Raw genomic sequence first — 57,671 nt, forward strand, 5'->3', positions numbered from 1 at the left:
CGCGGGAACCCACCCCTCGGGGACGTCCGGTGCGGAGGAGCCGTCCTGCCGTCCTCCTGCGGACTTCGTCCTACTGCGGAGTCATCCGCTCGACCATGTCCGGGTGCTCCTCCAGCCAGGCCGCGACCGCCTGCTCCTCGTGTCCCTGGCCGCGGTCCTTGATCTCGGCCTCCAGGGAGCCGAGCTCGTCCTCGCTCATGCGGAAGTTCTTGATCCACTCGGTGAGCTGCGGGTACTGCCCGGGGAACGCCTTGCTGGAGATGGTGCGGATCGTGTTGCCCTCGCCGAAGGCCTTCTTGGGGTCCTTCAGCTTGGTCAGCCCGTACTCGCTGTACGCCCAGTGCGGTGACCACAGGACGACGGCGACGGGCTCGTGCTTGGCGTAGGCCCGCTTGAGCTCGGCCAGCATCGCCGGCGTGGAGCCGTCGACGACCTCGTACTCCTCGTCCAGGCCGTAGCCCGGCATGACCTCGTCCTTGAGCAGCTGCATCTCGCCGGTGCCGGGCTCGATGCCGATGATCTTCCCGTCGAAGAGGTCGGCCTTGCCCTTGAGGTCCGCGAGGGACGTGACGCCCTTCACGTACGAGGGGACGGCGATCTCCAGGGAGGTCGGCTGGTACCAGGTGCCCAGGTCGGTGAGCTCGTCCTTGTTCTTGTCCCAGTAGTTCTTCTGGGCGTGCGGCAGCCAGGCGTCGAAGTTGAGGTCGATGTCACCGGAGGCCAGGCCGGTGTAGACCGGGCCGACGTCCATCTGCTTGAGGTTCAGCTTGTAGCCGCGCCGCTCCAGGACGTTCTTCCACAGGTAGGTGACGGCGACGTCCTCGTCCCAGGGGAACCAGGCGACGTCCACGGCGCGCTCGGCCTCGGGCGGGGTGGCGCCGGACCCGGAGGAGACCGGGGCCAGCTCGTCGACGACGCCGGGGTTGGCCTTCAGCCAGGTGCGGACGGCGTCCTGCTGCCCGCCCTTGCCGGCCTTGTTGATCTCGGCCTCCAGGCTGGTGAGCTGCTCCTCGGTCATCGAGAAGTCCTTCAGCCACTTGCCGACGACCGGGTTGTCGTCCGCGAAGCCCTTGCGGGACAGCGTGTGCACGCCGTCGCCCTCGCCCCAGGCGCCCTTCGGGTCCTCGAGCTTCTTCAGGTCGTAGTCGTTGTACGCCCAGTGCGGCGACCAGAGCGTGGTGACGATCGGCTCCTGCTTGGCGTAGGCGCGCTTGAGCTCGGCCAGCATCGCCGGCGTGGAGCTGTCGACGACCTTGTACTCCTTGTCCAGGCCGTACTCCTTGAGGACCTTGCTCTTCAGCAGGGCCATCTCGCCGGCGCTGGCCTCGATGCCGGTGATCCTGCCGCCGAAGAGGTCGGCCTTGCCCTTGAGGTCCGCGAGGGAGTCGACGTCCTTCATGTACGCCGGGACGGACAGCTCCAGGGACGTCCGGTCGTACCAGGCGCCGAGGTCGTCGAGCTGCTCGCCGTACTTCTTCCAGTACTGCTCGTGCGTCGTCGGCAGCCAGGCGTCGGTCTGGAAGTCGATGCTGCCCTGGGCGAGCGAGGTGTACAGCGGTCCGGCCTCGAACTGCTTGACGTCGACCTGGAAGCCGCGCTGTTCGAGTATTTCCTTCCACAGGAAGGTGGAGGCGACGCCCTCGTCCCAGGGGATGTAGCCGATGCTGACCTTCTTGCCCTGGCCGACGTTCTCGCCGGCGGCCACGGCGGGGGCGTCGTCGCCGCTGTTGTCGAAGACGCCCATGCCGCCGGCCACCAGCGCGAGGATCACGACGCCGACGGCCGCGACCTTGGGGTGGGGCCGGTAGGACCGGATCTTCAGGCCCTGCGCGCTGCGGGCCTTGGCGGCGGCACGCCGGCCCAGCGGGGAGACCTGGGTGCCCAGGGCGCTGGTCATGCGGTCCAGGTAGATCGCGAGGATCACGATGGCGACACCGGCCTCGGAGCCGAGGCCGACGTTGAGCTGGCCGATGGCCTCGTTGACGTCGCCGCCGAGGCCGCCGGTGCCGACCATGCCGGCGATCGCGGCCATGGACAGGCCGAGCATGATGACCTGGTTGACGCCCGCCATCACCGTGGGCAGGGCCAGCGGGAGCTGGACGCGCAGCAGGGTGTTGCGGGGTGTGGTGCCGAAGGCCTCGGCGGCCTCGACCAGTTCCTTGTCGACCTGCCGGATGCCCAGCTCGGTCATGCGCACGCCCGGGGCGAGCGCGAAGATCAGGGTGGCGACGATGCCCGCGGAGGCGCCGGTGCCGAAGAACAGGATCGCCGGGATGAGGTAGATCATCGCGGGCAGCGTCTGCATGAAGTCCAGCACGGGCCGGACGACGCCGCTGACGCGGTCGGAGCGGGCCGCCCAGATGCCCACGGGCACCGAGACGACCAGGGCGATGATCGTGGCGACGAGGACCAGCGCCAGGGTGGTCATCGCGTTCTCCCACAGCTCCATGGAGACGATGAACGCGAATCCGAGGAACGTGAGGACACCGGCGACCGTGCCGCGCAGCCAGAAGGCGATGACCGCGAAGATGCCGACGAGCAGCAGCGGTTCGGGGGCCTGCAGGACGGCGTCGATGCCGTCGTAGGTGCCGGTGAAGACCGTCTTGAAGAAGTCGAAGAGCCACGCGACGTGCGCGAGCAGCCAGTCGACCGCGCTGTTGACCCAGTCGCCGAGCGGGATCCTAGGCACGGGACATCACCTTCTCCGGGCCCTTCTCCTGCGGCACGGCGCGGGCGCCGGCCGCGGCCTGCTCCTCGCCCAGGAAGGCGACGAGCCGCCGGGCCGGGACGACCCCGACGAGCCGGTCGTCGGCGTCGAGGACCGCCACGGGGTGCGACACCCGGGCGCTGATCGCGCACAGCTCGGTGAACGGCGTGTCGGGCCTGGCCGTCTCGCAGTCGCAGTCGGCCTCGTCGCCGCTCAGGTCGGTGTCCATGACGGAACCGGCGGTGAGCACGCGGGAGCGGTCGACGTCCTGGGTGAAGGAGGCGACGTAGTCGTTGGCGGGCCGCATGAGGATGTCCTGCGCGGTGCCCGTCTGCACGATGCGGCCGTCGCGCATGACGGCGATGCGGTCGCCCAGGCGCATGGCCTCGTTCAGGTCGTGGGTGATGAAGACGATGGTCTTCTTCAGGGTCTTCTGCAGTTCGATCAGCTGGTCCTGCATGTCGCGGCGGATCAGCGGGTCGAGGGCGCTGAACGACTCGTCCATCAGCAGCAGGTCGGCGTCGGTGGCGAGCGCGCGGGCCAGGCCGACGCGCTGCTGCATGCCGCCGGACAGCTCGTCCGGCCACGACTTCTCCCAGCCGGCCAGGCCGCACAGGGCGAGCGCCTCGTCGGCGCGGCGTTCGCGCTCGGCGCGGGGCACGCCCTGCACTTCAAGACCGTAGGCGGCGTTGTCACGGACGCTGCGGTGAGGGAAGAGCGCGAAGTGCTGGAAGACCATGCTGATCTTCTTGGAGCGGACCTCGCGCAGCTGCCGCTCGCTGATCTCGGTGAGGTCCTGGCCGCCGAAGCGGACGTGTCCGGCGGTCGGCTCCAGCAGGCCGTTGAGCATGCGCAGCAGCGTGGACTTGCCGGACCCGGACAGCCCCATGATCACGAAGATCTCTCCGGGCTCCACGGTGAAGGAGGCGTCGATGACGGCGGCCGTGGTGCCGTCGGCGCGCAGCTCCTCCCGGTCGGCCGACTTGCGCAGTCGTTCGACCGCCTGGTCCGGTTTTCTGCCGAACACCTTGTACAGGTGCTCGGCCTCTAGCCTCGCTGACACGCTTGACCTCTTGGCTCGGGGGCAGGGACAGGGATGCGAAGCCTGGCTAACAGTTGAATGCATCAACCAGCTACGACCCGGCTGCGCGCCTGCCCTGATCGCCCCGACCCAAACTCAAGAGTGATCCGGCTCACATGATCTTCACCTCTCGCCCGTACGACCTGCGGCATGATGCGAGGCGTGACCGGACGACTGATGCTCCTCGACACCGCCTCCCTCTACTTCCGCGCCTACTTCGGCGTGCCGGACTCCGTGAAGGCCCCCGACGGCACGCCGGTGAACGCCGTGCGCGGACTCCTCGACTTCATCGACCGCCTGGTGAAGGACCACCGCCCCGACCACCTGGTCGCCTGCATGGACGCCGACTGGCGTCCGCACTGGCGGGTGGAGCTGATCCCCTCCTACAAGGCGCACCGCGTCGCCGAGGAGCACCCGGCGGGCCCGGACACCGAGGAGGTGCCCGACACGCTGTCCCCGCAGGTGCCGGTCATCGAGGCCGTCCTCGACGCGCTCGGCATCGCCCGCGTCGGCGTGCCCGCGTACGAGGCGGACGACGTGATCGGCACGTACACCGCCCGCGCGAAGGGACCGGTGGACATCGTCACCGGCGACCGGGACCTCTACCAGCTCGTCGACGACGCCCGCGGGGTGCGCGTGCTCTACCCGCTCAAGGGCGTCGGCACGCTCCAGCTCACCGACGAGGCGGTCCTGCGCGAGAAGTACGGCGTGGACGGCCGCGGGTACGCCGATCTGGCGCTGCTGCGCGGCGACCCGAGCGACGGTCTGCCGGGGGTGGCCGGCATCGGCGAGAAGACGGCCGCCAAGCTGCTCGCCGAGTTCGGGAACCTCGCCGGGATCCTCGCGGCGGTCGACGACCCGGCGGCGAAGCTCACGCCCTCGCAGCGCAAGCGGCTGACCGAGGCCCGGCCGTACCTCGCGGCCGCCCCCCGGGTCGTCCGGGTCGCCGACGACGTCCCGCTGCCGGACGTCTCCACCGCGCTGCCGCACGCCCCGCGCGACAGGGCCGCGCTGGACGAGCTCGCGGTCCGTTGGGGACTGGGCGGATCCCTGGAACGGCTGCTGACGACGCTCACCGCACTCACCTCATGAGCCGTACCGTCCCGGCAGGCGGTGTCCGCGCCCGAATCGGCGTCCGGAGGAGGGGAAGCCGTACGGTGCGCCGGAGGACTCGTGGAGCCGGAGGCCATGAGGTCCCGACGGGTACGGGGGTGTTAACTTAGGTAAACCTAACTAAGGGATTGGGAGGCCGTCATGGCAGAGCGCCCGGGCCGCAGGCCGCGCAAGCCGCACACCGCACAGGTCGTCCGCACCGAACGGCTGACCCCGCACATGCAGCGCGTGGTCCTCGGCGGTGAGGGACTCTCCGCGTTCTCCGCGGACACCTGCACCGATCACTACGTGAAGCTGCTGTTCCCCGCCGAGGGCGTGACCTACCCGGAGCCCTTCGACATGGAGCGGATCCGCGAGGAGTTCCCGCGCGAGCAGTGGCCGGTGACCCGGACCTACACGGTGCGCCAGTGGGACGCCGAGCACCGCGAGCTGACCCTGGACTTCGTGATCCACGGTGACGAGGGGCTGGCCGGGCCCTGGGCGATGCGCGCCCGGCCGGGCGAGACCGTCCGCTTCATGGGCCCCGGCGGCGCCTACGCCCCCGATCCGGCCGCCGACTGGCACCTGCTCGCCGGCGACGAGAGCGCCCTGCCCGCGATCGCCCGGTCCCTGGAGTCGCTGCCCGACGGCGCCCGCGCGTTCGCCTTCGTCGAGGTCGAGGGCCCCCAGGAGGAGCAGAAGATCGACTCCGACGTGGAGGTCGTCTGGCTGCACCGCGGTGACCGTCCGGTGGGCCGGGCCCTGGTCGAGGCCGTGCGCGGTCTGGACTTCCCCGAGGGGCGGGTGCACGCGTTCGTGCACGGCGAGGCGGGCTGCGTGAAGGAGCTGCGCAGGCTGCTGCGGGTGGAGCGGGAGATCCCGCGCGAGGACCTGTCCATCTCCGGCTACTGGCGCCTCGGCCACGACGAGGACGGCTGGCAGGCGTCCAAGCGGGAGTGGAACGCCCGCGTCGAGGCGGAGCAGGAGGGTGCGTCGGCCGCGTAGGCGGGGGCGCCGTCGAGCACCTCGCGGCCGACCGCGTCACCGGGTCCCCGAGGGCCGTGCGGACGGCGGGCGCGTCCTCGGTGCGCCGGGGGCGCGGTACCGGTGGGGAGCACGGGCCGCGGGTGCGGCAGAGCGTGCCGGGCGGGTCACGACCTGCGTCCCGCCCAGGGCGCGGTGCGCGGACCACCCGTTTTCCACCGCCCTCCCCGCCTCGTACGCTGGCACCCGATGAGACGCCGTACGCCGCCCCCGCCCTCGCCCCTCCCCCAGCGCCACGGGGTGGACCCCGTGCGGGTACGACTGCCGGCCGCCGGGCCCTGGGGCACGGTCCGCGAGCACCTGGTGGAACGGCTGTCCGGCGCGGGCGCCGACACGGTCGACGGCATGTTCGACGCGGGCCGGATCGTCGGGGCCGACGGACGGGCGGTGGCGGCGGACGCGCCGTACGAGCCCGGGATGTACGTCTGGTTCCACCGCGAAGCGGCGCCGGAGACGCCGGTGCCCTTCCCGCTGGAGGTCGTGTACCGCGACGAGCACATCGTCGTCGCCGACAAGCCGCACTTCCTGGCCACCACCCCGCGCGGCGCCCACGTCACCGAGACCGCGCTCGCCCGGCTCCGGCGCGAGCTGGGCGTCCCGGCGCTCGGCGCCGCGCACCGCCTGGACCGGCTCACCGCCGGACTGGTGTTGTTCACGGTCCGCCCCGAGGAACGCGGCGCCTACCAGTCGCTGTTCCGCGACCGGCGGGTGCGCAAGGAGTACGAGGCCCTCGCGCCGTACGATCCCGCGCTCCCCCTGCCCCGGACCGTACGCAGCCGGATCGTGAAGGAGCGCGGGGTCCTGGCCGCCCGCCAGGTCGAGGGCGAGCCGAACGCCGTGAGCCGCGTCGAGCTGACCGAGCACCGCGGCCCGGGTCCGGCGGGCGCACCGGCGCTGGGACGGTACCGGCTGGTGCCCACCACCGGGCAGACCCACCAGCTGCGCGTGCACATGAACGCGCTCGGCGTGCCGATCCTCGGCGATCCCCTCTACCCCGAGGTGGCCCCGCCCGTGCCGGCCGGTGACTTCCGGCGCCCGCTGCAACTGCTGGCGCGGGAGCTGGCGTTCACCGACCCGGTCACGGGGCGCGCGCACCGGTTCCGGAGCGGACGGGCCCTCGGGGCGTGGGCGGCGTACGAGGAGTGGGCCGGCCGTCAGTAGCCGCGCCACCAGAGCAGGAAGCGTTGCCAGACCCCCTGGGGGCGGGCCGACGCCGTCGGCTCGGGCGGCGCGACCGCCGCCGTGGGGGCGGTGGGTGCGGCGGGTTCCGGTGCCGGCGGCGGGGCTCCGACGTGCCAGGCGGCGCGCTGCTGCGGCACCTCGGTGTGGCTCGGCCGCTGGTTCACGTCCTGCTGCGGCCGCGGTTCGAACCGCACCGGCAGTTCCACCAGGTGGCGCGACGCGATCGACGACCGCCAGCCGAGTTCGTCCTCGTCGCAGTCGAGCCGTACGTCCGGCAGCCGCATCAGCAGTGCGTCGATGCCGGCGTCCGCGATGGCACGCCCGATGTCCTGGCCGGGGCACTCGTGCGGGCCGCCGCCGAAGGCGAGGTGGGAGCGGTTGCCCTGCATGCTCGCGTCCAGGTCGGGGCGGATGCGCGGGTCGACGTTGCCCGGCGCGATGCCGAACAGCAGTCCGTCGCCCGCGCGGATGCGCTGGCCGCCCAGTTCCGTGTCCTGCTTGGCGAAGTAGGCGAGGACCGTGCTGAACGGCGGTTCGTCCCACAGGGACTGCTCGACCGCCTCGGGCACCGTCATCTGGCCGCCGCTGAGCTGGGCGCGGAAGCCCGGGTCGGTGAGCACCACGCGCAGCACGTTGCCGATGAGGTTGACGGTCGCCTCGTAGGCGGCGAGCAGGACCAGCCGCAGGTGTTCCCTGACCTCGTCGTCGGTGAGTCCGGCCGGGTGGGTGACGAGGTGGCTGGCGATGTCGTTCTCGGGCCGGGCCCGGCGGGCGACGCTGAGCCGTCCCAGGGCGTCCATGACGTAGGCGTGGCTGGCGATGGCGGTGTCGGTGCCCTTGAGCGTGTCGCGGGCGGCCTCCACCATCCGGTCGTTGTACTCGTCCGGCATGCCGAGGAGTTCGCACATGACGCCCATCGGCAGGTGTTCGGCGAACTGGCCGACGAGATCGGCGCGGCCCTCCTCGCAGAAGCGGTTGACGAGGCGCTGGGTGTGCCGTGTGATGTGCCGGCGCAGCCCCCGGTAGTCGATCGTGGACATGGCCCCGGTGACCGCGCCGCGCAGCCGTTTGTGCTCGTCGCCCTCGGCGTGCGAACAGATCGGCTGCCAGGCGATGTGCGGCATGAGCGGGTGGTCCGGCTTGACCATGCCCTCGTTGAGCGGGGTCCAGATGCGGCTGTCGCGGGAGAACTGGGCGGGGGTGCTCACCATGTGCAGGTTCTCGGCGTGCCCGAGGACCACCCACATCGGCACGTCGTCGTGGAGCAGCACCGGCGCCACCGGCCCGTACCGGTCGCGCAGCCGTTCGTAGAGCTCGTCCAGGTCGTCCGCCTCGTCGAGGCGGTGCAGTCCGCCCGGGCCGAGGCCGTGCGCGGGGCAGCCCGGGGGTGGCCCGGACAGGGGGTCGCCGGCTGTGGTCGGGGCGTGGCGTTCAGGCGTCACAGTGTCGCTCCGCGGAGAAGGTCAGGAAGTCGGAGAGGGGGCGCGGGGTCAGGTGAGCGCGCCCTTGACGGCGAGGGAGTGCAGGAAGCGCATCAGCGTCAGCAGGACGTCCCGGCTGGAGGCCCGGCGCCGCACGTCGCAGTCGAGGATGGGGATCTCCTCGGCCAGGTCGAGCGCGGCGCGCAGCTCCGCGACCGGGTAACGGGGCGCGTCCGGGAAGGAGTTGACGGCGACGACGAAGGGCACGCCGCGCTCCTCCAGCCGTCCCATGACGTCGAAGCTGACCTCGAGCCGGCGGGTGTCCACCAGGACCACCGCGCCGAGCGCGCCCTCGAACAGGCCGTTCCACAGGAACCAGAAGCGCTCCTGGCCGGGTGTGCCGAACAGGTACAGCACCAGCTGGTCGGTGATGCTGATGCGGCCGAAGTCCATGGCGACGGTGGTGGCGGTCTTGGAGGGGGACCCGTAGTTGTCGTCCACGCCGATGCCCGCCTGGGTCATCGTCTCCTCCGTGGTCAGCGGTCTGATCTCGCTGACCGAGCCGACCATGGTGGTCTTGCCGACCCCGAAACCGCCCACGATGACGATCTTCACGGCGGCCTCGGCCGTGTGCGGCAGCCGGTCCTCCGTCCGTGGGCCCGGGATGGTGTCAGAGCTTTTGAAGTCCATGCATCACCGCTTCGAGAAGGGATCGGTCGGCGACCTTCTGCCGGACGATCGGGGCGCGGGCCTGCACCAGTTCCGCCGTCAGCAGGTCGGTGAGCAGCACGGTCACCACACTGAACGGCAGGCTCAGGTAGGCCGACAGCTCGGCTACGGACAGGGGTGCGGCGCACAGCCGCAGCAGGGCCGCCTGTTCCGGTGTGGCGGACACCGGCGGGTCTGCGCGGGCCACGATCAGCGTGACCAGGTCGATGTCGGCGCGCGCGCCGCTTCCGTCCCCGCCGATGACGAAGAGCCGCTCGGGATTGCGGAGTTCGCCTTCCTCGGACGACGGGCCCGCCGCGGACGGCTCCTGTCCGGGGGTTCGCCTCTGGCGTTGCGGAGGCGTCATACGGTCTGCCCGTTGCGCCGTGCGGGACTGGTCAGATGGGGTCCGATGCGGGCGACGAGGTCGGCCATGCTGAGGCTCATCCGGCCGGGCTCGCAGCGGACGTCGGAGAGCACGGCGAGGTAGGCGTTGGGGCCGGCGGCCATCAGGTAGAAGTAGCCGCCGTTCATCTCGATGATGACCATCTTCATCTCACCGTCGCTGGTGGGGATCTCCTGGGCGACGGCTCCCGCGAGGCTCTGCAGGCCCGCGCAGGCCGCGGCGACCCGGTCGGCGGCGTCGGGGTCGCCGGAGTAGCGGGCGATGCGCAGGCCGTCGGCGGAGAGCACCACGATCATCTCGATGCCCGGGACGCCGTCGTAGAGGTCCCTGAGCATCCAGTCGTACTTGCCTTGCTGCTCGATCACTTGAGGTTCCCCTCGTCGTCGGCCGGGGCGCTGGCCGGCTGGTTGCTGGTCTGCTGGTGGGCCTGGGTCAGGCCCGGATGCTGCTTGAGGCCCTCCCAGAAGGCCGCGACCCACTGTCCCGGCGGGGTCACCTCGGCCGGCTCGGGCTCGGGGAGGGCCGGGATGCCGTTCCGGGTCCGCTCGGCGGCCTCGCGGGCCTCGCGCTCGGCCTCTTCGCGCTCCCAGGCCGCCTGCTCGGCGAGCCGCTGGCTGAGCGGCATCTTGACCCGGCTGCGGCGCTGCGGGAGGCCGCCCGCCGTCCACTCGGTGACCTCGGGGACGTCGTCCTCGAACGAGACCGTGGCCGGGATGCGCGGGCTGGTGGGGCGGCGGGTCTTGGGCCTGCGCTGGGGGCCGGGAAGGGCGTCGGGGCCCGGGGTGGGGATCGAGGTCGCGCCGATGCCGTGGGCGAGTCCGACGCCGGGCTCGGTGGTCGTCATCGTGTTGGGCACGATGAGGATGGCGCGGACCCCGCCGTACGCGGAGGCCCGCAGGGAGACGTCCATGCCGTACTGGGTGCACAGCCGGCCGACGACGGACAGGCCGAGGCGCGGGTGCTGGCTGAGGTCCTGCACGTCCGTGCCGCGCTTGGCGTCCTCGAGCAGGCCCTCGATGCGGGCGCGGGACTCCTCGCTGAGGCTGACGCCGGCGTCCTCGATCTCGATGCACACGCCGCTCTGCACCTCGGTCGCGGTGACGTGCACCTTGGACCCGGGCGGCGAGTAGCGGGTGGCGTTGTCGAGGAGTTCCGCGGCGGCGTGGATGACCGGCTCGACCGCGGTGCCCTTGATGTTGACCTTGGCGATGGAGGCCAGGTTGATCCGGCGGTACTCCAGGATCCGGGACATGGCGCCGCGCAGCACGCTGTAGAGCGCGACCGGGTCGGGCCACTGGCGTCCGGGACGGCCGCCGCCGATGACGGAGATGGAGTCGGCGAGCCGGCCGATCAGCGCGGTGCCGTGGTCGATGCGCAGGAGGTCGTCGAAGACCTCGGGGTTGCGGCCGTGGTCCTCCTCCATCTCGCGCAGTTCCTTGTTCTGCTGGTGGACGATCGCCTGGACGCGGCGGGCGATGTCGACGAAGGAGCGCTCGGCGGACTCGCGCATGGAGTCCTGGTGGTCGACGATCCCGCACACCATGCGGATGAGGTGGCGCTGGGGCTCGCCGAGATCGGCGTAGGAGGCGTCGAGTTCGTGCAGGTGCTTCATCACTTCGTCGGGGGTGTTCCCCCGGCGCATGTAGTGCAGCGCGGCGGGCAGGATCTCTTCGCCGATGCGGGCCATCTCCTCCTGATGGCCCGCCACCCGCCGTTCCAGGTACGCGCTGTGACGGGCGTGTTCGGCGCGCACGTCCCGCAGGGTGCGGCCCCGGCGCACCGCTTCGGCCGCCGTCGCGATCACCAGCAGTGTGGCGACGGCGCCGCACCAGCCGACGGCGAGCCGGGCCGGTTCCGCCACCAGGGCGAAGGCGGCCCCGGACGCCGCGGCCATCAGTACGGCGGGGAACAACAACGTGCGCGCGTACGGAAGTTCACGGCGCCCTGGAGGGGAATCAACACTCACCATGTAGGCCCTCTGAAAACGAATCGGCGGGTATGGGGGAGCTTGCAGGGGGGTATGTCCGGGAGTTGCCGGGACATTCTGCGCGTTGGGAACAAGCGCGCGAATTCACCTCAACTCGGTGCGCTGCGGGCGAGCTTAGTCCGAGCGGATCATCGCCGTGTCATATTCGGCAAGCACCTGAAACGGACACGGGGACCGGAGTACCCTCGGACCCATTTGCACACTGGGGAGTCATTCGAACACCTGGAGTAAGGGCGTTCGGGCGTGCGAAGGACACCCACCGTGACGAGGGGTCGGCGTGCCGGCGCCCCGGCACCGCAAAGGCCCGGCACGCGCAAAGGCCCGACAGGGCGTGGGCCGCCCCGTGTGCCGGGACGGTCCGCGCCCTGCCGGGCCGGTGGGGTACGGGTCAGCCCACGGACGAGTAGGCGACCACTCCGCGCAGCAGTCCGTCGACCGCCTTGCGCGCGTTCTTCGGGACCGTCGAGCCCTCGCGGGGCGCGGCCGCCGCGATCTGGCCGAGGACGTCGATGACCTGCTTGCACCAGCGCACGAAGTCGCCGGCCGGCATCTCCGCCTCGCGCAGCACCTCGTCGAGGCCCTTGCCGGACGCCCACTCGTACGCGGCCCAGGCGAAGCCGAGGTCGGGTTCGCGCTGGCCGACGCCCTCGGTCTGACTGATCCGGAACTCCTCCTCCAGGGCGTCCAGCCGGCCCCAGATGCGCACCGTCTCGCCGAGCGCGGCCTTGGCCTTGCCGGAGGGCACCTTCGGCGCCATCGCGTCGTCGGCGACCCGCGACTCGTAGACCAGCGCCGAGACGCAGGCGGCGAGTTCGGCCGGGGAGAGTCCCTCCCAGACGCCCTCGCGCAGGCACTCGCTGGCGAGCAGGTCCAGCTCGCCGTAGAGCCGGGCGAGCCGCTTGCCGTGCTCGGTGACCTCGTCGCCGCGCAGGTAGTCCATCTCGGTCAGCAGGGCGACGATGCGGTCGAAGGTGCGGGCGATGGTGTTCGTCCGTCCCTCGATCCGGCGTTCCAGCTGGGAGGTGTCGCGCAGCAGCCGGTGGTAGCGCTCGGCCCAGCGGGCGTGGTCCTCGCGGTCGTCGCAGCCGTGGCAGGGGTGGGCGCGGATGGCCTTGCGCAGCCGCGCGATCTCCCGGTCGTCGGCCGCCTGGGACCGCTTCTTGCGGGCCCGCTCCGGCGGGATGTGCCCGGCCTTGGTGCGCAGCGCGGAGGCGAGGTCGCGGCGGGACTGCGGGGAGCGCGGGTTGAAGGACTTCGGGATCCGCATCCGCTCCAGCGCCTCGACCGGCACCGGGAAGTCCATCGACGCCAGCCGCTTGACCTGCCGTTCGGCGGTGAGCACCAGCGGGCGCGGCCCGTCGTGGTGCTCGAAGCCGCGGTGGCCGTTGGTGCGCCCGGCGGGCAGGCCCGGGTCCAGCACCAGGGCGAGACCGGCGTACTTGCCCGTCGGCACGTGGATGACGTCACCCGGCTTCAGCTTCTCCAGCGCCACGGCGGCCTCGGCGCGCCGCTGGGCCGCGCCCTGCCGGGCCAGCTCGGTCTCGCGGTCCTTCAGCTCGCGGCGCAGCCGTGCGTACTCGTCGAAGTCGCCGAGGTGGCAGGTCATGGAGGCCTTGTAGCCCTCCAGCCCCTCCTCGTTGCGCTGGACCTGCCGGGAGATGCCGACGACCGACTTGTCGGCCTGGAACTGCGCGAAGGAGGTCTCCAGCAGCTCCCGCGAGCGGTGCCGGCCGAACTGCTCGACCAGGTTGACCGCCATGTTGTACGACGGCCGGAAGCTGGAGCGCAGCGGATACGTGCGGGTGCCGGCGAGGCCGGCGAGGTGCTCGGGGCTCATGCCGCGCTGCCACAGCACGACGGCGTGGCCCTCGACGTCGATGCCGCGCCGGCCGGCCCGGCCGGTGAGCTGCGTGTACTCGCCGGGGGTGATGTCGGCGTGCTGCTCGCCGTTCCACTTGACCAGCTTCTCCAGCACCACCGAACGGGCGGGCATGTTGATGCCGAGGGCGAGGGTCTCGGTGGCGAAGACGGCCTTGACCAGGCCGCGCACGAACAGCTCCTCGACGACCTCCTTGAAGGTCGGCAGCATGCCCGCGTGGTGGGCGGCGATGCCCCGCTCCAGGCCCTCCAGCCACTCGTAGTAGCCCAGGACGTGCAGGTCCTCGGTGGGGATGGAGGCGGTGCGCTCCTCGACGAGGGCGCGCACCTTGACGCGCGCCTCGTCGTCGTTGAGCCGCAGCCCGGCGTACAGGCACTGCTGGACGGCGGACTCGCAGGCGGCCCGGCTGAAGATGAAGGTGATCGCGGGCAGCAGGCCCTCGGCGTCGAGCCGCTCGATGACCTCGGGCCGGCCCGGCGTCCAGATGCGGGAGCGCTGCCGGCGCTCGCGCTCCCGGTCGGCCTCGCGCATGTGCCGGCCGCGGCGGCGGTCCTGGTACGAGGGGCGGGTCGCCTCCATGCGCGCCATGCGCATGAGGTCGGGGTTGACAGCCTTCTTGTGGCCCTCGCCCTCCTCGAACAGGTCGTACATGCGGCGACCGGCCAGCACGTGCTGGAACAGTGGCACCGGACGGTGTTCGGAGACGATCACCTGGGTGTCGCCGCGCACCGTGTCCAGCCAGTCGCCGAACTCCTCGGCGTTCGACACGGTCGCCGACAGCGACACCAGGGTCACCGACTCGGGGAGGTGGATGATCACTTCCTCCCACACGGCGCCGCGGAAGCGGTCGGAGAGGTAGTGCACCTCGTCCATCACCACGTACCCGAGGCCGAGGAGGGTCTGCGAGCCGGCGTACAGCATGTTCCGCAGGACCTCGGTGGTCATCACGACCACCGGGGCGTCGGAGTTCACGCTGTTGTCGCCGGTGAGCAGGCCCACCCTGTCGGCGCCGTAGCGGCGGCACAGGTCGGCGTACTTCTGGTTCGACAGGGCCTTGATGGGTGTCGTGTAGAAGCACTTCTTGCCCTGCCGGAGGGCGAGGTGGACGGCGAACTCGCCGACGATCGTCTTGCCGGAGCCGGTGGGCGCCGCGACCAGCACGCCCTTGCCGGCCTCGAGCGCCTGGCAGGCCTCGATCTGGAAGGGGTCGAGGCCGAAGTCGTACATCTCGCGGAAGGACGCGAGCGCGGTGGCCTGCTCGGCAGCGCGCTGACGGGCTGCCGCGTACCGCTCGGCCGGTGAGAGGTCCTCTGTCATCGTACTTTCGAGCGTACCGGGCGCCACCGACAACAGGACGATCTTTATCCGACCCCGACCCCGACCCGGGTACCCCTGACGCCCGCGACGTGTCGTGCGTCCCGGCCCCTCATCCGTGCCGCTGCCCTGCGTCGTGCGTCGTCCGCCGTCTCGGGTTCGGGCTCAGGTGATGTCGTCGTAGCCGTTGTACCGGGCCTGCGGGGCGCCGTCGGCGCTCCCGCCCGCCTGCTGGGGCAGGGCCCGCGACACCGACACGGGTTCGACCTCGTCGACCGGCTCCGGCGTGAGGTCGAGCGGCGACGCCTCGTCGTCGTCGAGTCCGGCGTCGGGGTCGGTGCGGCGCCGGCGCTTGTCGTTGAGCACGGAGAACCCGACCGCCAGGAAGTACAGGACGACAATCGGCCCCGCGAGCGCGATCATGCCGACGGGGTCGGTGGTGGGCGTCGCCACGGCACCGAAGATGAAAACGCCCATCACGACGCCGCGCCACCAGCCGGCCATCCTGCGTCCGGTGACGACACCGGCGGCGTTGAGCATGACGAGCACCAGGGGCAGCTCGAAGGCACCGCCGAAGATCAGGATCATCCGGACGATGAAGTCCAGGATCTTGTCCATCGGCAGGATGTTGGCCGAACCGTCCGGGGTGATCCCCAGTAGCACGCGCATGCTGACGGGCATGATCGTGTACGCGAGCCAGCCACCGCCCAGGAAGAGGGGTACGGCCGCCGCCACGAACCAGTACGTGTACTTCCGCTCGTGCTGGTGCAGGCCCGGTGCCACGAACGCCCAGAGCTGGTAGAGCCAGACCGGGCTGGAGATGATGATGCCCGCCATCAGGCACACCTTCACCGTCGTGGTGAAGGGCGACAGCAGGTCGGTGTAGGCGATGACGGCGCAGGCGCCGCCGGTGGACTCCCCGAGACCGTCGGTACAACGCGGCACGGGGTCCATGAGGAAGGTCATCAGCTGCTGGCTGTAGAAGGCAGCCACCACGGTGACGACGGTGATCGCCAGCATGCCTTTCGCGAGCCGGTTGCGCAGCTCGCGCAGGTGCTCCACGAGGGGCATCCGCCCCTCGGGATCCTTCTCTTTCTTGCGGGCAGACTTGAGCAACCCACATCCTCATCTCGTGCGGCGGGCCGGTCGCCACCGGCCCTGTGTCAGCGCTTGGTCGTGTCCGTCGGTTCGGCGACCGGGCGGGAGCTGGTCACGTCACCGGGGGCGGCCTGGATGGTGCGCTGCGCCGCGGTCTGCTCGGGATTCGGCGGATCGGCGGGGGCGGCGGACTTGTTCTCGTCCTTCATCGCCTTCGCCTCGGACTTGAGGATGCGCGCGGACTTGCCGAGCGAGCGCGCCATGTCCGGGAGCTTCTTCGCGCCGAACAACAGGATGATGACGACGAGAATAAGAATGATCTCGGTAGGTCCGAGCCTTCCCATAAGTCTTTACCTTCTCACCGAGGCGGCTGGGTGGGGTGCTGTCCGATCCGTCGGACAGGTGTCCGACCGACCGTGTTGTGCAGCGATCGTAACGCTCAGGGGTAAACGTGAGGCAATCCCCGTGCGTACTCCCGTCCGCGTCCGGGCCTCGTTTTCCGGACCGCGATCAGCAGCGTACCCCCCTGAACCCGCGCGGTGACAGGGCGAAGCCACCCTGGGCGCGGCTCACGGGCACCCGTCGGACCGCTCCTGAAATGCGGCGGGGCTCACAGGGCGTCCACGGAGCGGGCGGCGCTCTGGGCCGCCCGCTCCAGATCCGCGGCGGCCCGGTTGATCCGGGACGCCGAGTCCGTCACCTGCCGGCCCAGGCGCTGCGCCTCCACGAACACCCGTACGGCGAACACCGCGAGAACGGCAAGACCCAGGAAACCCACGGCAACCGCGAACATCGGCCAGAACATGACACCGAGCCTAGACCGTCCCGCGGACTGCTCGTGAACGCCGGTCGGTCACACGGTGGAGTGCAGCCGCAGGGTCCTGACCCCGCCGCCGGTGAGCAGTTCCACGATCCGCTCCCCCGCGGGCTTGCGGACGGCCGACCCGCACCCGGGGCACGTGAACGAGTAGAACGTGGTGCGGCTCGTGGCGCCGATGGCCAGGCGCAGAGCGCTCGCGGCGAGTTCGAAGCGGCCCCGGCAGTCGGGGCAGCCGGCCCTGAAGACGACCGGGGAGACGCGTCTCATACCGGCGAACGCGGACGTCGCCGTCATGCTCTGCCGACCGGTCCCGGTCGCCTCGCTCACCGTTCCCGCTCCCGCGTGTCGGGCTCCGTGCCCGGACCGTCGGGCACCGCGGGCTCCCGCGTCGGCGCCGCGCCGGCCTCGGTCCCGTCGTACGCCGCGAGCGCCTCGCGGGCGGCCTGCCGGGCGCTGTCGGCGAGCTCGGGCGGGGACACGATCCGGCCGTCGCGCCCGAGCCGGAGCGCCAGCCGCCGCAGGGACGCCGGGTCGGGCGTGCGCAGGGTGATGCGCAGGCCGCCCTCGGGCAGCTCCTGCGCGCTGTCGTGCGGGTAGTACTCGGCGACCCAGCGTCCGCCCGGGCCGACCTCCACGACGACCTCGGGGTCCTCGGCGGCCGGCTGCACCAGTGCCTCGGACAGGTCCCGCAGCTCCACCTCCGGCGGCGCGGCCGGCTCGTCCAGGATCCGGATCTCGGCGACCCGGTCGAGCCGGAAGGTGCGCCGCGCCTCGGAGCGGCGGCACCAGGCCTCCACGTAGGTGTGCCCGACGCTGACGAGGCGGATGGGGTCGATCTCGCGTTCGGTGAGCTCGTCGCGGGCCGGCGAGTAGTAGCGGATCCACAGCCGCCGGCGCTCGGAGATCGCCCGGTCGACGTCGGCGAAGACGCCGCCCTCGGACTCGAAGGTGACGGACAGGCGCGAGCTGGCACCCGCCGCCTCGCCGGCCGCGGCCTCCACCTTGGCGGTCGCCCGCAGCAGCGCCTGCCGGTCGCCCTCGCGCAGCCCGGGCAGGGTCGCCACGGCGCGGGCGGCGACGAGCAGCGCGGTGGCCTCGTCGGCGGCGAGCCGCAGCGGCTCGGCCGCGTCCGCGCCCAGGGCCGCGGGGTTGTGCCACCAGATGCGCTCGCCGTCGGTGTCGATGTCGAGCAGGTCGCCGCCGCGGAAGCTGGTGCCGCACATGGGCAGCACGTCGAGGTCGGAGACCAGCTCGTCCTCGGTGATGCCGAAGGCGCGCGCGACGTCCTCGACACGGGCGCCGGGACGCTCGCGCAGATACGTCACCAGGGACAGCATCCGTCGCGTCTGGTCGATGGCGTTCACGGGCCTGACCGGTTTGCCTGCCACTGTGTTGTCCGCTCCCCCTCAGCCCTTGGCCACGGCACGCAGCCGGTCCACCACGTCCGCACGCAGCTCCGCGGGCTCCAGGACCACCACGTCCGGCCCGAACTCCACCAGCCAGGCGTCCAGGCCGTGCCCGTACGGAATCTCCAACTCGTCCCAGCCGTCACCGTGTTCCCGCACGGCGGTGGCCTTCGCCCGAAGGGGGTAGCCCGCGCCCGCGCGCAGCCGGATCAGCGCGGAGCGGTCGGCGGTCTCGCCCGCCCAGCTCGCCACCGTCTCACGGACGGTGACGACGTCGGGCACGGGCGCGGTGAACCGCGCTCCGCGCGAGCGCACCTTGCCGGTGATCCGCGACAGCCGGAAGACCCGCTCCGCACCGCGGTCGCGGTCGAACCCGGCCAGGTACCAGTGGCCGCGCCAGCACTCCAGGGCCCACGGCTCGACGTGCCGGGGCTCGGGCTGCGCGGCGTTGGCCTTGCGGTACTCGAAGAGGACCGGGCGGCGGTCGCGGCAGGCCAGCATGAGCGGCTCGAAGGCGGCCTCGTGCACCGGGATGCGCGGCTCGAGCGCGCTGTGCGCCTCGTAGGGGTCGACGTCCTCGGGCAGCCCGGCCGCCCGCAGCTTCTGCAGCGCGCCGCTGGCGGCGCCGGCGAGCCTGGCCTGCTGCCAGACCTTGGCGGCGAGCCCGAGAGCGGCGGCCTCCTCGGCGTCCAGGGTGATGGGCGGCAGCCGGTTGCTGTCACGGCGGGCCAGGTAGCCGATCTCGCCGTCGAGGCCCTCGACGGTCTCGATGACCAGACCGAGTTCCCGCAGGTCGTCCTTGTCCCGCTCGAACATGCGGTTGAAGGAGTCGTCGGAGCCCGCCTCGAGGTAGGCCTCGATGGAGTCACGCAGCTCGCGCTTGCTGAGTGGCCGCCGTGCCCCGAGCAGACACAGTGCCAGGTTCATCAGCCGCTCGGCCTTGGCAATGGCCATCGACGCCCTTCTCCCTATGGTGCTTACGACGGATGACCGTACCGCCCCGCGGTGGCGCGGCAAAAGCCGAGGGTCCACGCCCGGACGGGCATGGACCCCAGGTGATCGGCTTCCACCGGATTCCGGTCGGACTGCGATCAGACTCCGAGAAGGTCGACCACGAAGATCAGCGTCTCGCCGGGCTGGATCGCCGGGGTCGGGCTCTGGTCGCCGTAGGCGAGGTGGGCGGGGATGGTCAGCTGGCGGCGGCCGCCGACCTTCATGCCCTGCACGCCCTGGTCCCAGCCCTTGATGACCCGGCCGCCACCGAGCGGGAAGCGGAACGGCGTACCGCGGTTCCAGCTGGCGTCGAACTCCTCGCCCGTGCTGAAGGCCACGCCCACGTAGTGGACGGTCACCGTCTGGCCGGCCTCGGCGACCGGGCCGTCGCCCTCCCAGATGTCCTTGATCTCGAGGTCCGCCGGGGGCTCGCCGCCCGGGAAGTCGATCTCGGGCTTGTCGATGCTCACGTGTCTAGCTCCTGCTTGTCTGCGGAAAGGCAACGTCCAAGTCTTACATCCCCGCCGGTCACATCTTCGCGAGGATGTCGACCGAGAAGACCAGCGTCGAGTCCTTCTCGATGCCGCTGTCCTGGGGCGGGTTGTCGCCGTAGCCCAGGTCCGGCGGGATGACGATCAGGACGCGGCTGCCGACCTTCTTGCCGGTCAGGCCCTGCGACCAGCCCTTGACGACCTGCTGGAGCGAGAACGACGCCAGCTGCTTCCTGCTGTACGTGGAGTCGAACTCCTTGCCGCCGTCCCACACCACGCCCTTGTACTGCACGAGCACGGTGTCCTGCGCGGCGACCTCGGGGCCGTCGCCCTCGATCACGTAGTTCGCCACGAGCTTCTTCGGCGCCGCCGTGTCGGGCACCTCGATGGAGGGCGCGGCACCGTCGGTGTTGGTGCCGACCTCGGGCAGCGCCGCGTCGTCCTGCGCGACCTCCTTGCCCTTGACGGAGCTCTTGCCGTTGAAGACGTCCTTCACGTCGACCACGAACACCAGGGTGTCGGTGCCCTTGATGCCGCCCTGCGGGCTGCCCTCGTCGCCGTACCCGTAGGCCGGCGGGACGGCCATCTGCACGCGGCTGCCGGCCTTCTTGCCCGCGAGCGCGTACCGCCAGCCGTCGATGATGCTGCCCTGCGCCAGCTGGATGACGATCGGGGCCTTGCGGTCGTAGGAGTTGTCGAAGACCTTCCCGGTGTCCCAGATCTGGCCCAGGTAGTCCGCCGCCAGGTAGTCGTTCTCCGCGATCGTCTGGCCGCCGCCGGCGATCACCGTCTTCACCGCGAGGTCCTTGGACGGCTCGCCGCTGCCCTTGGCCACCGTCGGCTTCTCGCCGAACTTCGTACCCGCCGTGATCGCCGGCAGCGGGCCGTCGACGATCTTCGGGGTCGGCGGCGTGGACGTGGCCGGCGCCTGGGGCGTCGCACTGTCGCTGGCCTTGCTCGAGCCGGCGTCCTCGTCGCCGCACGCGGCGAGTGTGACCAGTCCGGCGGGAACGGCGATGAGGAGGGAGCGTCGGCGCACGGTGGGGGCCTCGTAATCGGTGTCGGTCGATCGTGTTTGCTGGCGTGCGCGCAACTCTACGGCGTGAGAAGGGCACCGTACGGATAACGTACGGTGCCCGTGTGGCGTTCCGCACCCTTCGGGGAGGGAACGCCTTACCGGTCGTCCGGGTCACATCCCGGCGATCAGCTTCTCCACCCGGTCGTCCACCGAACGGAACGGGTCCTTGCACAACACGGTGCGCTGCGCCTGGTCGTTGAGCTTGAGGTGGACCCAGTCGACGGTGAAGTCCCGGCGCTGTTCCTGGGCCCGCCGGATGAAGTCGCCGCGCAGCCGGGCCCGAGTGGTCTGCGGCGGAACCGACTTGCCCTCGAAGATCTTGAGGTCGTTGGCGACCCGGGCGGCCTGGCCCTTCTTCTCGAGCAGGTAGTACAGACCGCGACGACGGTGGATGTCGTGGTAGGCGAGGTCTATCTGCGCGACCCGCGGGTGGGACATGGTCATGTTGTGCTTGGCCCGGTACCGCTCGAGGAGCTTGTACTTCATGACCCAGTCGATCTCGGTGTCGATGCGGTCGAGGTCCTCGCTCTCGATCGCGTCCAGCGTGCGGCCCCACAGCTCCAGCACCCGCTCGACGGTGCCGGTGCGGATGCCGCGGCGCTCGCAGAAGTCCACGGCCTTCTCGTAGTACTCCCGCTGCACCTCCAGCGCGGACGCCTCCCGACCGCTGGCCAGGCGCACCTTGCGCCGCCCTGTGATGTCGTGGCTGACCTCGCGGATCGCCCGGATCGGGTTCTCCAGGGTGAGGTCGCGCATCACCGTGCCCGCCTCGATCATGCGCAGCACCAGGTCGGTGGCGCCGACCTTGAGCAGCATGGTCGTCTCGGACATGTTGGAGTCGCCCACGATGACGTGCAGGCGCCGGTAGCGCTCGGCGTCGGCGTGCGGCTCGTCGCGGGTGTTGATGATCGGCCGGGAACGGGTGGTCGCCGAGGAGACGCCCTCCCAGATGTGCTCGGCCCGCTGGCTGACGCAGTACACGGCGCCGCGCGGCGTCTGCAGCACCTTGCCGGCGCCGCAGAGCAGCTGCCTCGTCACCAGGAACGGGATGAGGATGTCCGCGAGCCGGGAGAACTCCCCGTGCCGGGCCACCAGGTAGTTCTCGTGGCAGCCGTAGGAGTTTCCCGCGGAGTCGGTGTTGTTCTTGAAGAGGTAGACGTCGCCCGCGATTCCCTCCTCGTGCAGGCGTCGTTCGGCGTCCACCAGGAGTCCTTCGAGAATGCGCTCGCCCGCCTTGTCGTGGGTGACGAGTTCGATCACGTTGTCACATTCGGGTGTCGCGTATTCCGGATGTGATCCCACGTCGAGATAGAGGCGGGCCCCGTTGCGCAGAAAGACATTGCTGCTGCGGCCCCATGACACGACACGGCGGAAGAGGTACCGCGCCACCTCGTCAGGCGACAGGCGGCGCTGTCCCCTGAACGTGCACGTGACGCCGTACTCGTTCTCCAGCCCGAAAATGCGGCGGTCCATGACTGAACATTACGCCTGATGACCCGAACTGAAACGGGGTTCGACGGCACGGTTCGGATCATTTTCCGGTGAAGCCGCAACCACCGCCTCCGGGGCGGGAACTGCGAGGACCCGTCCCGTGCACGCCAGCACGAGCAGCGACACGACGCCGGCCGCCCCGGGCACGGCGAAGCCCCACAGCGTCCCGCCCGCCTCGACGACCGGCCCGGCGAGACCCGTACCCACCGAGGCACCCACGGTGAACGTCGTCACCAGCCAGGAGAACGCCTCCGTCACCGTGCCCCGCGGCGCGTGCCGGTCCACCAGGACGAACGCGCAGGCGATGCACGGCGCCAGGAAGACACCCGCGACCGCGGTCAGCAGCACCATGGCGAACGCGCCCGGCATCAGCATCAGCGGCAGGTAACAGGCCGCCAGAAGCGCCACCAGGGACCGCAGTCGCCGCGCGGGGTCACCGGCCCACTGCCGGGCCCCGTAGACGGTCCCGCCGACCAGCGCGCCGAGGCCGAGAGCGGCCATCAGCCAGCCGTAGACGGCGTCGCCGCCGTGGTCGTCCGCGTAGGGCACGGAGGCCACGGTGATGGACCCGAGCGCCATCCCTATGAACAGGAACGCCCCCAGCAGCGCCAGCAGCCCGGACGAACGCAGCGCGCCCAGCCAGTGCGCCTCGCGCGGAGCGGACCGCCACGCGCGCGAGGGGGGCGACACGACCACGGACAGGGCGCCCAGCACACCCACCGCGTTCAGCACGAGCAGCGCGACCAGCGGCGACCACAGCGACACGCACACCGTCACGAGCAGCGGCCCGACGGTGAACATGACCTCCTGCGCCACGGCGTCCATGGCGTACGCCGTGTGCACCTGGCCCTCCTCGCGGAGCACGCTCGGCCACAGTGCCCGCAGCCCGCCCTCCAGCGGGGGCGTGAACAGTCCCGCGGCCCCCACGGCCCCGTACGCGAGCACCGCCGGCCCGGTGCCGGCGAACGCGAAGACCGTCATGGCCAGCCCCGACAGCACGGCGGCCGGCAGCTGCACCCGGGGCTGCCCGTACAGATCGACGAGCCGCCCCAGTACGGGCTGCCCGACGGCGTTGGCGACGCCGTACACGGCGGCCAGGGCGCCCGCGAGGCTGTACGAGCCGCCCTCGGCCCGCACGAACAGCACGATCGCGATCGCCGCGGTGGCGTTGGGCAACCGCCCCACGAGTGTGCCGACGAGCAGCCGTACGGCATGCCGCGCCCGGAGGATGTCCAGGTAACCGGCGACCACGACCCACCTCCTTCGTAGGGGACCTCGATGAGGTTTTACGTATAACTTCCGTGGTCATACGTACCATGTCGCCTGTTCACGAGTCCAGACGAAAGCGCAGGCGAACGGTGGCACGAGGCAGCACCCGCCCCACCAGCCGGGACGTAGCCCAGGCCGCCGGCGTCTCCCAGGCCGCGGTCTCCCTGGTCCTCGGCGACAAGTGGCGCGGCAGGGTGTCGGAACCCACCGCCCGACGCGTCCGCGAGGCCGCCCACGCGCTCGGCTACCGCCCCAACCTCGCCGCCCGCAACCTCCGCCTGGGCCGCACCCGCACGGTTCTGCTGGTCGTCCCCGCGCTGACCACCGAGTTCTTCGCCGGCGTCTACACGGGCGCCGCACGCGTCGCCGCCGAGCACGGCTTCGGGGTGGTCCTCTACCCCTCCCCCGAGGGCGTCGGGCCCGCCCGGGACCCCTTCGCCTCCGCCCAGGCCGCCCTGGACGGCGTCCTCGCGTCCTCCATGGCGGCCGACGCGCTCACCGCCATCCGCGGCGACCAGCTCCCGCTGGTCATGCTGGACAGCGATCCGGAGGGCAGCCTGGGCGCGGCGACGGTCAACCTGGACATCGCGGACGGCATCCGCCAGATCGCGGAGCACCTCCTGCTGCTGGGCCACCGCCGCTTCCTCCACCTCGCGGCGGACGTGCCGTCCTGGACGTTCGAGGTCCGCGCACGCGAGCTCGCGGCGCGGCTGGACGCCGTCCCCGGCACCACGCTGCGCACCGCGAGGGCGCCCCTCTCGATCGAGGACGCGCTGACCGCCACGGAGGCCGCGCTCGCGGGCCCCGGTCCCCGCCCGACGGCGCTGGTCTGCGACGACGACAAGCTGGCGGCCGGCGCGTACAAGGCGGCCCGCCGCGCGGGGCTCCGCGTCCCCGACGACCTCTCGGTCACGGGCCTGGACGACCTCGGCCTGGCCACCGCCATCGACCCCGAGCTGACGACGGTCCGCCTGGACGCGGAGCTGTTCGGCGAACGGGGGATGCAGGCGCTGCTGGCGGTGCTGGAGGGCCGGGTGCCCGAGGACGGCGACATCCCCGTGAACCTGGTCGTACGGGGTTCCACGGCACCCCCCCGGTGAGCGACGCGACCCGGTGCCGCCGGGGTGCCTCCCAGGCCGTTCGGGCGCTGGGGAGGCACAGCTGCCCGCAGTCGCGTACGGCGGGAGGGGGGCGTGTCGGGGGGTGTCCGCCCACAGCGGTTGGCGCGTCAACGCCCCGCCTGTCGGTCGGCACCCGATTCCGCGCCGTTCCGAGGACGGACACCCCCCGGCGCGGCCCCGACCCCGGGACCACGCACCGCGCCACGCGCACCCTCACCGAACCGCACAGGCCGCCGCAGGCACCCCACACCCCTACCGAACCGCACGGGTCGCCGCAGGCACCCCGCACCACCGCCGGAGGCCTACGCACAGGCCGCCGCAGGCACCCGGCGGCCGATGCGATGAGGGCGCGGGCTACTCCTCCTCCGTCCCGCCCTCGTCCTCGGACGTGGCCGTGGAGGCGGACGCGGCCCCGCTCGCTCCCCCGTCCAGGAGCCGCGACAGCTGGCCTCCCACGATGCGCTTGAACTTCCGCTTCTGCGGCCGCGTACGGTCCAGCACGGCGACCTCCAGCCGCTCCGCCGGAATTTCCCGCTCACTGCCGTTCGTGTCGCGGGACAGCGCCTGCACCGCCAGCTTCAGCGCCTCGGCCAGCGTCATGCCGTCCCGGTGCCGCTGGTCCAGGTACCCGCTGATCTGCTCCGCGTTGCCGCCGACCGCGACCGAGCCGTGCTCGTCCACGATCGAGCCGTCGTGCGGCAGCCGGTAGATCTGGTCGCCCTCGGGGCTGTCCCCGACCTCGGCGACGACCAGCTCCACCTCGTACGGCTTCTCTGCCGAGCTGGAGAAGATGGTGCCCAGCGTCTGGGCGTACACGTTGGCCAGCCCCCGGGCCGTCACGTCGTCCCGGTCGTACGTGTAACCACGCAGGTCGGCGTACCGCACACCGCCGATGCGCAGGTTCTCGTACTCGTTGTACTTACCGGCCGCGGCGAAGCCGATCCGGTCGTAGATCTCGCTGAACTTGTGCAGCGCACGGGACGGGTTCTCACCGACGAACACAATGCCGTCGGCGTACTGCAGCACGACCAGGCTGCGGCCACGCGCGATGCCCTTGCGGGCGTACTCCGCCCGGTCGGCCATCGCCTGCTGGGGTGAGACATAGAACGGCGTCGACACCGGTTATCCGTCCCTTTCTGTCGAAGTCACTGGAGCGCCTGACAACACGAACGCCTCCGCTACAGCAGCGTGGCCCGCGGGCCGTCGGGCTGCTCGAGCCGCCGGTCCAGGACCGACCGGGCCAGCCGCGAACTCTCGTCCTCGGTCAGCCGGCGGAAGCCGTCCTCGGTGATCACAGTGATGATCGGATAGATCCGGCGCGCGACGTCGGGACCACCGGTCGCCGAATCGTCGTCCGCCGCGTCGTACAGCGCCTGGACCACGAGCGTCGTGGCCTCGTCCTCGCTCAGGTCCTCGCGGAAGAGCTTCTTCATCGCTCCGCGCGCGAAGATCGACCCGGATCCCGTGGCCGCGAAGTACCGCTCCTCGGAACGCCCGCCCGTCACGTCGTACGAGAAGATGCGCCCCGCGCCGCGGTCCACGTCGTACCCGGCGAACAGCGGCACCACGGCCAGCCCCTGCATCGCCATGCCCAGATTCGAGCGGATCATCGTCGACAGGCGGTTCGCCTTGCCCTCCAGGGACAGCTGCGCGCCCTCGACCTTCTCGAAGTGCTCCAGCTCCAGCTGGAACAGCTTCACCATCTCCACGGCCAGCCCCGCCGTGCCGGCGATCCCCACCGCCGAGTACTCGTCCGCCGGGAAGACCTTCTCGATGTCGCGCTGCGCGATCATGTTGCCCATGGTGGCCCGCCGGTCACCGGCGAGCACGACACCGCCGGGGAACGTCACGGCCACGATCGTGGTGCCGTGCGGCGCCTCGACCACCCCCTGCACCGGCGGCAGCTGCCGGTTGCCCGGGAGCAGCTCGGGCTGGTGCTCTCCCAGGAAGTCCATGAACGAAGAGGACCCAGGCGTCAGGAAGGCAGCTGGTAGACGCCCGGTGCTACGAGTGTTGGCTTCCACGCGATTCCTTCCACGTATGCGTCAGCTAGTCAGCTATGCCACGGACCCTACCCGCCCTGCGGCGGTGATCCACATACTCGGCGGGAACCACGCGACGATCACTCTGGCCCCCCGCTGTGCGCCGTGCGCGGCGCGGGCGTGACCCGCGCCGCGCACGACATCTCACGTCAAGCTCGACCGTCCCTCCTCGGGCTACTGGCCGCCCTTCTGCACGAAGGAGCGCACGAAGTCCTCGGCGTTCTCCTCGAGGACGTCGTCGATCTCGTCCAGGACGGAGTCCACGTCGTCGCTCAGCTTCTCCTGGCGCTCCTTGAGGTCCTCGGACGCCTGTGCGTCCTGCGCCTGCTCCTCGACCTCCTCGGTGGAACGCGTGGCCTTCTGCTGCCCGCCGCCGGTGTCCTTGGTCGCCATAACCCTCACCCCGCTCGGTTCGCCCGACACAGTTGCTCGGTCAAGATCAGACCCTACAAGCCGGGTCCGACATCGGCCCCGCAGTTTCTCCAACGCGCGAGGGCCATCTCGATGGTTCCCGGACCGGGTGGCTTTCACCCCGTCCGGCGGTCGTCTTCGTGTACCCGCTCCGCGCCGTCACCCGCCGGACAGCACCCTGACCAGGTCGTCCGCGGTGCGGCAGCGGTCCAGGAGCTCCTTGACGTGATTACGCGTTCCGCGAAGCGGTTCCAGGGTCGGTACCCGCTGGAGCGAGTCCCGCCCCGGCAGATCGAAGATCACCGAGTCCCAGGAGGCCGCCGCGACGTCGTCCGCGTACTGCTCCAGGCAGCGCCCGCGGAAGTACGCCCGGGTGTCCTCCGGGGGCTTCGTACGGGCCCGCTCGACCTCCGTCTCGTCCAGCAGCCGCTTGATGCGGCCGCGGTCCACGAGACGGTTGTACAGGCCCTTGTCGGGCCGTACGTCGGCGTACTGGAGGTCGACGAGGTGCAGCCGGGCCGCGTCCCAGTCCAGGTCGTCCCTGCGCCGGTAGCCCTCCATGAGCTCCCGCTTGGCGACCCAGTCCAGCTCGCCGGCGAGGCTCATCGGGTCGTTCTCGAGCCGGTTGAGGGTGTCCTCCCAGCGGCCCAGGACGTCCTTGGTCTGCTCGTCGGCGTCCGCTCCGTACCGCTCCTCGACGTACTTGCGGGCCAGCTCGTAGTACTCCATCTGGAGCTGCACCGCGGTCAGTGTCCGGCCGCTGCGCAACGTGACCAGCCGCTTCAGCGTCGGGTCGTGGGAGACCTGGTGGAGGGTGCGTACGGGCTGGTCGACGGCGAGGTCGACGGCGATGAAACCGTCCTCGATCATCGACAGCACCAGGGCGGTGGTGCCCAGCTTGAGGTAGGTCGAGATCTCCGACAGGTTCGCGTCGCCGATGATCACGTGCAGTCGGCGCCACTTCTCCGCGTCCGCGTGCGGCTCGTCGCGCGTGTTGATGATGGGCCGCTTGAGCGTCGTCTCCAGGCCGACCTCGACCTCGAAGTAGTCGGCGCGCTGGCTGAGCTGGAAGCCGTGCTCGTGTCCGTCCTGGCCGATGCCGACGCGGCCGGCGCCGGTGACGACCTGGCGGGAGACGAAGAAGGGCGTCAGGTGGCGCACGATGTCCGAGAAGGCGGTCTCCCGCTTCATCAGGTAGTTCTCGTGCGTGCCGTAGGAGGCGCCCTTGTTGTCGGTGTTGTTCTTGTAGAGGTGGATCGGCTGGGCGCCGGGCAGCTGGGCTGCCCGCTCGGCGGCCTCGGCCATGATGCGCTCGCCCGCCTTGTCCCACAGCACGGCGTCCCGCGGGTTGGTGACCTCGGGAGCGCTGTACTCGGGGTGGGCGTGGTCGACGTAGAGCCGTGCTCCGTTGGTGAGGATGACGTTGGCCAGGCCGATGTCCTCGTCGGTGAGCTGGCTGGAGTCGGCTGCCTCGCGGGCGAGGTCGAAGCCTCGCGCGTCCCGCAGCGGATTCTCCTCCTCGAAGTCCCAGCGGGCCCGGCGGGCCCGGTGCATCGCCGCCGCGTAGGCGTTGACGATCTGGGACGAGGTGAGCATGGCATTGGCGTTGGGGTGACCGGGGACGGAGATCCCGTACTCCGTCTCGATGCCCATTACTCGCCGTACGGTCATGCGGCCCTCCTTGCCCGGCGGCGCCCTCGGTCGTGGACGCCGCTCACGTGGCGCTCCGGTGCGTGTGCGGTGCCCGTCCCCGCACTGCGCGACTCGGCGGTACGGAAGAGCCTAGAACGCCTTTGCGCTGGTGGGGAGATCATTTGCGTCATTGCCTTGCTCCAGCCGTGGCCCCGAAAAACAGTCGGCTGCGGGTACCCACTGAGGGCACCCGCAGCCGCCCTGCCTTTTACAGGTACTGACCGGTGTTCGCCACCGTGTCGATGGAGCGTCCGGTGTCCGCACCCTGCTTTCCGGTGACGAGCGTACGGATGTAGACGATCCGCTCGCCCTTCTTTCCGGAGATGCGGGCCCAGTCGTCCGGGTTGGTGGTGTTGGGCAGGTCCTCGTTCTCCTTGAACTCGTCCACGCAGGCCTGGAGGAGGTGGGAGACGCGAAGGCCCTTCTGGTTCTTCTCCAGGAAGTCCTTGATCGCCATCTTCTTGGCGCGTCCGACGATGTTCTCGATCATGGCGCCGGAATTGAAGTCCTTGAAGTAGAGGACTTCCTTGTCGCCATTGGCGTAGGTGACTTCCAGGAAGCGGTTCTCCTCGGATTCGGCGTACATCTGTTCCACCGCCGTCTGGATCATGCTCTGGACGGTGGCCGCCTTGTCCTTGTCGTGTTCCCTGAGGTCGTCCTCGTGGAGCGGGAGGCGCTCGGTGAGGTACTTGCCGAAGATGTCCTTGGCCGCTTCGGCGTCCGGACGTTCGATCTTGATCTTCACGTCGAGCCGGCCGGGCCGCAGGATGGCGGGGTCGATCATGTCCTCGCGGTTGGAGGCGCCGATGACGACCACGTTCTGCAGGCCCTCCACACCGTCGATCTCGGCGAGCAGCTGCGGGACGATGGTGTTCTCCACGTCCGAGCTGACACCCGAGCCACGGGTGCGGAAGAGGGACTCCATCTCGTCGAAGAAGACGATGACGGGGGTGCCCTCGCTGGCCTTCTCCCGTGCACGCTGGAAGACGAGGCGGATCTGCCGCTCGGTCTCGCCGACGTACTTGTTGAGGAGCTCGGGGCCCTTGATGTTGAGGAAGAAGCTCTTGCCGGCGGCCTGGCCGGTCACCTCGGCGACCTTCTTCGCCAGAGAATTGGCGACCGCCTTGGCGATGAGCGTCTTTCCGCAGCCGGGGGGCCCGTAGAGCAGGACGCCCTTGGGCGGACGCAGCTCGTGCTCCCGGAACAGGTCGGGGTAGAGATAGGGGAGCTCGACCGCGTCGCGGATGGCCTCGATCTGTCCGCCGAGGCCACCGATCTGCTCGTAGCCGATGTCGGGGACCTCTTCGAGGACGAGTTCCTCGACCTCGCTCTTGGGCACGACCTCGTAGACGTATCCGGAGCGGGGCTCGAGCAGGAGGGCGTCGCCGGGCCGGATGGTGACGCCCCGCAGTGGCTCGGCGAGCCGGACCACGCGCTCCTCGTCGGTGTGCCCGAGCACGAGGGCGCGCTCGCCGTCCTCGAGGACCTCCTTGAGGGTGACGATGTCGCCGACGCTCTCGTACTCCATGGCCTCGACCACGTTGAGGGCTTCGTTGAGCATCACTTCCTGGCCGCGCCGGAGCTCGTCGAGCTCGACGCTCGGGCTGACGTTCACCCGGAGCTTGCGGCCGCCGGTGAAGATGTCGGCGGTGCCGTCCTCGTTGGCCTGCAGGAAGACGCCGAAGCCGGCCGGTGGCTGCGCCAGCCGGTCGACCTCCTCCTTGAGGGCCACGATCTGGTCGCGGGCCTCGCGGAGCGTGCTGGCGAGTCGTTCGTTCTGGGCGGACACGCCGGCCAGGTTGGTCTGCAGCTCGACGATCCGCTCTTCGAGAATTCTCGTGTGCCGCGGAGAGTCGGCGAGCTTGCGTCGCAGGACGGCGATCTCCTGCTCAAGGTAGGCCACCTGCCCGGCCGGGTCCTCGGACCCGCGTCCCGGGCGGATGCCGCGGTTCATGTCGTCGTCGTTGGCTGCCACGGTCCTCACCTCCTCCAAGGGGAGCTGGACGCTTCCAGACCCTACCTGGGTGGGTGTCGATTGAAACCCCTAGATCACAAAGACGGTCGGGGTGTGTCCGATCTTCACCCTTGCGCTCTCCCTCACGCCAGGGGAATACCCAGCGAACGTGACGGGAACCCCGGCGGGGGTAGGGTCGAAGCGTTCAACACCCGTCAGAGCTGGCCGGATTCCCGACCGGTTCGACGCAGGAAACGGCAGGAAGCAATGAGTGTGCAGCAGGAGGCCGGAGTCGACGGCGAGGCCCTCGAGGTCTGGATCGACCAGGACCTGTGTACCGGCGACGGCATCTGCGCGCAGTACGCGCCCGAGGTGTTCGAGCTGGACATCGACGGTCTGGCCTACGTCAAGGGCGCGGACGACGAGCTCCTGCAGGCCAGGGGCGCGACAACGCCTGTGCCCCTGCCGCTCCTGACGGACGTGGTCGACTCGGTGAAGGAGTGTCCGGGCGAGTGCATCCATGTACGTCGCGTTTCGGACAGGACCGAGATCTACGGTCCGGACGCAGAGTGACCGAACTGTGACGTGAACGGCACGCACGGTGACCGGTGTCCGCTGGGTCACGCCTCTCGCCGGGTCGTCGCCGTTCAGACGGTCCGGGCCTGGGCCGGCGTGTCGCGGACGAACGCGCCGTTCTTCCACCGCCACTTCACGTCGTCGGTGACGTCCGGGCAGCAACTGGGCACGTCGGCCGACGAGTAGCCGAGGAGCGTGGCGAGGACGGCGCCGTCGCGCACCGCGAAGTCGGTGACGGTCCGGCGTTCCCGGGGGTTCACCAGGGTGGCCACCACACGGGACTTGCCGCTGCCGGTGTCCCGGGTGACGACGTAGACGCCGTCGGGCGGGGTCCCCATGGGGGCGTCGCAGTGCACGACGGCCACCGTCTCGGGCCGGCCGTCGCCGTCGAGGTCGCCGGACGCCTTCTTCTTCACCACGGCCTCGACCGGACCGCATTCCAGGGGGAACGCGACGGTCGCCGGGTCGGGCGGTGCGCCGTGCGCCGGGGCGGTCCTCGTTTCCGGCCCGGCGGCCTGGGCCGCTGTCGCGGCGTCCGGCTGCAGGACCGAGGAGAGGGCCACGACTCCGGCGAGAGCGGTGGCGGTGGCGACCCAGTGGATGGGCCGGGTGTGCGTGTGCGACAGGTCCGGAACGGCGGGGTGCTGCACGAGGAGTGTCTCCTGTGAGGGCTGTGCCGGTGGGGGTGGCCAGCATCGTGCCACACGTCACAGTGCGGGGGAACGGCGGGGTGGGTACTCCTTCGGGCTCCGCGCCGGGGCCGCGGTCCCGGATCGCGGTCCCCGGCCGCGGTTCCGGTCGGTGACCCGGTCGGTGACCCGTCAACGCGGCGGCGCCGTGGTGGAGTTCCCGGGCACCCCCGGGAACTCCACCACGGCGCCTGTGCGTTGTGTGCGGCACGGGGCCGCCTCAGCGGCCGGCGCCTCCGCCGGCGTTGGGGCCCTCGTAGTCCTCGCCGTAGGCGCCCTTGGCGGGGCGGCGGCGGCGCATGGGCGGCTCGACGCCGTCGGCGAGGCGGCGGGCGGTGAGCAGGAAGCCGGTGTGGCCGATCATCCGGTGGTCCGGGCGGACGGCCAGGCCCTCGACGTGCCAGTTGCGGATCATCGTCTCCCAGGAGGTCGGCTCGTTGAAGCAGCCGATCTCGCGGATGGACTCGACGGTCCGCGCGAGCTGGGTGGTGGTCGCGACGTAGCAGCACAGGATGCCGCCGGGCACGAGCGCCTTGGAGACGGCCTCCAGGCACTCCCATGGGGCGAGCATGTCGAGGATGACCCGGTCGACGTCGGTGTCGGACAGGTTGTCCTGGAGGTCGCCGACGGTGAGCTGCCAGGCGGGGTGGGGGCCGCCGAAGTAGCGCTCCACGTTCTGCCGGGCGATGTCGGCGAAGTCCTCGCGGCGCTCGTAGGAGTGCAGCATCCCCTGGTCGCCGATGGCGCGGAGCAGGAAGCTGCTGAGCGAGCCGGAGCCGACACCGGCCTCGACGACGCGCGCGCCGGGGAAGATGTCGGCGAAGGCGAGGATCTGCCCCGCGTCCTTCGGGTAGACGACGGCTGCCCCGCGGGGCATGGACAGGACGTAGTCGGGGAGCAGGGGGCGCAGCGCGAGGTAGGCGACGTTACCGGTGGTGCGGACAACGCTGCCCTCGGGAGCACCGATCAGTTCGTCGTGGGGGAAGGAACCCTTGTGGGTGTGGAAGTTCTTCCCGGCCTCGAGCGTGAACGTGTAGTGGCGGCCCTTGGGGTCGGTCAGCTGAACCTGGTCCCCGACCTTGAAGGGCCCGCGCCTGCGGGCGGCACCGGTCGGTTCGGACATGTGACCAGCCTACCGGTTCCCCGCCGGGGGCTTTACCGGCGGCGGGAGGGGGTGGCGGTGCGGGCGGACGGCGCGGGCCGTGTGCGGTCGCTCGCGCGGTGCCCCGTGCCCGTCCGGGGCGCGTTCAGCTGGGCCGGGCCATGGCTTTGACGAAGGCGCGCTCGACGTCGGCCGCGGACAGGACGCCGTAGATCTCGCCGGTCTCCTCGACCACCAGGTACTCCGTGGCCGGGGCCGCTCGCAGCGCGTCGAGGAGTTCCTCGCCCGACAGCTCGGCCGAGACGCGCATGCCGTCGGTGAGGTCCTGCGCGAGCCCGCTGACGGGGACCCAGGGACGGCGGTGCTCGGGTACGCCGACGATGGCGGCCTCGCGGACCAGGGAGACCGGCCTGCCCTCGGTGTCGACGACGACCAGGGCGCGGGCTCCGGAGGCGTTGGCGCGGCGCAGGGCCTCGGAGAGCGGAGTGTCGGGAGGGACGGGGACCGCGCGCCGGGTGAGGGCGCGGGCGCGCAGCTCGGGCAGGTGCTCGCGCAGGCGGGCCATGCGCAGGCTGTTGCCGGCGCCGGTCCAGATGATCGCGGCCAGGATGGCGGCGAGCAGGGCGTCCATCACGGTGTCCATGCCGACGTTGTCCACGGCCTCGGAGCCGAGCGCCCCGGACCGGGTGAGCCACGGCAGTCCGATCAGGACGGAGACGGCGAGCGCCCGGCCGACCCAGGCGGCGGCGACCGTGCCGCTCATCGGCTTGCCGGTGATCTTCCAGACGACGGCGCGGAGCATCCGGCCGCCGTCGAGGGGGAGGCCGGGGAGCAGGTTGAAGGCGGCCACGATGAGGTTGGAGATCATCAGGCCGGCCAGCAGGACGCCGGGGACGGTGCCCGGCTCGACGGGGAGCAGGGCGAGGTAGAAGACGCCGGCGAGGACGAGGGAGAGCAGTGGGCCGACGAAGGCCAGCACGAACTCGCGGCCGGGGGTCTCGGCCTCCTTCTCGATCTCGGAGACGCCGCCGAAGAACTGGAGCTGGATGCGGCGGACCGGGAGCTCGAAGCGGAGGGCGGCGACGGTGTGGGCCAGTTCGTGGACGAGGACGGAGGCGTAGAAGGCGACCGCGAAGAAGAGGGAGACGAGGTAGCGTGCGGCGCCGAGCTCGGGCAGGACCCGGTCGAGCTGGCCGCCGAACACCCAGGTGATCAGGGCGGCCACGAGGAACCAGCTGGGCGCGACGTACACGGGCACGCCGAAGGGCCGCCCCATCAGCAGCCCGCCTCCGGGCTCGGGACGGCGCCGGGGCGGCCGCCCCGGGCTGCCGCCGGTGTGGGCCTCGGCCCGGGCGTGGCCGTGGTGGCCCGGTGCCGGGGGCTGCGGTGCGGGCTCGTGCGGGGTGTCCTTCCCCGTCCCCTCCCCCGCCCCGTCACGCGCGGCGACGTCCTCGGCGGGGAGCTGCTCCCGGGGCGCGGCCCCCGAGGGGTCCGCCGGTCCCCCGGTGTCCTTGCTCACCGTCGGTGACTGTCCTGCGGTGTCGTCCTCGGTGCTCCGGGACTGTTCCGCGGGCTGTTCCCCGGGCGTGTCGGCAGCCGTGGGCTCCGAATGTCCGGGGTCCGGGGGCGGGGATCCCGCGTGGGGACCGGCCGACTCGTCGTTGTCGGGCCGCGGGTGCCCGCTCCCGCCGCTCACGTCCACGGTGTCCCCTCGTTCGAAGCGTTTCCCGCGTCTGTCGTGCGGGAGGGTCTGGTGTCGATGGTATGCGTCCGTCGCGGCCCGTTCCGCCCCGGCACCCGGTGCTTCCCCGTCCGCCGCACGGGTACCGGCCGCGGCTGGGTCACTGTCGGTGGCGGGCCGTAAGGTCTGTGGGTATGGAGACGAGCATCGAGGACGCCGCGGAGGACGCCGGCGGCCGCGCCCCGGCGCCGGCGGCCGCGGCGGAGGCAGCAGGAGCGAGCGGGGACGCGCCGGTCGCCGCCGGCCCACAGCCGTCCGGGCCCGCACCCGTGCCCGTCGCCGTGGCGCCCGCCTCGCTGTCGCCGTCACGGGCCGGCGACTTCATGCAGTGCCCCCTGCTGTACCGGTTCCGGGTGATCGACCGGCTGCCGGAGAAGCCCAGCGAGGCGGCGACCAGAGGCACCCTGGTGCACGCGGTGCTCGAGCGGCTCTTCGACGCGCCCGCGGCCGAGCGCACCCCGCCGCGGGCCAAGGAGCTGATCCCCGGGCAGTGGGACCGGCTGCGGGAGACCAGGCCCGAGGTCGGGGAGCTGTTCGCGGACGACCCGGAGGGCGAGCGGATGGCGCAGTGGCTCGCCGAGGCGGAGCGGCTCGTCGAGCGGTGGTTCACCCTGGAGGACCCGAGCCGGCTGGAACCCGCCGAGCGGGAGCTGTTCGTCGAGGCCGAGCTGGACTCCGGACTGCGGCTGCGCGGCATCATCGACCGGGTCGACGTGGCCCCCACCGGCGAGGTGCGGATCGTCGACTACAAGACGGGCAAGGCGCCCCGGCCGCAGTACGCCGAGGACGCGCTGTTCCAGATGAAGTTCTACGCGCTGGTGGTGTGGCGGCTGAAGAAGGTCGTCCCGCGGCGGCTCCAGCTCGTCTACCTCGGCAGCGGTGACGTGCTCACGTACGATCCGGTCCCCGCCGACCTGGAGCGGGTCGAGCGCAAGCTGCTGGCCCTGTGGGAGGCCATCCGGCTGGCGACCGAGACCGGTGACTGGCGGCCGCGCCCCACCAGGCTGTGCGGCTGGTGCGACCACCAGGCGCACTGCCCGGAGTTCGGCGGCACTCCCCCGCCCTACCCGCTGCCGGTGAGGGCGGCCGGGTCGGGCACCACCGAGCAGGGCACAATGGGGCCGGACTAGCGAAGGAGACTTACGTGGCCATCCGTGTCCTATTGGTCGACGACCAGCCGCTGCTGCGCACGGGCTTCCGGATGATCCTGGAGGCGGAGCAGGATCTCGCGGTCGTCGGCGAGGCCGGAGACGGCCTCCAGGCTCTCGACCAGGTGCGGGCTCTGCAGCCCGATGTGGTGCTGATGGACATCCGCATGCCGCGGATGGACGGCGTGGAGGCGACCCGGCAGATCACCGGCCCGGAGCGGGACGGTCCGGCCAAGGTGCTGGTGCTGACCACCTTCGACCTCGACGAGTACGTGGTGGAGGCGCTGAAGGCGGGTGCCAGCGGGTTCCTGCTGAAGGACGCCCCGGCCAACGAACTGGTGCAGGCGATCCGCGTGGTGGCGAACGGCGAGGCGATGCTCGCGCCGAGCATCACCAGGCGGCTGCTCGACAAGTACGCCACCCACCTGCCCTCCGGTGACGAGCCGGCGCCGGACACGCTGCACACGCTGACCGACCGCGAGGTGGAGGTCCTGAAGCTGGTGGCGCGTGGTCTGTCCAACGCGGAGATCGCCGCCGACCTGTTCGTCAGCGAGACCACCGTCAAGACCCACGTCGGGCACGTGCTGACCAAGCTCGGGCTGCGCGACCGGGTGCAGGCCGCGGTGTACGCGTACGAGAGCGGGCTGGTGCGCCCCGGCGCGCAGTAGACCTCGGTTCGCCCGCCGGCGCGAACCCCGAAGGGCGCCCTCTTCCGGGAAGAGGGCGCCCTTCGTGTGTACGGCGGCCGGTCGCCGGGTGCGTCAGTCGCTCACACCGCGGGCCAGCTCCCACAGCTGCAGCGAGGAGGCGGAGTTGATGGCGTAGGCGGTGCCGGTGACGTCGTCGCGGGCGGCGACGTACTGCTTGCCCTGCCACAGGGGGATCAGCGGGACGTCGTCGGCGATGGCGTCCTGGATCCGGGTCAGGCTGTCGACGGCGGACAGGCGGTCGGCCTCACGCCGGGACTGCGGGATCAGGTGGTTGATGACCTCGGAGTTCGCGTACGGCGAGTTGAGGGCGTTGTCCTTGTCGAGGAACGGCGCCAGGAAGTTGTCGGCGTCCGGGAAGTCCGGGAACCAACCCATGCCGAAGACGTCGTACTCGCCCTTCAGTTCGGCCGGGTTGAAGACCTTCCAGGGGATGCCCTTGATCTCGACGTCGAACAGCCCGCTGTCGTTCAGCTGCTTCTGCAGCTGTTCGAACTCCTGCTTGGTCGCGGCACCGTAGTGGTCGGTGGTGTAGTGCATCGTCAGCTTCACCGGCGTGGCGATGTCCGCGGCCTCCAGCAGCGCCTTGGCCTTGCTCACGCTCGGGTCGCCGTACTTGTTGAAGAACGAGTTGGAGTGGCCGGTGATGCTGGCCGGAACCATCGAGTACAGCGGCTCGGCCTGGGAGCCGTAGACCGCGGAGACGAGCTCGCTGCGGTTGACGAGCTGGGCCACCGCCTTGCGGACGGCCTTGTCCTTCACGGTCGGGGCCTCGGTGTTGAAGCCCAGGTAGCGGATCTCGAGACCGGCCACCTCGATGATGTCGACGTCGCCGCCCGTCTCGTTGGTGAGCTTGCGGACCTGGTCCGGCGTCATCGCGCGGGTCATCAGGTCGATGTCGCCCTTCTCCAGCGCGGCGCCCATGGTCTCGGCGTCGGCGAAGGACACTATCTCGGCCTTGTCGTTGTTCACCTTGAGACTCCCCTTGTAACGGGGGTTCTTGGTGAACACGGCCTTGGCCAGTTCGCCGTCCTTGACCTCGGGCTTCATGGTGTACGGGCCGGAGCCGTCCACCTCGAAGCCGTCGCGCAGGCTGCCCTTCTCGTAGACGTCCGGGTTGACGATGCCGGCGACCGGGGTGGACAGCTTGAACGGGAAGGTGGCGTCGGCGGTGTTGAGGTGGAAGATGACCTCGCGGTCGCCCTGGGTCTCCACGGTGTCGATGGTGGACAGCAGCGAGAACACGCCGGTGTCGGCCTTGAGGGAGAGTGCGCGTTCGATCGAGTACTTCACGTCGGCCGCGGTGACCGGGTCGCCGTTGGCGAACGTGAGGCCGTCACGCAGGGTGCAGGCGTAGCGCTCGTTGCCGGTGTCGGTGAATCCGCACTTCTCCGCCGCCTCGGGGACGGGCTCGCCGTCGCCGCGCGGCTGGACCATCAGGGTCTGCACGGTCTGGCGCAGGATGTTCCAGGCGCCGACGTCGTAGGCGTAGGCCGGGTCGAGGGGCGCGGGAGCCTCCTTCGAGGCGGTGAACCGGTCCGTGGTGCCGACGACGACCGCGTCCCCGCCGCCGCTGCCGCCGTCGGACCCGCCGCAGGCGACGAGTACCGGGGCGAGCAGGCCGACGACGGCCGGCAGCACCAAAGTCTTGCGGTTCATGCTCGAGTTTCTCCAGAGCTGTCGGGTCCGTGCATGCGGCATACAGGGGTGTCGCAGGCCGATCACGGGGGTAGTGGCTGAGGTTCTCGCGACGAGATTAGTCCGCGCTCGCACGGGGGTTGGCAGCCCCCGGAGCCGAGCGCTCATCACGGAGCGAAACCGGGCGTGGACACACCGAAAACCCGACAGTGGAAGGATTAGTGCAGCGCTTCACCAATCAGGACACATGGGCGCGTCGACAACGTTCTCCCGGCGGGGGTCTGCACAGCCGCACCCGCCTGTCGACCCCTGTCGGGGTGGCGAACGTCACATGGCGGGTGGTTTCGGCGGCTGCCGGATCCGGCCGACGTGGCGGTCGCTCCTCGCCCGGTGCGCGGCTCCCGGACCCGGTCGCAGGACCGTTCGCGCACCGTCCCGGGCGATGTCTGCACATGCTGCGCGGGCGTTCAGCCCACGTACGCGATCAGGCCGCGCAGGAAGGTCAGGTCGACCTCTTCCAGCGAGCGCACCACGGTGCGCCGGGCGGCCGGGGTGATGGGGGCGACCGAGGGGACGGCCACCACGTGGCAGCCGGCGGCCTCCGCGGCGGCGACTCCGGTCGCGGTGTCCTCGACGACGGCGCACCGGGCCGGGTCCACGCCGAGTCCGGCGGCGGCGGCCAGGTAGGGGTCGGGGTGGGGCTTGGTGCGCGGGACCTCGTCGCCGGCGATGGTGAGCGCGAAGTGGTGGCGGCCGAGCGAGGCCAGGACACGGTCGATGATGCGCCGGTGCGAGGCGGAGACCAGGGCGGTCGGGACCTCGTGCTCGGACAGCTCCGCGAGCAGCCGGGCCGCGCCCGGCATGAGGGGCAGGGCGCGCCCGATGCGCTCCTCGAAGCCGTCGTTGAGCAGCACGCTGAGTTCGGCGAGCGAGATGTCGGCACCGGTGGCCTCGATGAGGAAGCCCGCGCTGCGGGTCATGGGACCGCCGACCACCACATGGCGCCAGGAGTCGTCGAGGGGGTGGCCGAGGGAGGCGAAGACCTCCTTCTCGACGTCCCACCAGAAGCCCTCGGTGTCCACGAGGGTGCCGTCCATGTCCAGCAGCACGGCTTGCAGGGCGGAGCCTTCGGCCGTACGGGTTCCGAGCGCGGGGACCGTACTGGTCATCCACGTACCTCCTTGAGGGACGATCAGGCCGGTTCCCTCGAAGGGAACCGGCCTGCGGTGGACCGACCAGTGTACGTCGCACGGGATCAGAACGCCTGGTGTGGCGCTCGAAGCGGTCCGGACGGGGTCCGCACCGGCCTCAGCGGGCGTTGAAGTACTTGGCCTCCGGGTGGTGGATCACGATGGCGTCGGTGGACTGCTCGGGGTGGAGCTGGAACTCCTCCGAGAGGTGGACGCCGATGCGCTCCGGCCGGAGCAGGTCGGCGATCTTCGCCCGGTCCTCCAGGTCGGGGCAGGCACCGTAGCCCAGGGAGAAGCGGGCGCCCCGGTACTTCAGGGCGAACATGTCCTCCATCTGGGCCGGGTCCTCGCCGGCGAAGCCGAGTTCGGAGCGCACGCGGGCGTGCCAGTACTCGGCGAGGGCCTCGGCGAGCTGGACGGACAGGCCGTGCAGTTCCAGGTAGTCGCGGTAGGCGTTGGCCTGGAACATCCGGGCCGTCTCCTCGCCGATCCGGGAGCCGACGGTGACGACCTGGAAGCCGACGACGTCCCTCTCGCCGGACTCCTCCGGGCGGAAGAAGTCGGCCAGGCACAGCCGCCGGCCGCGCCGCTGGCGGGGGAAGGTGAAGCGGGTGCGCTCGTTGCCGGCCTCGTCCAGGACGATCAGGTCGTCGTCCTTGGAGACGCAGGGGAAGTAGCCGTGGACCACGGCCGCCTCCAGCAGGTTCTCCGTCTGGAGGCGGTCCAGCAGACCGCGCAGCCGGGGCCGGCCCTCGGTCTCGACGAGCTCCTCGTACGAGGGTCCCTCGCCGGTGCGGGCCTGCTTCAGGCCCCACTGGCCCTTGAAGAGGGCGCCCTCGTCGAGCCAGGAGGCGTACTCCTTGAGCTGGATGCCCTTGACGACGCGGGTGCCCCAGAACGGCGGGGTGGGCACGGGGTTGTCGGTGGCGACGTCGGAGCGGACGTGGCCCTCCTCGGGCCGCTCCTCGATCTCGACGGTGGCGGCCCGCACGCGGCGCTGCTTCAGCTCGGGGAGCTTGGCGCCGGGCACGCCGCGCTTGATGCCGATCAGGGCGTCCATGAGCCGGAGACCCTCGAAGGCGTCGCGGGCGTAGCGGACCTCGCCGTCGTAGATCTCGTGGAGGTCCTGTTCGACGTAGGCGCGGGTGAGGGCGGCGCCGCCGAGGATGACGGGGTAGTCGGCGGCCAGGCCGCGCTGGTTGAGCTCCTCCAGGTTCTCCTTCATGATCACCGTGGACTTGACCAGGAGTCCGGACATGCCGATGACGTCGGCCCGGTGCTCCTCGGCCGCCTCCAGGATCGCGGAGACCGGCTGCTTGATGCCGAGGTTGACGACCGTGTAGCCGTTGTTGGACAGGATGATGTCGACCAGGTTCTTGCCGATGTCGTGGACGTCGCCGCGCACGGTGGCCAGCACGATGGTGCCCTTGCCCTCGTCGTCGGTCTTCTCCATGTGCGGCTCCAGGTGGGCCACCGCACTCTTCATCACCTCGGCGGACTGGAGCACGAACGGCAGCTGCATCTGTCCGGAGCCGAACAGTTCGCCGACGACCTTCATGCCGTCCAGCAGCGTCTCGTTGACGATGTCCAGGGCCGGGCGCTCCTTCAGGGCGTCGTCCAGGTCCTGCTCCAGGCCGTTCTTCTCGCCGTCGATGATGCGCCGCTTGAGGCGCTCCTCCAGCGGCAGTGCGGCCAGTTCCTCGGCCTTGGAGGCCTTCAGCGACTTCGCGGTGGCGCCCTCGAAGAGCTGCATCAGCTTCTGCAGCGGGTCGTAGCCCTCACGGCGGCGGTCGTAGATCAGGTCCAGCGCCGTGGTGACCTGCTCCTCGTCGAAGCGGGCGATCGGCAGGATCTTGCTCGCGTGCACGATCGCCGAGTCCAGGCCCGCCTTGACGCACTCGTCCAGGAAGACGGAGTTGAGCAGGATGCGGGCGGCCGGGTTCAGGCCGAAGGAGATGTTGGACAGGCCCAGCGTGGTCTGCACCTGCGGGTGGCGCCTCTTCAGCTCGCGGATGCCCTCGATGGTGGCCACACCGTCCTTGCGGGACTCCTCCTGGCCGGTGCAGATGGTGAAGGTCAGGCAGTCCACCAGGATGTCCGACTCGCGGATGCCCCAGTTGCCGGTCAGGTCCTCGATCAGCCGCTCGGCGATCTCGACCTTCTTCTCGGCGGTGCGGGCCTGGCCCTCCTCGTCGATGGTCAGCGCGATCAGCGCGGCGCCGTGTTCGCGGGCCAGTTGCGCGACCTTGGCGAAGCGGGACCCGGGTCCGGCGCCGTCCTCGTAGTTGACCGAGTTGATCACCGCGCGGCCGCCGAGCTTCTCCAGCCCGGCCCGCAGGACCTCGACCTCGGTGGAGTCCAGCACGATCGGCAGCGTCGAGGCGGTCGCGAACCGCCCGGCCAGCTCCTCCATGTCGGCCACCCCGTCCCGGCCGACGTAGTCCACGCACAGGTCCAGCATGTGCGCGCCCTCGCGGATCTGGTCGCGGGCCATCTCCACGCAGTCGTCCCAGCGGCCGGCCAGCATCGCCTCGCGGAACTTCTTCGAGCCGTTGGCGTTGGTGCGCTCACCGATCGCCAGGTAGGAGGTGTCCTGCCGGAACGGCACCGTCTGGTAGAGGGAGGCCGCACCCGGCTCGGGACGCGGGTCGCGCTCGGCGGGGGTGAGACCGCGCACCCGCTCCACGACCTGCCGCAGGTGCTCGGGGGTGGTGCCGCAGCAGCCGCCCACCAGGGACAGCCCGTACTCGCGGACGAACGTCTCCTGCGCGTCGGCCAGCTCGGGCGCGCTCAGCGGGTAGTGCGCGCCGTCCTTGCCCAGGACCGGCAGACCGGCGTTGGGCATGCAGGACAGCGGGATGCGGGAGTGCCGGGCCAGGTAGCGCAGGTGCTCGCTCATCTCGGCCGGGCCGGTGGCGCAGTTCAGGCCGATCATGTCGATGCCCAGCGGTTCCAGCGCGGTGAGCGCGGCGCCGATCTCCGAGCCGAGGAGCATGGTGCCGGTGGTCTCGACGGTCACCGACACGATCACGGGCAGGTCGAGGCCGAGGGCGTCCAGGGCGCGCCGGGCGCCGAGCACGGAGGCCTTGGTCTGCAGCAGGTCCTGGGTGGTCTCCACCAGCAGGGCGTCGGCGCCGCCGGCGACCAGGCCCTCGGCGTTGCGCTGGTAGGCGTCGCGCAGGGTGGTGTACGGGGCGTGACCGAGGGTGGGGAGCTTGGTGCCGGGTCCCATGGAGCCCAGCACCCAGCGCTGCCGGCCGTCGCGGGCGGCGAACTCGTCGGCGACCTCGCGGGCGACCCGGGCGCCGGCCTCGGACAGTTCGTGGACGCGCTCGGGGATGTCGTACTCGCCGAGGGCGGAGTGGTTGGCGCCGAAGGTGTTGGTCTCCACGCAGTCGACGCCGGCGGCGAAGTACTCCTCGTGCACTGAGCGCACGATGTCGGGCCGGGTCAGGTTCAGGACCTCGTTGCACCCTTCCAGCTGCTGGAAGTCGTCGAGCGAGGGGTTCTGCGCCTGGAGCATGGTGCCCATCGCCCCGTCGGCGACCACCACACGGGTGGCGAGCGCCTCGCGGAGGGCGGACACGCGGGTCCGGGTGTCGGCGGACGGGGTGGACGGCGACGAGGCCATGAAGGGGCTCCCTAGGATGCGACGGCTGTCGGCTTTGCGCTTCCCGGTGCCGCCCGTCGGGGACGTTCCGGGAGAGAACGCACGCCGTCAGGGTAGCCGGGAGTCGGGACCGGTGGCCGGGGCGTCCACGAGGCGGACGAGGACGGAGGGCCGGATGCCCTCCCCCAGGGGTGACGCCGGCGTCCGAAGGGGTGAACCCCGCGGCCCCGTCCGCCGCCGAGACCGGCGGGGCGGAGGGCGCCCGGGGCCCGGCGGAAGGCGGTCCGGGTGCAACAGTTGCCCCCCGACCATTAGCGGGAGGTCGGCATGGACCGGTAGTGTTCGGCATTGCCGAACGACGTCAGCGACGCCGAGGTCGGCAGTCGAAGGGGACGGAGGCAGTACGTCGATGGCACGGAACATCCAGTCGCTCGAGCGGGCGGCCGCGATGCTGCGCCTGCTCGCGGGCGGCGAGCGGCGGCTCGGCCTGTCGGACATCGCCTCGTCGCTGGGTCTGGCCAAGGGCACCGCCCACGGCATCCTGCGCACCCTCCAGCAGGAGGGCTTCGTGGAGCAGGACGAGGCCTCGGGGCGCTATCAGCTGGGCGCCGAGCTGCTGCGCCTGGGCACGACCTACCTCGACGTGCACGAGTTGCGGGCGCGCGCCCTGGTGTGGACGGACGACCTTGCCCGGTCCAGCGGCGAGAGCGTCCACCTCGGCGTCCTGCACCAGCAGGGCGTGCTGGTCGTCCACCACGTCTTCCGGCCCGACGACAGTCGGCAGGTCCTGGAGATCGGGGCCATGCAGCCGCTGCACTCCACCGCCCTGGGCAAGGTCCTGTCGGCGTACGACCCGGTCGCGCACAGCGAGGCGCTGGAGGCCGAGCGCAAGGCGTTCACCGACCGGACCGTCTGCGAGCCGGAGGGGTTCGAGCACGTCCTCGACATCACGCGCGCGCGTGGCTACGCGGCCGACGTGGAGGAGACGTGGGAGGGCGTCGCGTCCATCGCCGCCCCCGTCCACGACCGGCGCCGCATGCCGGTCGGCGCGGTCGGCATCACCGGCGCCGTGGAGCGGCTGTGCCGGGACGGCGAGCTGCGGCCGGAGCTGATCGCGGCGGTACGGGACTGCGCCCGTGCGGTGTCGCGGGACCTGGGCGCCGGGCGGTTCTGAGGCGCGGACACGCGGGTGGGGCCGGGACGCCGGGTGGCGTCCCGGCCCTCGGCCTACCCTGAAACGGACATTCGTCGCCGCGGTCCGCGAATCCCCCGCGCGGAGACCGATAACCCGTAGCGATCAATAACGATCGTGCTTTCGATAACAGAACTCTTGACGCACGCGTGACGCCGAAGCGAGACTCCCGTCCATCGGTCGGCATTGTCGAACACCTACCGGCAATACGCGTTAGAGTGTGACAACGCCAAGGGCCGCCATCGCTCTCACACCGAGGGCGCCGGAACACCCGGAGGGACCCGGGGTTCGGCTTCCCCTGGACGAAGGACAAAGGAGTCGCGGGTGTCCAGCTCCGACATCTTCATCGGCGAGACCATCGGTACCGCCATACTCATCCTGCTCGGCGGCGGTGTCTGCGCCGCCGTGACGCTCAAGGCCTCCAAGGCCCGCAACGCCGGCTGGCTCGCCATCACCTTCGGCTGGGGCTTCGCCGTCATGACGGCGGCGTACATCTCCGGCCCGCTGTCCGGCGCGCACCTCAACCCGGCCGTGACGGTCGGCATCGCGATCAAGGACGGCGACTGGAACAACGTCCCGACCTATTTCGCGGGTCAGCTCCTCGGCGCCATGATCGGCGCGGTTCTGGTCTGGGTCGCCTACTACGGCCAGTTCCAGGCCCACCTCACCGACCGTGAGATCGTCGGCGGCCCGGGCGCGCAGGACACGGCGGCCAAGGCCGTCGAGGCGCAGGAGACCGGGGCCGGACCCGTGCTGGGCGTCTTCTCGACCGGGCCCGAGATCCGCAACGTGGTGCAGAACCTCGCCACGGAGATCATCGGCACCTTCGTCCTGCTGCTCGCCATCCTCACCCAGGGCCTCAACGACGAGGGCAACGGCCTCGGCATCCTGGGCGCACTGATCACCTCGTTCGTGGTGGTGTCCATCGGTCTGTCCCTCGGCGGTCCGACGGGCTACGCGATCAACCCGGTCCGCGACCTCGGCCCGCGCATCGTCCACGCCCTGCTGCCCCTGCCCAACAAGGGCGGCTCCGACTGGGGCTACGCCTGGATCCCGGTCGTCGGCCCGCTGATCGGCGGAGCGATCGCGGGAGGTGTCTACAACGTCGCGTTCGTCTGAGCGGTCCTCCGCCCGTCAAGCACCGATCCGCAGCACACGCACCGTACGCACCGGCCGCCACACCACGGAAACCCAGGAGCACACAGTGACCGACGCCCACACCGCAGGCCCCTTCATCGCCGCCATCGACCAGGGCACCACCTCCTCCCGCTGCATCGTCTTCGACCGCGACGGCCGCATCGTCGCCGTCGACCAGAAGGAGCACGAGCAGATCTTCCCCAAGCCGGGCTGGGTCGAGCACGACGCCACCGAGATCTGGACCAACGTCCAGGAGGTCGTCGCCGGGGCGGTCGAGAAGGCCGGCATCACCCGCGACGACATCAAGGCCATCGGCATCACCAACCAGCGCGAGACCACGCTGGTCTGGGACAAGAACACCGGTGAGCCCGTCCACAACGCCATCGTCTGGCAGGACACCCGCACCGACGCCCTGTGCCGCGAGCTGGGCCGCAACGTCGGCCAGGACCGCTTCCGCCGCGAGACCGGCCTCCCCCTCGCCTCCTACTTCGCCGGTCCCAAGGCCCGCTGGCTGCTCGACAACGTCGACGGCCTGCGCGAGCGCGCCGAGGCGGGCGACCTGCTCTTCGGCACCATGGACACCTGGGTCATCTGGAACCTGACCGGCGGCGTGAACGGCGGCAGGCACGTCACCGACGTCACCAACGCCTCCCGCACCCTGCTGATGAACCTGCACACCATGGAGTGGGACCCGCGCATCTGCGAGTCCATCGGCGTGCCGACGCAGATGCTCCCCGAGATCCGCTCCTCCGCCGAGGTCTACGGCGAGATCAAGGGCGGCAGGCTCGGCGACCTGCTCGGCGGCGTTCCCGTCGCCTCCGCGCTCGGCGACCAGCAGGCGGCCCTGTTCGGCCAGACCTGTTTCTCCGAGGGCGAGACCAAGTCCACGTACGGCACCGGCACCTTCATGGTGATGAACACCGGTGACAAGATCATCAACTCGTACTCGGGCCTGCTGACCACGGTCGGCTACAAGATCGGCGACCAGGACACGGTCTACGCCCTGGAGGGCTCGATCGCCGTCACCGGCTCGCTGGTGCAGTGGATGCGCGACCAGATGGGCCTGATCTCCACCGCCGCCGAGATCGAGACGCTCGCCCTGTCGGTCGAGGACAACGGCGGCGCCTACTTCGTGCCGGCCTTCTCCGGCCTGTTCGCCCCGTACTGGCGCTCCGACGCCCGCGGTGTGATCGCCGGTCTGACCCGGTACGTCACCAAGGCGCACCTCGCGCGCGCCGTCCTGGAGGCCACCGCCTGGCAGACCCGCGAGATCGCCGACGCCATGACGAAGGACTCCGGCGTCGAGCTCTCGGCCCTCAAGGTCGACGGCGGCATGACCTCCAACAACCTGCTGATGCAGACCCTCGCCGACTTCGTGGACGCCCCCGTGGTGCGCCCGATGGTCGCCGAGACCACCTGCCTCGGCGCCGCCTACGCCGCCGGCCTCGCCGTCGGCTTCTGGAACAGCACCGACGACCTGCGCGCCAACTGGCGGCGGGCCGCCGAGTGGACCCCCCGCATGGACGCGGAGACCCGCGACCGTGAGTACAAGAGCTGGCTCAAGGCCGTCGAGCGGACCATGGGCTGGCTCGAGGACGAGGAGTAAGAACCGCCATGACCAGCCAGTCCACCCTGCAGTCCGTGCCTGCCCTGGGGACGCACCCGGCGTCCGGCTCGAATCCGAGCCGCGCCGAGACCCGGGAGCAGCTCTCCAAGGCGTCGTACGACCTTCTCGTGATCGGCGGCGGCATCCTGGGCATCTCCACCGCCTGGCACGCCGCGCAGTCCGGTCTCAGGGTGGCCGTGGTCGACGCCGGCGACTTCGCCGGCGCCACCTCCTCCGCCTCCTCCAAGCTCCTCCACGGCGGTCTGCGCTACCTGCAGACCGGCGCGGTGAAGCTGGTGGCGGAGAACCACTTCGAGCGCCGTGCGGTCTCCCGCCAGGTGGCCCCCCACCTGGCGAACCCGCTCACCTTCTACCTCCCCGTGTACAAGGGCGGGCCGCACGGCGCGGCGAAGCTCGGCGCCGGTGTCTTCGCGTACTCGGCGCTGTCCGCCTTCGGCGACGGCGTCGGCCACCTGCTCTCCCCGGCCAAGGCCGCGCAGGACGTGCCGGAGCTGCGCACCGACAACCTCAAGGCCGTGGCCGTGTACGGCGACGACCAGATGAACGACGCCCGCATGGCGCTGATGACCGTCCGCGCGGCGGTCGACGCGGGCGCGGTCGTCCTCAACCACGCCGAGGTCACCGGCCTGCGCTTCACCAAGGGCCGGGTGACGGGCGCCGAGCTGAAGGACCGGCTGTCCGGCGACGAGTTCGGGGTGAACGCCCGCCTGGTGCTCAACGCCACCGGCCCCTGGGTCGACCACCTGCGCCGGATGGAGGACCCGAACGCGGCGCCGTCCATCCGGCTGTCCAAGGGCGCGCACCTGGTGCTCAAGCGCACCGCGCCCTGGAAGGCGGCGCTGGCGACCCCGATCGACAAGTACCGGATCACCTTCGCCCTCCCCTGGGAGGACATGCTGCTGCTCGGCACCACGGACGAGGAGTTCGAGGGCGACCCGGGCGACGTCGCGGTCAACGACAAGGACATAGCCCAGATCCTCGACGAGGCCGCGTTCTCCATCCGCGACCAGCAGCTCGACCGGGACCTGATCACCTACTCGTTCGCGGGTCTGCGCGTGCTGCCGGGCGGTCCCGGGGACACGGCGAAGGCCAAGCGCGAGACGGTCGTCACCGAGGGCCGGGGCGGCATGCTGTCCGTCGCGGGCGGCAAGTGGACCACCTTCCGCCACATCGGCCGCACGGTCATGAAGAAGCTGGAGGCGCTGCCCGGCCACCCGCTCGGCGACGACTTCGAGCCGATCTCCTCGCTGCCGAAGAAGCTGCCGCTGCCCGGCGTCGCCAACCCGCGGGCCGTGGCGCACCGGCTGCTGGTGGACGGTCCGGCGCCCGGCCCGCGCATGGCGGCGGACACCGCCAAGCACCTGGCCACCCACTACGGTTCGCTGGCCTTCGACATCGCCCGCATCGCCAACGAGAACCCGGAACTGGCCGAGCGCGTCCACCCCGACGCCCCGGAGATCTGGGCGCAGGTCGTGTGGGCCAGGGACCACGAGTGGGCCGAGACGCAGGACGACGTGCTGCGCCGCCGGACGACGCTGACCATCCGCGGCCTGGCCACGGACGAGGTCCGCGCGAAGGTCCAGGACCTGCTCGACGGGAAGTAGGGCCGCCGGAGGCGGTCTCCGCCGGCCGGACGGCCCCGCGCGGCCCAAGGGGCGCCTCCCCGCACGGAGGCGCCCCTTCCGCCTCGGCGGACCCGCCCCGCCGCGCGCCGCGTCCACCGGCCGCCGGGGCCGGACGAGTTGCCCCCGGCGCCGCGTGGGCGGCGGGGTGTCCGGAGGCGGTGCACGGGGCAGTGATCCGTTCACTCCCCCGTGCAAGGGGGCTGCGGGCGTCCCCTCGGCACGCCGTAAGGTTGGGGGGTACGCGAGGGCACGTCGGAAGGAGGCGCTGGGTGATCGAGCTCGAGGGGGTTCCCGAGCTGATCGACCCGGTCATGGTGGCCGCGTTCGAGGGCTGGAACGATGCCGGTGACGCCGCCTCCGCCGCGGTCGCGCACCTGGACAGGGAGTGGAAGGGCGAGGTCTTCGCGGCGCTGGACGCCGAGGACTACTACGACTTCCAGGTGAACCGCCCCACGGTGTTCATGGACGGCGGGGTCCGCAAGATCACCTGGCCGACGACCCGGCTCTCGGTGGTCCGCGTCGGCGGTGACAAGCCGCGCGACCTCGTCCTCGTCCGTGGCATCGAGCCGTCCATGCGCTGGCGCTCGTTCTGCAACGAACTGCTCGGCTTCGCCCACGAACTGGGCGTGGAGCTGGTCGTCGTGCTGGGCGCCCTGCTGGGCGACACCCCGCACACCCGTCCGGTGCCGATCAGCGGGACCACGTCGGACGCCGACCTGGCCCGGCGCATGGGTCTGGAGGAGACCAAGTACGAGGGCCCCACGGGCATCGTCGGCATCCTCCAGGAGGCGTGCACGCACGCGGGCGTACCGGCCGTGTCGCTGTGGGCGGCGGTGCCGCACTACGTGTCGCAGCCGCCCAACCCCAAGGCGACGCTGGCCCTGCTGAACCGTCTGGAGGACCTGATCGACGTGCGCATCCCGCTGGGCGAGCTGCCCGAGGACGCGCGCGCCTGGCAGGTCGGCGTGGACCAGCTGGCCGCGGAGGACAGCGAGGTCGCGGAGTACGTGCAGTCGCTGGAGGAGGCCCGGGACACCGCGGAGCTTCCGGAGGCGTCGGGCGAGGCGATCGCCCGGGAGTTCGAGCGGTACCTGCGGCGCCGGGACGGCGGCTCCGGGCCGGGCGGGCACGCCACGGCGGACGGCGGCGACGGCACGCCCGGCTCCCCCTTCCTGCGGGACAACCCGAGCGGCCGCACCCGCCCGCCGAGGCCGCCGAAGCCGGGCGGGGACGACGAGGAGTCGTCGGAGGAGTGACGGGGCGGGGCGCGCACGCCCCGACCCCGGCGCACCCCGGTTCCGGTCCGCCGCCACGACGTCGTGAAGGGCCGGCCCCACGGGCCGGCCCTTCGGTGTGCGGACGTCCGCGCACCACCGCACACAGGGGCGGGGGCCTCCGCGGACGTCTGCCGCGAAGGCCCCCTCGTCCCTCGTCCGGGCCCTACAGCGCGACGCCCAGCAGTGCGTCCACCGCGCGGGAGACGACGCCGGGCGCGCCGGTGTCCGTGCCGCCGCTCTCCTGCTGGAGGGCGGCCCAGCGGTCGACGGCGTCCAGCGCGGCCGGGGAGTCCAGGTCGTTCGCGAGGGCCTCGCGGATCTCCTCGACGAGCGCCTCCGCGGGCGGGCCGTCGGGCCTGGACACGGCGGCACGCCACCGCTCCAGCCGGGCCACGGCGTCCCGCAGCACCTGGTCGGTCCACTCCCAGTCGGAGCGGTAGTGGTGGGCGAGCAGCGTGAGCCGGACGGCGGCCGGGTCGACGCCGTCGCGGCGCAGCTGCGACACGAAGACCAGGTTGCCCTTGGACTTCGACATCTTCTCGCCGTCGAGGGCGACCATGCCGGCGTGCACGTACGCCTTGGCCATGGGGAACTCACCGGTGAGCACCTGGGCGTGCGAGGCGCCCATCTCGTGGTGCGGGAAGGCCAGGTCGGATCCGCCGCCCTGGACGTCGAAGCCCATGCCGAGGTGGTCGAGGGCGATGGCCACGCACTCGATGTGCCAGCCGGGGCGCCCGCGGCCGAGGGAGCCGCCGTCCCAGCTGGGCTCGCCCTCGCGTGCCGCCATCCACAGCATCGGGTCGAGCGGGTTCTTCTTGCCCGGCCGGTCCGGGTCGCCGCCCCGCTCGGCGGACAGCAGCCGCATGGCGGCCGCGTCGAGGTGGGAGACGCCGCCGAAGTGGGGGTCGGACTCGACGGAGAAGTAGACGTCCCCCTCGAGTTCGTAGGCGGCGCCGGCGTCGCGCAGGCGCTCGACGAGCGGGACGATGCCGGGTATGGCCTCCACGGCGCCTATGTAGTGCTTCGGCGGGAGCATGCGCAGCGCGGTCATGTCCTCGCGGAAGAGGGCGGTCTCCTTCTCGGCGAGGGCGGTCCAGTCGACGCCGTCCCGCTCGGCCCGCTCCAGGAGGGGGTCGTCGACGTCGGTGACGTTCTGGACGTAGTGGACCTGCCGCTTGGTGTCGAGCCACACGCGCTGCACGAGGTCGAACGCGTTGTAGGTCGCCGCGTGCCCCATGTGGGTGGCGTCGTACGGGGTGATGCCGCAGACGTAGATACGGGCGACGGGACCGGGGTCGAGGGTGACGAGGCCGCCGGTCGCGGTGTCGTGGATCCTCAGGTCGCGGCCCTGACCAGGCAGGGCGGGGACCTCGGAAGCGGGCCAGGCATGCATGTCATGAGCCTAACCGGACGGATGTTCCGTCCACGAACCGGACCGGACCGGATGGCCGGTAAGGCGCTCTTGCGCGATACCGGCCGTTGTGCGGGTCGGGCACTACACGGGCGGCCAGGGGATGGCCGGCCACTCCCCGCCCGGTTCCGGGTGCTTCCCGGACTCCAGGAGGGCACCGACACGCGCGCGCGTGGCGTCCAGTTCGGCGGGGGTGATCAGCTCGCCGAGCCGGGCCGCCAGCGGTGCGCCGTCCTCCAGGGCCTCCTGGAGGGCGTCCAGCGCCGCCCGGGCCTCCGCGGTCAGCGGGTCGCCCGCCCAGCCCCACAGGAGCGTGCGCAGCTTGTTCTCGGCGTGGAACGTCACCCCGTGGTCGATGCCGTAGAGCCGCTCACCGGCGGCGGGCAGCAGGTGGCCGCCCTTGCGGTCGGCGTTGTTGACGACGGCGTCCAGGACTGCGAGCCGGCGCAGCCGCTCGTCGTCGGCGTGCACGAGCAGCGCCGTGCGGCCCTCGCCGACCTCGGCGAACGCGACGGCCTTCCAGCCGGGGCCGGGCTCCTCGGCGTCCACCAGGGCGAGCAGTTCCGACTCCGGCACGGCGTCGATCCACAGCTGGACCATGCCCTCGCCGTACGGGCCGTCGCGCAGCACGGTGGGCGGCACGAGGCCCCAGCCGGTCGCCTCGGAGACCTCGTAGGCGGCGACCTCGCGCTGGGCGAGCGTGCCGTCCGGGAAGTCCCACAGGGGGCGCTCCCCCGCCACGGGCTTGTAGATGCAGGCCGCCTCGCGTCCCTCGTGCGCCACCGTGCAGTACAGCGCCGCGTTGGAGGCCTCGCGGATGCGGCCCCGCACGGTCAGCTCGCCCCGGGCGAGCAGCTCGGCGGTCGCCGCGTCGGCGGTCACGCTCCGCGGCGGTATCCGTTCTGGCGCGGACATACGTGTCCTTCCGGGTCGAGCGGGAGGCTGCACAGCGGGCACGGCGGCCGCCCGGCGTTGACGACGTCGAGGGCGCGCTTGGCGAAGGCCCTGGCCTGCGCGCCGGTGAGGCGGACCCGGAGCATCGGGGGGCCGTTCTCCTCGTCCTGGAGGAGCCGTTCCTCGGCCTCGGCCAGGTCCTCCTCGGACTCGGCCTCGATCTCGACCAGGGCCTGCGCCTCGACGATCATGCACTGGTCCTCGCCGTCCCAGGCGAGCGCCATGGTGCCGACCCGGAACTCCTCCTCGACCGGGGTCTCCAGCGGCGCCGTGTCGGCGGCCTCCGCGGGGGCCACGGCGGGTACGACGGTGCTGCCGCCGCTGCGCCGCACGACCTCGTCGAGGAGCTCGTCCATGCGTTCGGCGAGCGCGGCGACCTGGGTCTTCTCCAGTGCCACGCTGGTCACCCGGGAGCCGGCGATGGCCTGGAGGAAGAACGTACGGCGTCCGGGAAGCCCGACCGTGCCGGCCACGAAACGATCCGGTTGGTCGTAGAGGAACACCTGACGGGACACGTCCTGTCTCCATGGGAAGTCGGGGGAAGCGGGAATCGGGGGGCGGTCACTGCTGCGATCGCTTCACCCTACTGCGGCCGACGATCACGGTGCGCCCGCACCACCACCGACCGGGGCGTCGCCCTCCGCGGCCTCCTCGCGCGGCGCCAGGGAGGCGAAGTCCCCGGTGTCGCCGAGGCGGACGAGGAACGGCCGCAGCCGGGTGTAGCGGATCGCGGTGACGGAGCAGGGCTCGACGGAGATGCGCTGGAAGAGGTCGAGGTGAAGGCCGAGTGCCTCCGCTACGAGGGACTTGATGATGTCGCCGTGGGAGCACATGAGGTAGACGGCGTCGGCGCCGTGGTCGCGCTCCACGCGCGCGTTCCACTCGCGTACCGCCTCGGCGGCGCGGGTCTGCATGGCGCGCATCGACTCGCCGCCGGGGAACGCCGCCGCGGAGGGGTGCGCCTGCACGACCTCCATCAGGGGCTCGTCCTTGAGTTCGGCGAGCTTGCGGCCGGACCAGTCGCCGTAGTGGCACTCCCCGATCCGTTCGTCGGTGTGCGCCCGCAGGCCGGGGCGGGCGTCGAGCAGGGGCCGGACCGTCTCCTGACAGCGCTGCAGCGGGCTGACGACGACTTCGGCGAGCGGCAGGCCGGCGAGTCGCCCGGGCAGCGCGGCGGCCTGAGCGGCCCCGCGTTCGTCGAGGGCGACGCCGGGCGTCCAGCCGGCGAGCAGCCCCTCGGTGTTGGCGGTGGAACGTCCGTGCCTAACCAGGATCAGCGTGGGCATGCGGCCAGGGTAGGCGCACCACGCGGTGCGAGGGCGACGGGGTGAGAGGAGACCGCGTTCGGTGATCGTCGACTGTGCCGTCTACCGGGGCGGGCACCGGACGGACGGGCCCGAGGACTTCTCCGACGCGCTCGGCGAGGCGCGGGAGGCGGGCGGCTTCGTGTGGATCGGGCTGCACGAGCCGACGGAGGAGGAGTTCGACCTGGTCACGCAGGAGTTCGGGCTCCACCCCCTGGCCGTGGAGGACGCCCTGAAGGCACACCAGCGGCCCAAGCTGGAGGTGTACGAGGACTCGCTCTTCGCCGTCCTCAAGCCGGTGGTGTACGAGCCGGAGAGCGACGCCGTGTCCACCGACGAGCTCATGCTCTTCCTGGGCGACGGGTTCGTGGTCGTCGTCCGGCACGGCGAGGGCGCTCCGCTGAAGGCGGTGCGACAGCGCCTGGAGCAGGAGCCGGAACTGCTCGGCAAGGGGCCCACCGCCGTGCTGTACGCGATAGCGGACGCCACCGTCGACCACTACCTGGACGTGGCGGTCGAACTGCAGACCGACCTGGAGGAGCTGGAGGCGGAGGTCTTCTCGCCGGACGGCGGCGGCTCGCGGCACACCGCGTCCCGGATCTACAACTTCAAGCGGCAGGTCCTGGAGTTCCGCCGCGCCACCGGGCCGCTGGCACCGCCACTGGCCCGGCTGGCCGGCACGGGGACGTTCGGCACCGGTGTGCCGTTCGTGAACGACAGGGCCCGGCCCTTCTTCCGGGACGTGAGCGACCACCTCACCCGCGTGAACGAGTCGGTGGAGGCCCTGGACCGGCTGGTCTCGGACATCCTGTCGGCGCACCTGGCGCAGACGGGCGTCCGGCAGAACGACGACATGCGGAAGATCTCCGCGTGGGCGGCCATGGCCGCGGTGCCGACGATGCTCGCGGGGGTCTACGGCATGAACTTCGAGCACATGCCGGAACTGCGCTGGGTGTGGGGCTATCCGGTGGTGATCGTCGTGATGGCCGTGCTGGAGGTGCTGCTGTTCCGGACGTTCAAGCGGCGGGGCTGGCTGTAGCGCGGCGCGTGCCGGTCCCTCAGACGGTCTCGGGGGCCGCGGTCGCGGGACCGCCCAGCGCGTTGCGCCGCTCGGGTGTCCGCAGGGTCACCATCCGGCGCCAGCCGACCAGCCGCTCGTAGGCGTACGTCGCGTGGATGCCCGCCGCGAGCAGCGCCGACCTCGTCCGCGACCAGCCGAGCAGACGGCCCATGCGGGCCATCACCGCGAGGCTGACGTCCCGGTGGACGCGGATCTCGGCGTGCGCGCACTCGCGCAGCGTCCGCCGGATGCGGCGGCCGTGTCCGGCGGCGGCGTAGCGCAGCAGTTCCTCGTGGGAGTAGGCGAGGTGGTTGTCCTCGTCGGCCGAGATCACGCGCACGGCCCGCCCCAGGTCGGGATGGTCCGCGAAGTGCTTGAGGAGCATCGCCATCTGCTCGGCCGCGCGCTGCTCGGTGACCCTGCTGTGCGCGAGGTAGGTGATGACGTCCCGCACGGTCAGGGGCCGGTCGGCCGCGAGCTTCTCGTGGGCGAGGCCGATGCCGCGCCGCTCCAGGAGCATGGTGTAGTCGGTGTCGGGGGGCACGTCGACGGGTTCGAGGCCGCGCTTCCTCAGCAGGGCGTTGAAGATCCGCCCGTGTTTGTCCTCGTCCGCGCCGTGCCGGGCGATCTTGGGGGCGAGGGAGCGCTCGCTCTCCGGCACCAGCGCCGCGATGCGCGCGTTCTCCCAGCCGCCCTGCGACTCGCCGCCGGCGGCGATGGAGCAGAAGAGACGGAACGACTCGTCGTTGTCGAGGATCTCCTGGAACAGGCTCTTGGCCGAAAGCATCGCTGGCACCTCTCTGCCTCCGCGGTCCCCGCGAAGAACGAGTCAAGTGCGGGACGCGGAACACGGCAACAGGTGTGACGGGCGAGTCCGCCGAACGAAGGAGGGCGTGCGTGCGAGGGAGGCGTGACCACACGCGCGCGGACGCGTTGGTCCGCGTGGCGGCCGTGGCGGGGAAGACCCCCGAGCCCCCACCACGGCCGCAGGATCCTTCGGGGTGCCGCCGCCCTCAGGTGAGGCCGGCGCGCTCCAGGGCCTCGGTGCCGGCACGGAGCGAGGCGATCCGCTCGTCCAGGGTGAAGCCCGCGGGAGCGAGGGTCAGCGTGGTGACACCGGCGGCGGCGTACGCCTTCATCCGGTCCGCGATCCGGTCGACGCTGCCGAGCAGGGTCGTCCGGTCGATCAGGTCGTGCGGTACGGCCGCGGCGGCGCCCTGCTTGTCGCCGGACAGGTACTTGTCCTGGATCTCGGCGGCCTCGCGCTCGTAGCCCATGCGCTGGGCGAGCTGGTTGTAGAAGTTCTGCTTGCGGCTGCCCATGCCGCCCACGTAGAGCGCGGTGTAGGGGCGGAAGGTGTCGGCGAGCGTGGTGACGTCCTTGTCGTCGCCGAGGGCGAGCGGCAGCGTGGGGACGACGTCGAAGCCGTCGAGGGTCTTCCCGGCCTTCTCGCGTCCGGCGCGCAGGTGCCGGACCGCGGTCTCCTCCAGGTGGTCGGCGGACGGGAAGATGAGCAGGGCGCCGTCGGCGATCTCGCCGGTCTGCTCGAGGTTCTTCGGGCCGATCGCGGCGATGTACAGCGGGATGTGCTCGCGCTGCGGGTGCACGGTCAGCTTGATCGGCTTGCCGGGGCCGCCGGGCAGCGGCAGCGTCCAGTGCTGCCCCTCGTACGACAGCCGCTCCCGGGTCATCGCCTTGCGCACGATCTCGACGTACTCGCGGGTGCGGGCGAGCGGCTTGTCGAACTTCACGCCGTACCAGCCCTCGGACACCTGCGGTCCGGAGACGCCGAGGCCGAGGCGGAAGCGGCCACCGGAGAGGGAGTCGAGGGTGGCGGCCGTCATCGCGGTCATGGCCGGCTGGCGGGCGGGGATCTGGAAGATGGCCGAGCCGACGTCGATGCGTTCGGTCTGCGCGGCGACCCAGGTGAGCACCGTCGCGGCGTCCGAGCCGTAGGCCTCGGCGGCCCAGCACACGGCGTAGCCGAGCCGGTCGGCCTCCTTGGCGACGGCCAGGTTGTCCGCGTCCATTCCGGCACCCCAGTAGCCGAGGTTGATCCCGAGCTGCATGGCCGATTCCCCTTACCGATCAGTAACGTCTGTGGTGCCCCGACCCTAGCGCGCATATCCGGTCGTCCACAGGCCCCCACGGCACAAGCCGTGGCCAGTAATGTCGGCGTTCATGGAGCAGAGGCATCTCGGCCGCACCGGCCTGCGCGTGTCCCGCATCGGGCTGGGCACCCTCACCTGGGGCAGGGACACCGACGAGCACGACGCGGCGGACCTTCTGAAGACCTTCTGGGAAGCGGGCGGGACGCTCGTCGACACCGCGGACGTGTACGGCGACGGAGAGGCCGAGTACCTCCTCGGCCGGCTCATGGAGGGCCTGGTGCCGCGCCGGGACCTGGTGATCTCGACCAAGGCGGGCAGCGTCCCGGACCCCGACCGCCGTTTCGACGGCTCGCGCGGCCACCTGCTCTCCGCGCTGGACGCCTCCCTCGCCCGGCTCGGCACGGACCACGTCGACGTGTGGCACCTGCACGCCTTCGACCCGCACACGCCGCTGGAGGAGACGCTGCACGCCCTCGACGTGGCGGTCGGCAGCGGCCGCGCCCGTTACGCCGGGGTCTCCGGCTTCTGCGGCTGGCAGCTCGCCAAGGCGGCGACCTGGCAGCTGGCGGCGCCGGGCGTGCGCACCCGGCTGGCGAGCACGCAGATGGAGTACTCGCTGCTGCAGCGCGGCGTCGAGCGCGAGGTGCTGCCGGCCGCCCTGGACCTGGGCATCGGTCTGCTGCCCTCCTCGCCGCTGGGCCGGGGGGTCCTCACGGGCAAGTACCGCAAGGACGCGGTCCCGCCGGGCTCCCGGGGCGCCTCGGAGCACCTGGCCCCCTTCGTCGAGCCCTACCTCGACGACGCGGCCGGTCACATCGTGGACGCGGTGGCGACGGCGGCGGACGGGCTCGCGGTGACCCCGCTCCAGGTCGCCCTGGCCTGGGT

The 57,671-nt window shown here is 71.4% G+C and carries 49 protein-coding genes and 1 pseudogene (1 of these 50 running past the window's edge); 14 read left to right on the plus strand and 36 right to left on the minus strand.

Features of this window, described 5'->3' with window-relative positions; genetic code table 11:
- Positions 1-70: 70 nt before the first annotated feature.
- Entirely contained in the window at positions 71-2,689 is a 2,619-nt protein-coding gene (locus JHAT_RS24670; protein ID WP_077800449.1) for an ABC transporter permease/substrate binding protein, read from the minus strand.
- Positions 2,682-3,770, minus strand: coding sequence for a glycine betaine/L-proline ABC transporter ATP-binding protein (locus tag JHAT_RS24675; RefSeq protein WP_077800450.1), 1,089 nt, complete (start codon positions 3,768-3,770; stop codon positions 2,682-2,684). Before JHAT_RS24675 ends, JHAT_RS24670 begins: the two co-directional genes overlap by 8 nt.
- Positions 3,771-3,965: 195 nt before the next feature.
- Between JHAT_RS24675 and JHAT_RS24680 the strand changes: the two genes are divergently transcribed.
- From JHAT_RS24680 to JHAT_RS24690, 3 genes are all read left to right on the plus strand, one after another.
- Entirely contained in the window at positions 3,966-4,880 is a 915-nt protein-coding gene (locus JHAT_RS24680; protein ID WP_077800492.1) for a 5'-3' exonuclease, read from the plus strand.
- Between the two features lie 162 nt (positions 4,881-5,042).
- Positions 5,043-5,885 carry a siderophore-interacting protein gene (locus tag JHAT_RS24685; protein ID WP_077800451.1) on the plus strand — a complete coding sequence of 281 codons (843 nt, stop codon included), beginning with the start codon at positions 5,043-5,045 and terminating at the stop codon, positions 5,883-5,885.
- 228 nt (positions 5,886-6,113) lie between these two features.
- Entirely contained in the window at positions 6,114-7,085 is a 972-nt protein-coding gene (locus JHAT_RS24690) for an RluA family pseudouridine synthase (protein ID WP_077800452.1), read from the plus strand.
- On the opposite strand, the gene JHAT_RS24695 is transcribed toward JHAT_RS24690, so the two are convergent.
- From JHAT_RS24695 to JHAT_RS24770, 16 genes are all read right to left on the minus strand, one after another.
- On the minus strand, positions 7,079-8,548 hold the full coding sequence (locus tag JHAT_RS24695; RefSeq protein WP_077800453.1) for a cytochrome P450: 1,470 nt from the start codon (positions 8,546-8,548) through the stop codon (positions 7,079-7,081). The two genes, JHAT_RS24690 and JHAT_RS24695, sit on opposite strands and share 7 nt — an antisense overlap.
- A 48-nt stretch (positions 8,549-8,596) precedes the next feature.
- Entirely contained in the window at positions 8,597-9,217 is a 621-nt protein-coding gene (locus JHAT_RS24700) for an ATP/GTP-binding protein (protein ID WP_077800454.1), read from the minus strand.
- The gene (locus tag JHAT_RS24705; RefSeq protein ID WP_077800455.1) at positions 9,198-9,602 is read right to left on the minus strand and encodes a DUF742 domain-containing protein; all 405 of its coding nucleotides are present in this window, start codon (positions 9,600-9,602) and stop codon (positions 9,198-9,200) included. The genes JHAT_RS24700 and JHAT_RS24705 overlap by 20 nt, the downstream gene beginning before the upstream one ends.
- Positions 9,599-9,976, minus strand: a complete 378-nt coding sequence (locus tag JHAT_RS24710) for a roadblock/LC7 domain-containing protein (RefSeq protein WP_375603589.1) — start codon at positions 9,974-9,976, stop codon at positions 9,599-9,601. The genes JHAT_RS24705 and JHAT_RS24710 overlap by 4 nt, the downstream gene beginning before the upstream one ends.
- 26 nt (positions 9,977-10,002) lie before the next feature.
- Positions 10,003-11,610, minus strand: coding sequence for a sensor histidine kinase KdpD (locus JHAT_RS24715; protein WP_077800457.1), 1,608 nt, complete (start codon positions 11,608-11,610; stop codon positions 10,003-10,005).
- Positions 11,611-12,016: 406 nt separating this feature from the next.
- Complete coding sequence (locus JHAT_RS24720) at positions 12,017-14,824, minus strand: RNA helicase (protein ID WP_077800458.1); 2,808 nt, start codon at positions 14,822-14,824, stop codon at positions 12,017-12,019.
- A gap of 162 nt (positions 14,825-14,986) precedes the next feature.
- Positions 14,987-15,892 carry a twin-arginine translocase subunit TatC gene (gene tatC / locus JHAT_RS24725; RefSeq protein ID WP_077800459.1) on the minus strand — a complete coding sequence of 302 codons (906 nt, stop codon included), beginning with the start codon at positions 15,890-15,892 and terminating at the stop codon, positions 14,987-14,989.
- A 92-nt stretch (positions 15,893-15,984) separates the two neighbouring features.
- Entirely contained in the window at positions 15,985-16,263 is a 279-nt protein-coding gene (gene tatA / locus JHAT_RS24730) for a Sec-independent protein translocase subunit TatA (RefSeq protein WP_077800460.1), read from the minus strand.
- 266 nt (positions 16,264-16,529) lie between these two features.
- Positions 16,530-16,724, minus strand: a complete 195-nt coding sequence (locus JHAT_RS24735; protein ID WP_077800461.1) for a hypothetical protein — start codon at positions 16,722-16,724, stop codon at positions 16,530-16,532.
- 48 nt (positions 16,725-16,772) lie between these two features.
- Positions 16,773-17,033, minus strand: coding sequence for a hypothetical protein (locus tag JHAT_RS24740; protein ID WP_077800493.1), 261 nt, complete (start codon positions 17,031-17,033; stop codon positions 16,773-16,775).
- A gap of 29 nt (positions 17,034-17,062) precedes the next feature.
- Entirely contained in the window at positions 17,063-18,127 is a 1,065-nt protein-coding gene (locus JHAT_RS24745; protein WP_077800462.1) for a YafY family protein, read from the minus strand.
- An 18-nt stretch (positions 18,128-18,145) separates the two neighbouring features.
- Complete coding sequence (locus JHAT_RS24750) at positions 18,146-19,099, minus strand: YafY family protein (RefSeq protein ID WP_077800463.1); 954 nt, start codon at positions 19,097-19,099, stop codon at positions 18,146-18,148.
- Between the two features lie 137 nt (positions 19,100-19,236).
- The gene (locus tag JHAT_RS24755) at positions 19,237-19,608 is read right to left on the minus strand and encodes an FKBP-type peptidyl-prolyl cis-trans isomerase (protein WP_077800464.1); all 372 of its coding nucleotides are present in this window, start codon (positions 19,606-19,608) and stop codon (positions 19,237-19,239) included.
- Between the two features lie 58 nt (positions 19,609-19,666).
- Positions 19,667-20,668, minus strand: a complete 1,002-nt coding sequence (locus JHAT_RS24760; RefSeq protein ID WP_077800465.1) for an FKBP-type peptidyl-prolyl cis-trans isomerase — start codon at positions 20,666-20,668, stop codon at positions 19,667-19,669.
- Positions 20,669-20,818: 150 nt separating this feature from the next.
- Positions 20,819-22,180, minus strand: a complete 1,362-nt coding sequence (gene pafA / locus JHAT_RS24765; RefSeq protein ID WP_077800466.1) for a Pup--protein ligase — start codon at positions 22,178-22,180, stop codon at positions 20,819-20,821.
- Positions 22,181-22,189: 9 nt separating this feature from the next.
- A complete protein-coding gene (locus JHAT_RS24770; RefSeq protein WP_077800467.1) occupies positions 22,190-23,449 on the minus strand; it encodes an MFS transporter in 1,260 nt (419 codons plus the stop codon).
- 107 nt (positions 23,450-23,556) lie between these two features.
- On the opposite strand from JHAT_RS24770, the gene JHAT_RS24775 reads away from it, so the two are divergent.
- Positions 23,557-24,567: a LacI family DNA-binding transcriptional regulator gene (locus JHAT_RS24775; RefSeq protein WP_171991036.1), complete on the plus strand. Its 1,011-nt coding sequence runs from the start codon at positions 23,557-23,559 to the stop codon at positions 24,565-24,567.
- A gap of 375 nt (positions 24,568-24,942) precedes the next feature.
- On the opposite strand, the gene prcA is transcribed toward JHAT_RS24775, so the two are convergent.
- The 6 genes and pseudogenes from prcA to arc all read right to left on the minus strand — a co-directional run bounded on the left by prcA (position 24,943) and on the right by arc (position 30,708).
- Positions 24,943-25,707 (minus strand): proteasome subunit alpha, encoded by a 765-nt coding sequence (gene prcA, locus JHAT_RS24780; protein ID WP_077800469.1) that lies wholly within the window; start codon positions 25,705-25,707, stop codon positions 24,943-24,945.
- 59 nt (positions 25,708-25,766) lie between these two features.
- On the minus strand, positions 25,767-26,612 hold the full coding sequence (gene prcB, locus JHAT_RS24785) for a proteasome subunit beta (protein ID WP_077800470.1): 846 nt from the start codon (positions 26,610-26,612) through the stop codon (positions 25,767-25,769).
- A pseudogene (locus JHAT_RS35485) lies at positions 26,564-26,697 on the minus strand (recombination endonuclease VII); the annotation flags it as partial. The pseudogene JHAT_RS35485 and the gene prcB, both read right to left, overlap by 49 nt.
- A gap of 107 nt (positions 26,698-26,804) precedes the next feature.
- Entirely contained in the window at positions 26,805-27,023 is a 219-nt protein-coding gene (locus tag JHAT_RS24795; RefSeq protein ID WP_016325855.1) for a ubiquitin-like protein Pup, read from the minus strand.
- Between the two features lie 177 nt (positions 27,024-27,200).
- Entirely contained in the window at positions 27,201-28,712 is a 1,512-nt protein-coding gene (gene dop, locus JHAT_RS24800) for a depupylase/deamidase Dop (protein WP_375603588.1), read from the minus strand.
- A 229-nt stretch (positions 28,713-28,941) separates the two neighbouring features.
- A complete protein-coding gene (gene arc / locus JHAT_RS24805; protein ID WP_077800472.1) occupies positions 28,942-30,708 on the minus strand; it encodes a proteasome ATPase in 1,767 nt (588 codons plus the stop codon).
- Between the two features lie 246 nt (positions 30,709-30,954).
- Here arc and JHAT_RS24815 point away from each other — a divergent pair, with 246 nt between their 5' ends.
- A complete protein-coding gene (locus tag JHAT_RS24815; protein ID WP_077800494.1) occupies positions 30,955-31,260 on the plus strand; it encodes a ferredoxin in 306 nt (101 codons plus the stop codon).
- A gap of 74 nt (positions 31,261-31,334) precedes the next feature.
- Here JHAT_RS24815 and JHAT_RS24820 read toward each other — a convergent pair whose 3' ends face one another.
- The 3 genes from JHAT_RS24820 to JHAT_RS24830 all read right to left on the minus strand — a co-directional run bounded on the left by JHAT_RS24820 (position 31,335) and on the right by JHAT_RS24830 (position 34,756).
- On the minus strand, positions 31,335-31,913 hold the full coding sequence (locus JHAT_RS24820) for a hypothetical protein (RefSeq protein ID WP_077800473.1): 579 nt from the start codon (positions 31,911-31,913) through the stop codon (positions 31,335-31,337).
- A gap of 259 nt (positions 31,914-32,172) precedes the next feature.
- On the minus strand, positions 32,173-33,075 hold the full coding sequence (locus JHAT_RS24825) for a tRNA (adenine-N1)-methyltransferase (protein ID WP_077800474.1): 903 nt from the start codon (positions 33,073-33,075) through the stop codon (positions 32,173-32,175).
- A gap of 124 nt (positions 33,076-33,199) precedes the next feature.
- The gene (locus JHAT_RS24830) at positions 33,200-34,756 is read right to left on the minus strand and encodes a site-2 protease family protein (protein ID WP_107482013.1); all 1,557 of its coding nucleotides are present in this window, start codon (positions 34,754-34,756) and stop codon (positions 33,200-33,202) included.
- A gap of 173 nt (positions 34,757-34,929) precedes the next feature.
- Between JHAT_RS24830 and JHAT_RS24835 the strand changes: the two genes are divergently transcribed.
- Both JHAT_RS24835 and JHAT_RS24840 read left to right on the plus strand, forming a co-directional pair.
- Positions 34,930-35,925 carry a RecB family exonuclease gene (locus JHAT_RS24835; RefSeq protein ID WP_077800475.1) on the plus strand — a complete coding sequence of 332 codons (996 nt, stop codon included), beginning with the start codon at positions 34,930-34,932 and terminating at the stop codon, positions 35,923-35,925.
- Between the two features lie 14 nt (positions 35,926-35,939).
- Positions 35,940-36,611: a response regulator transcription factor gene (locus JHAT_RS24840; RefSeq protein ID WP_077800476.1), complete on the plus strand. Its 672-nt coding sequence runs from the start codon at positions 35,940-35,942 to the stop codon at positions 36,609-36,611.
- Between the two features lie 93 nt (positions 36,612-36,704).
- On the opposite strand, the gene JHAT_RS24845 is transcribed toward JHAT_RS24840, so the two are convergent.
- The 3 genes from JHAT_RS24845 to metH form a co-directional block, all read right to left on the minus strand.
- Entirely contained in the window at positions 36,705-38,309 is a 1,605-nt protein-coding gene (locus tag JHAT_RS24845) for an ABC transporter substrate-binding protein (RefSeq protein ID WP_077800477.1), read from the minus strand.
- A 446-nt stretch (positions 38,310-38,755) separates the two neighbouring features.
- On the minus strand, positions 38,756-39,457 hold the full coding sequence (locus tag JHAT_RS24850) for an HAD family phosphatase (RefSeq protein ID WP_077800478.1): 702 nt from the start codon (positions 39,455-39,457) through the stop codon (positions 38,756-38,758).
- A gap of 139 nt (positions 39,458-39,596) precedes the next feature.
- A complete protein-coding gene (metH, locus tag JHAT_RS24855; RefSeq protein WP_077800479.1) occupies positions 39,597-43,109 on the minus strand; it encodes a methionine synthase in 3,513 nt (1,170 codons plus the stop codon).
- A gap of 388 nt (positions 43,110-43,497) precedes the next feature.
- On the opposite strand from metH, the gene JHAT_RS24860 reads away from it, so the two are divergent.
- The 5 genes from JHAT_RS24860 to JHAT_RS24880 all read left to right on the plus strand — a co-directional run bounded on the left by JHAT_RS24860 (position 43,498) and on the right by JHAT_RS24880 (position 49,925).
- Entirely contained in the window at positions 43,498-44,262 is a 765-nt protein-coding gene (locus tag JHAT_RS24860) for an IclR family transcriptional regulator (protein ID WP_077800480.1), read from the plus strand.
- Positions 44,263-44,604: 342 nt separating this feature from the next.
- A complete protein-coding gene (locus tag JHAT_RS24865) occupies positions 44,605-45,399 on the plus strand; it encodes an MIP/aquaporin family protein (protein ID WP_077800481.1) in 795 nt (264 codons plus the stop codon).
- Positions 45,400-45,484: 85 nt separating this feature from the next.
- Positions 45,485-47,023 carry a glycerol kinase GlpK gene (glpK, locus tag JHAT_RS24870; protein ID WP_077800482.1) on the plus strand — a complete coding sequence of 513 codons (1,539 nt, stop codon included), beginning with the start codon at positions 45,485-45,487 and terminating at the stop codon, positions 47,021-47,023.
- 8 nt (positions 47,024-47,031) lie between these two features.
- Complete coding sequence (locus JHAT_RS24875; protein ID WP_077800483.1) at positions 47,032-48,648, plus strand: glycerol-3-phosphate dehydrogenase/oxidase; 1,617 nt, start codon at positions 47,032-47,034, stop codon at positions 48,646-48,648.
- 290 nt (positions 48,649-48,938) lie between these two features.
- The gene (locus tag JHAT_RS24880; RefSeq protein ID WP_077800484.1) at positions 48,939-49,925 is read left to right on the plus strand and encodes a PAC2 family protein; all 987 of its coding nucleotides are present in this window, start codon (positions 48,939-48,941) and stop codon (positions 49,923-49,925) included.
- A gap of 184 nt (positions 49,926-50,109) precedes the next feature.
- Here the strand turns inward: JHAT_RS24880 and mshC are convergent, their stop codons facing one another.
- The 4 genes from mshC to JHAT_RS24900 all read right to left on the minus strand — a co-directional run bounded on the left by mshC (position 50,110) and on the right by JHAT_RS24900 (position 53,597).
- The gene (gene mshC, locus JHAT_RS24885) at positions 50,110-51,339 is read right to left on the minus strand and encodes a cysteine--1-D-myo-inosityl 2-amino-2-deoxy-alpha-D-glucopyranoside ligase (RefSeq protein ID WP_077800485.1); all 1,230 of its coding nucleotides are present in this window, start codon (positions 51,337-51,339) and stop codon (positions 50,110-50,112) included.
- Between the two features lie 102 nt (positions 51,340-51,441).
- Positions 51,442-52,272, minus strand: coding sequence for an SCO1664 family protein (locus tag JHAT_RS24890; protein WP_171991037.1), 831 nt, complete (start codon positions 52,270-52,272; stop codon positions 51,442-51,444).
- Entirely contained in the window at positions 52,236-52,826 is a 591-nt protein-coding gene (locus JHAT_RS24895; protein WP_077800487.1) for a DUF3090 domain-containing protein, read from the minus strand. The genes JHAT_RS24890 and JHAT_RS24895 overlap by 37 nt, the downstream gene beginning before the upstream one ends.
- 84 nt (positions 52,827-52,910) lie before the next feature.
- A complete protein-coding gene (locus tag JHAT_RS24900) occupies positions 52,911-53,597 on the minus strand; it encodes a histidine phosphatase family protein (RefSeq protein WP_077800488.1) in 687 nt (228 codons plus the stop codon).
- 61 nt (positions 53,598-53,658) lie between these two features.
- On the opposite strand from JHAT_RS24900, the gene corA reads away from it, so the two are divergent.
- On the plus strand, positions 53,659-54,654 hold the full coding sequence (corA, locus tag JHAT_RS24905; RefSeq protein WP_077800489.1) for a magnesium/cobalt transporter CorA: 996 nt from the start codon (positions 53,659-53,661) through the stop codon (positions 54,652-54,654).
- Between the two features lie 19 nt (positions 54,655-54,673).
- Here the strand turns inward: corA and JHAT_RS24910 are convergent, their stop codons facing one another.
- Positions 54,674-55,462, minus strand: a complete 789-nt coding sequence (locus JHAT_RS24910) for a ferritin-like domain-containing protein (protein ID WP_077800490.1) — start codon at positions 55,460-55,462, stop codon at positions 54,674-54,676.
- 226 nt (positions 55,463-55,688) lie between these two features.
- Entirely contained in the window at positions 55,689-56,744 is a 1,056-nt protein-coding gene (locus JHAT_RS24915; protein ID WP_077800491.1) for an LLM class F420-dependent oxidoreductase, read from the minus strand.
- A gap of 112 nt (positions 56,745-56,856) precedes the next feature.
- Between JHAT_RS24915 and JHAT_RS24920 the strand changes: the two genes are divergently transcribed.
- Positions 56,857-57,671 carry the 5' portion of an aldo/keto reductase gene (locus tag JHAT_RS24920; protein WP_077800496.1) on the plus strand. 172 nt of this gene lie beyond the right edge of the window, so 815 of the gene's 987 nt are visible here — the first part of the coding sequence; it begins with the start codon at positions 56,857-56,859; the stop codon falls past the right edge of the window.

Origin of the sequence: Streptomyces sp. JHA26 (genome assembly GCF_002005565.1) — a bacterium.
Classification (GTDB): Bacteria; Actinomycetota; Actinomycetes; order Streptomycetales; family Streptomycetaceae; genus Streptomyces.

Coding starts and splice junctions, on each gene's coding strand:
- JHAT_RS24680 (WP_077800492.1), top strand. CDS start 3,966: ATGCTCCTCGACACCGCCTCCCTCTACTTCCGCGCCTACTTCGGCGTG.
- JHAT_RS24685 (WP_077800451.1), top strand. CDS start 5,043: ATGGCAGAGCGCCCGGGCCGCAGGCCGCGCAAGCCGCACACCGCACAG.
- JHAT_RS24690 (WP_077800452.1), top strand. CDS start 6,114: ATGAGACGCCGTACGCCGCCCCCGCCCTCGCCCCTCCCCCAGCGCCAC.
- JHAT_RS24700 (WP_077800454.1), bottom strand. CDS start 9,217: ATGGACTTCAAAAGCTCTGACACCATCCCGGGCCCACGGACGGAGGAC.
- JHAT_RS24705 (WP_077800455.1), bottom strand. CDS start 9,602: ATGACGCCTCCGCAACGCCAGAGGCGAACCCCCGGACAGGAGCCGTCC.
- JHAT_RS24710 (WP_375603589.1), bottom strand. CDS start 9,976: ATGCTCAGGGACCTCTACGACGGCGTCCCGGGCATCGAGATGATCGTG.
- JHAT_RS24715 (WP_077800457.1), bottom strand. CDS start 11,610: ATGGTGAGTGTTGATTCCCCTCCAGGGCGCCGTGAACTTCCGTACGCG.
- JHAT_RS24720 (WP_077800458.1), bottom strand. CDS start 14,824: ATGACAGAGGACCTCTCACCGGCCGAGCGGTACGCGGCAGCCCGTCAG.
- tatC (WP_077800459.1), bottom strand. CDS start 15,892: ATGCCCCTCGTGGAGCACCTGCGCGAGCTGCGCAACCGGCTCGCGAAA.
- tatA (WP_077800460.1), bottom strand. CDS start 16,263: ATGGGAAGGCTCGGACCTACCGAGATCATTCTTATTCTCGTCGTCATC.
- JHAT_RS24735 (WP_077800461.1), bottom strand. CDS start 16,724: ATGTTCTGGCCGATGTTCGCGGTTGCCGTGGGTTTCCTGGGTCTTGCC.
- JHAT_RS24740 (WP_077800493.1), bottom strand. CDS start 17,033: ATGACGGCGACGTCCGCGTTCGCCGGTATGAGACGCGTCTCCCCGGTC.
- JHAT_RS24750 (WP_077800463.1), bottom strand. CDS start 19,099: ATGGCCATTGCCAAGGCCGAGCGGCTGATGAACCTGGCACTGTGTCTG.
- pafA (WP_077800466.1), bottom strand. CDS start 22,180: ATGGACCGCCGCATTTTCGGGCTGGAGAACGAGTACGGCGTCACGTGC.
- JHAT_RS24795 (WP_016325855.1), bottom strand. CDS start 27,023: ATGGCGACCAAGGACACCGGCGGCGGGCAGCAGAAGGCCACGCGTTCC.
- dop (WP_375603588.1), bottom strand. CDS start 28,712: ATGACCGTACGGCGAGTAATGGGCATCGAGACGGAGTACGGGATCTCC.
- JHAT_RS24815 (WP_077800494.1), top strand. CDS start 30,955: ATGAGTGTGCAGCAGGAGGCCGGAGTCGACGGCGAGGCCCTCGAGGTC.
- JHAT_RS24825 (WP_077800474.1), bottom strand. CDS start 33,075: ATGTCCGAACCGACCGGTGCCGCCCGCAGGCGCGGGCCCTTCAAGGTC.
- JHAT_RS24835 (WP_077800475.1), top strand. CDS start 34,930: ATGGAGACGAGCATCGAGGACGCCGCGGAGGACGCCGGCGGCCGCGCC.
- JHAT_RS24845 (WP_077800477.1), bottom strand. CDS start 38,309: ATGAACCGCAAGACTTTGGTGCTGCCGGCCGTCGTCGGCCTGCTCGCC.
- JHAT_RS24850 (WP_077800478.1), bottom strand. CDS start 39,457: ATGACCAGTACGGTCCCCGCGCTCGGAACCCGTACGGCCGAAGGCTCC.
- metH (WP_077800479.1), bottom strand. CDS start 43,109: ATGGCCTCGTCGCCGTCCACCCCGTCCGCCGACACCCGGACCCGCGTG.
- JHAT_RS24860 (WP_077800480.1), top strand. CDS start 43,498: ATGGCACGGAACATCCAGTCGCTCGAGCGGGCGGCCGCGATGCTGCGC.
- JHAT_RS24875 (WP_077800483.1), top strand. CDS start 47,032: ATGACCAGCCAGTCCACCCTGCAGTCCGTGCCTGCCCTGGGGACGCAC.
- mshC (WP_077800485.1), bottom strand. CDS start 51,339: ATGCATGCCTGGCCCGCTTCCGAGGTCCCCGCCCTGCCTGGTCAGGGC.
- JHAT_RS24890 (WP_171991037.1), bottom strand. CDS start 52,272: ATGTCCGCGCCAGAACGGATACCGCCGCGGAGCGTGACCGCCGACGCG.
- JHAT_RS24900 (WP_077800488.1), bottom strand. CDS start 53,597: ATGCCCACGCTGATCCTGGTTAGGCACGGACGTTCCACCGCCAACACC.
- JHAT_RS24910 (WP_077800490.1), bottom strand. CDS start 55,462: ATGCTTTCGGCCAAGAGCCTGTTCCAGGAGATCCTCGACAACGACGAG.
- JHAT_RS24915 (WP_077800491.1), bottom strand. CDS start 56,744: ATGCAGCTCGGGATCAACCTCGGCTACTGGGGTGCCGGAATGGACGCG.